We start from the raw sequence: 55,078 nt of genomic DNA on the forward strand, positions 1-55,078 counted from the left end.
GGCTTCGGCCAAGAGCTATTGGTCGGGGGCCGGCCACTATGTCGCCGACATGGTGATGGACGAGTTGCCGGGCCTGATCGGCGACGTCAAGGAAGACGTCGTCGTCGACACCACCATCGACAAATCGCTGGAAAAGAAGGCCGAGCAATCGCTGGTCGACGTGCTCGACAAGGAGGGCGGCAAGCTCGATGCCTCGCAGGCGGCCCTCGTCTCGATCGACGGCACCGGCGCGATCCGGGCGCTGGTCGGCGGCAGGGATTATGCGGCGAGCCAGTTCAACCGCGCCGTCAAGGCCAAACGCCAGCCGGGCTCCTCGTTCAAGCCCTTCGTCTATGCCGCGGCACTCGAAAAGGGGCTGACGCCTTTTTCGGTGTTCAACGACGCGCCGATCCGCATCGGCGACTGGACGCCGGAGAATTACGAGAAGAAATACAATGGCGAGGTGACGCTGGCGACCGCGCTCGCCAAATCGCTGAACACGGTGGCGGCGCAGCTGGTGATGTATGACGGGCCGGACCAGGTGATCAAACTCGCCCATCGGCTCGGCATCGAAAGCGAGCTGCAGCCGAACGCCTCGATCGCGCTCGGCACTTCGGAAGTGTCGCTGATGGAACTCACCGCCTCCTACGCCGCCTTCATGAACGGCGGTTACAAGGCGACGCCGCACGTCATCCGCCGGGTGACGACCGCCGAGGGCAAGGTTCTCTACGAAAACACCTATGACAGCCCGCCGCGCGTGCTCTCCGAGCAGATCGCCGCCCAGATGGACACGATGATGATGGGCGTCATCGAGAACGGCACCGGCAAGAGCGCCAAGATCCCGGGCTGGCAGGCGGCCGGAAAGACCGGCACGACGCAGAATTCGCGCGACGCCCTGTTCGTCGGCTTCACCAGCAATCTCACGACAGGGGTCTGGTTCGGCAATGACGACGGCAAGCCGATGAAGAAGGTGACCGGCGGCGGCTTGCCGGCCAAGGCCTGGAAGGAATTCATGGTTGCCGCCCACAAGGGTCTTTCACCGGCGCCGCTCTTCGGCAACGGCCAGTTGATCGGCGATCCGAACAGCGGCCAGCCAATGGCGCAGGCGGCACCCGACGGCGGGCAACCGGTGACGGCCAAAGCGCCGCCGTCGACGATCGGTGGCATCATTTCCGGCGTCTTCGGCGGCAACGACAATGCCAACCGCTATCCGCAAGCGCCTGTCCGGCAGCCGTCGGCAACCTCCGGCAACGGTCCTGTTCCGCCTGCAGACATTGCCGAAGGCGGCGGTTCGGGCGACGGGAACATGGTTCCGCCGGGCGACATCGGGTCGCCGCAGACGACCTCTTCCGTCCAGCCTCGGCGTACGACGCTGCTCGATCTGATCATGGGCCAGTGAGAGCCTTGCTGCGGGCCTGGTGCAAGCGCGATGCCGCAAAACGGGCCGCCTCTGTTTTGATCGAGCGAGGCCCTTTCGCGCTTGCTTTCGGCGGGTGGCGCTGTCTCGGGACCACCGCACGTTTCGGCGCGGCACGCATTGGAAATCGGCTGCCTTACGCTCATGGGGCGACCTTGTTCCCGACGGTGATGAAAATTGAATGCAACACATTCGTTTTGCTGGATTCCGGGCCATTTCCCGCCTTGCAGTCCCGAAAACCGCTCCTTATATACGCCGCATCACCGCAATCACGATTGCGTAATCGTAAGTAGACCCATCCCGTAAGGGGCTGTCAGGGAAATGCCTTTCTGGGGGTTCCGACAGCTTGCTTCAAGGAGAGAATGACATGGCAAAAGTAATTGGTATCGACCTTGGAACGACGAATTCCTGCGTCGCGGTCATGGACGGCAAGGATGCGAAGGTCATCGAGAATGCGGAAGGTGCCCGCACGACGCCTTCCATGGTGGCATTTTCCGATGATGGCGAACGCCTCGTCGGCCAGCCGGCCAAGCGTCAGGCGGTCACCAACCCGACGAACACGCTCTTTGCGGTCAAGCGCCTGATCGGCCGCCGCTACGAAGACCCGACCGTCGAGAAGGACAAGCACCTCGTTCCCTTCACCATCGTCAAGGGCGACAATGGCGACGCCTGGGTCGAAGCCAATGGCAAGGGCTACTCGCCCGCACAGATTTCCGCGATGATCCTTCAGAAGATGAAGGAAACCGCCGAATCCTATCTCGGCGAAAAGGTCGAGAAGGCCGTCATCACCGTTCCCGCCTACTTCAACGACGCGCAGCGCCAGGCAACCAAGGATGCCGGCCGCATCGCCGGTCTTGAAGTGCTGCGCATCATCAACGAGCCGACCGCTGCCGCACTCGCCTACGGCCTCGACAAAAAAGAAGGCAAGACGATTGCCGTCTACGACCTTGGCGGCGGTACCTTCGATATCTCGATCCTCGAGATCGGCGACGGCGTGTTCGAAGTGAAGTCCACCAACGGCGATACGTTCCTCGGCGGTGAAGACTTCGACATGCGCCTCGTCGAATATCTCGTCGGCGAGTTCAAGCGGGACAACGGCATCGACCTGAAGAACGACAAGCTTGCCCTGCAGCGCCTCAAGGAAGCTGCGGAAAAGGCAAAGATCGAGCTGTCCTCGTCGCAGCAGACCGAAATCAACCTGCCGTTCATCACGGCTGACGCCTCCGGCCCGAAGCATCTGACGCTGAAGCTGACCCGCGCCAAGCTCGAGAGCCTGGTCGACGATCTCGTCCAGCGCACGATCGCACCGTGCAAGGCGGCCCTCAAGGATGCCGGCGTCACTGCGGCCGAAATCGACGAAGTCGTTCTGGTCGGCGGCATGAGCCGCATGCCGAAGGTCCAGGAAGTCGTCAAGCAGCTGTTCGGCAAGGAGCCGCACAAGGGCGTCAACCCGGATGAAGTCGTTGCACTCGGCGCCGCCATCCAGGCCGGCGTTCTGCAGGGCGACGTCAAAGACGTGCTGCTGCTCGACGTCACGCCGCTGTCGCTCGGCATCGAGACGCTCGGTGGCGTCTTCACCCGCCTGATCGAACGCAACACGACGATCCCGACGAAGAAGAGCCAGACCTTCTCGACCGCCGAAGACAACCAGCAGGCCGTCACCATCCGCGTTTCGCAGGGCGAGCGTGAAATGGCTGCCGACAACAAGCTGCTTGGCCAGTTCGACCTCGTCGGCCTGCCGCCGTCGCCGCGCGGCATGCCGCAGATCGAAGTCACCTTCGACATCGACGCCAACGGCATCGTGCAGGTTTCGGCCAAGGACAAGGGCACCGGCAAGGAACAGCAGATCCGCATCCAGGCTTCCGGCGGTCTTTCCGACGCCGACATCGAAAAGATGGTCAAGGATGCCGAAGCCCATGCCACCGAGGACAAGAAGCGCCGCGAAGGCGTGGAGGCCAAGAACCAGGCCGAAAGCCTGATCCACTCCACGGAAAAGTCGCTGAAGGATTACGGCGACAAGGTTTCCGAAGCCGACCGCACCGCGATCTCGGATGCGATCGCCGCGCTGAAGTCCGCGACCGAGGCAACCGAAGCCGACGCCGAAGACATCAAGGCCAAGACCCAGACCCTGATGGAAGTGTCGATGAAGCTCGGCCAGGCGATCTATGAAGCACAGCAGGCCGAAGGCGGCGCTGCCGGCGATGCCTCCGCGGAAGGCGGCGACAATGTCGTCGATGCCGACTACGAGGAAATCAAGGACGACGACCGCAAGAAGTCCGCGTAATCCGCGACGGCGTGGTTATGCTTCAACACCTGATCCGGCTGCTCACCATGGCAGCCGGAAATCCATTTCCGGGGTTTAATCCTTAATGGCAAAAGCGGACTTTTACGAAACTCTGGGTGTAGCCAAGACGGCGGACGAGAAAGAGCTGAAGAGCGCCTTCCGCAAACTGGCGATGAAATACCATCCGGACAAGAACCCGGATGACAAGGACGCCGAACGCAAGTTCAAGGAAATCAACGAAGCCTACGAGATGCTCAAGGACCCGCAGAAGCGGGCGGCCTATGATCGCTACGGCCATGCGGCCTTCGAACATGGCGGCATGGGCGGCGGCGGTGGCGGCGGCTTTGCCGGCGGCGGTTTCTCCGACATCTTCGAGGATATTTTCGGCGAGATGATGGGTGGAGGACGTGCGCGCCAGCGCTCGTCGGGAGGCCGGGAGCGCGGCGCCGATCTTCGCTACAATATGGAAATTACGCTGGAAGAATCCTTTTCCGGCAAGACGGCGCAGATCCGCGTTCCGACGTCGATCACCTGCGACGTCTGTTCGGGTTCGGGCGCCAAGCCCGGCACGCAGCCGAAGAATTGCGGCACCTGCCAGGGAAGTGGGCGCGTGCGTGCAGCGCAGGGCTTCTTCTCGATCGAGCGGACCTGCCCGACCTGCCACGGCCGCGGCCAGATCATTCCCGATCCTTGCCCGAAATGCCATGGCCAGGGCCGGGTGACGGAAGAGCGTTCGCTCTCGGTCAATATTCCCGCCGGCATCGAGGATGGTACGCGCATCCGCCTGCAGGGCGAGGGCGAAGCCGGCACCCGTGGCGGGCCGGCGGGCGATCTCTATATCTTCCTGTCCGTCAAACCGCATGAATTCTATCAGCGCGACGGAGCCGATCTTTATTGCGCCGTTCCGATCTCGATGACGACGGCCGCTCTCGGCGGAACCTTCGACGTGGCGACGCTCGACGGTACCAAGTCGCGCGTCAGCGTGCCCGAGGGCACGCAAGCCGGCAAACAGTTCCGCCTGAAAAACAAGGGCATGCCGGTGCTGCGCTCGGCGCAGACGGGCGACCTCTACATCCAGATCCAGATCGAGACGCCGCAAAAGCTCACCAAGCGCCAGCGCGAGCTGCTGCAGGAATTCGAGCAGCTTTCCTCCAAGGAGAACAATCCCGAATCGACGGGCTTCTTTGCCCGCATGAAGGAATTCTTCGAAGGCTGAACCGCGATCGATAGATCCCTCTCGAAAGCCGGGGACGGAAACGTCTCCGGCTTTTTTGATTCGCCATCTTTGTTTTTACGCATGTCGTTGTCGCAAACCGCTGCACGATTTTGCGCGACCCGCTTCAAGCGCTTTGCAATTGCCCCAATTTGCAACACTCAGTGCTTGCGCTGAGCAATTTGTCCCGGATCGGCACGGCGACGGGGCCGAACATGACTTACGTTAACGCAGCCAGATGATGCCGCTTGCAAGTTTTCCAAATGAATTCAGTCTCTGCCGTCAGTCGGGAACAACAAAAAATCAAGGGTATCTGCCATGGCGTCAGCCTTTTCCTCTCAGTCCGAAGATGTCGACGTTCTCGCCGGCGCCCTCTACACATGGTGCGCCGAGCGCAACATCAAGCTTCGCAGCCAGCAGGGCCTTTCAATCGCCAGTATTGCGATCGACCTCTATCATGCCGGCCACCAGACGCAGGACGATCTGCTGATGGCCTTGCACGAATGTGAGATTCACTAAAGCGCGCGGCGTAAAACCGCGCGCACCGGAGATGCTTCCTGTCTTTGTCTTGATGCCCCACCAAATTGCCGCACACATGCCTGTGTCCGGATATCACCCCGGACCAAGGTCATGTCTTCTGTGAAGCGCGGCGGAATCAGGCGGCGGTTTCTTCGGCCGCTTCGCCAACCATGAGGGTGAGGATGGTCTTGACCGCTTCCTTGCCCGCCGATGAACTCAGTTTGTCGTAGGTCAGAGCAAGCGCATAGGCGTCAGGGCTGAGTTCGACCCGGCTGCCGAATTGCGATACGCCCTCGAAAAGAGCAGAGATCTCGACATCGAGGAAAACCGCGATCTGATGCAGCTTGCTGGCGGAAACGCGGTTCGCGCCTTTTTCGTATTTCTGGATCTGCTGGAAAGTCAGTCCGAGTGCTTCGCCAAGCTCAAGCTGCGAAACACGGCGAAGGGCGCGAAACTGTCTTACGTTGCGACCAACGATAATATCAACCGGATCTGGCACTTCATCACTCTCTAATACTTAATAGTTCGTTTACCATATCGTTTTTACGGGATAACTCAACTCTACAGTTGCAAAATTCAACCGACTTTTTTTGGGCTTTACGTTACGTCAGGAGCCGCGGATGGACGCGGCAAAACCCCGGATATCCAAGGCTTGAGGTGATCGATAACAGCTGTGGGCGGGACTGGTTCGATGAAGCCAGCCTATCCGCGCGGTGGTTGTATTTTTAGAACAATCTGGAAAGCGCCCCTACGCCGTGAGGCCGCCGGACAACAGAATGCGGCCACGGAGGCTACCTCGAAAATCCGTCCGGGGCAGCAAAGCTCAGTGCCTTGCCATCATCGCCGCTTAGGCTTAGCTGTCACGTTTCACGATTCCGGACATTCGATGCCGCACAAGGTTTCTCTTTCCCGTCTGAAGCTGACAGACTTCCGAAATTATGCGTCGGCGGCGCTAACCCTTGACGGCCGGCATGCCGTGCTGACGGGAGACAACGGCGCCGGCAAAACCAATCTCATGGAGGCCGTCTCGCTGCTTTCGCCTGGCCGCGGCCTGCGCCGCGCTGCCTATGGCGACATTACCCGTGTCGGCGCGGCCGGCGGTTTTTCGATCTTCGCGGCGCTCGACGGGATGGAAGGCGACGTCGAGATCGGCACCGGCATCGAAACCGGCGAGGAAAGCACCGCCCGCAGGCTGCGGATCAACGGCACCCCTGCCAAAACAGCAGACGAACTGACCGATCATCTGCGTCTTCTCTGGCTGACGCCGGCGATGGACGGCCTGTTTACCGGCGCCTCCTCCGACCGGCGCCGCTTTCTCGATCGGCTGGTGCTGTCGCTCGATCCCGCCCATGGCCGCCGCGCCAGCGATTTCGAGCGCGCCATGCGCAGCCGCAACAAGTTGCTGGATGAAGGCCGCTTCGATCCCTCCTGGCTTGCCGGCATCGAGGAACAAATGGCAAGCCTCGGCATCGCCATGGCGCTCGCCCGGCAGGAAATGCTCGGCCTGCTGACCCGGCTGATCGAGGAGACCCGCGAGAGTTCACCTTTTCCATCGGCATCGCTGCAGCTTTCGGGTTTCATGGACGGTCAGTTTTCACGGCCCTCGGTCGACCTCGAGGATGATTATGCGGCAATGCTGGCGGAGAGCCGCTACCGCGACGCCGGCGCGGGACGCACGCTCGACGGGCCGCATCGGGCCGATCTCATCGTCCATCACCGCGAAAAGGCGATGGAGGCGGAACGCTGCTCGACCGGCGAGCAGAAGGCGCTGCTCGTCGGTCTGGTGCTTGCGCATGCGCGGCTGGTCGGCAATCTCACCGGCCATGCGCCGATCCTGCTGCTCGACGAGATCGCCGCCCATCTCGACGAGAACAGGCGCGCCGCGCTGTTCGACCTCATCGACGGCCTCGGCGGCCAGGCCTTCATGACCGGAACGGATCGCTCGATGTTTTCGGCGTTGGGCGACAGAGCACAGGTCTTCACAGTGGCCGACGGAAGGGTGTTCGAATGACCGAAGCGGCTTTTCCCAGCCTCGGGCGTCATGATAACATTGGCGCCATGGAACCGCTCAGCCCTGACGAAATCGCGCGCTATCACCGCCACATCCTGCTGCCGGAGATCGGCGGTGCAGGCCAGCAGAGGTTGAAGGCCGCCCGCGTGCTGGTGATCGGCGCCGGCGGCCTCGGCGCACCGATCCTGCAATATCTGGCGGCAGCCGGCGTCGGCACGCTCGGCATCGTCGATGACGACCGGGTATCGCTGTCGAACCTGCAGCGCCAGGTCATCCATGATTCCGGCACGATCGGGGAGTTGAAGACGGAAAGCGCAGCGCTTGCCATCACGAGACTCAATCCGCATGTCCGGCTCATCCGCTTCGAGGAACGGTTTTCCCACGAGACTGCCCGCCGGCAACTCTCCGGCTTCGATCTGCTGATCGACGGCTCCGACAATTTCGACACGCGTTACACCGCCGCCGATGCAGCTGAGGAAACGCGCATCCCGCTTGTCACCGGTGCCGTCGGGCGCTTCGACGGTTCGCTGACGGTACTCAAGCCCTATGAGAGCGGCGAAGACGGGACCCCCAACCCCAGATATCGCGACCTGTTTCCGGAAGCGCCGCCAGCGGGGCTCATTCCCGCCTGCGCCGAGGCCGGCGTCATCGGCGCGCTGACCGGCGTTATCGGCACGATGATGGCGATGGAAGCGATCAAACTCGTCACCGGCACCGGCGAGCCGCTGGTCGGACGGCTGCTGCTCTATGACGCGCTTGCGGCCCGCTTCGACACCGTCCGCTATAAGCGCCGCCGCGCAAGGCAGGCTGGATGATGATCGTCCGTCTCGACCAGGACTTCACACGCTGGGATGAATTGCTGGCGCTTATCCTCGCCGCCTTCGCTTCGATGAACGGCAGGATCGATCCGCCATCCTCTGCGCTCAAGCTGACGACCGAGTCACTGGCTGAAAAGGCCAGAGCCGAGATCGGCCATGCCGCCCTCGACGGTGAAAAGTTGGTCGGCTGCCTTTTCCTGCGGCCGGAGGCCGATTGTCTCTATGTCGGCAAGCTTGCCGTTCTGCCTGAGGCGCAGGGCAAGGGCCTCGGCAAACGGCTGCTGGCAATTGCCGAGGAGACGGCCGCGTCGCTGGGGCTTGCCGCCTTAAGGCTGGAAACACGCATCGAGCTCACCGACAATCACGCCGTCTTTGCCGCCTGGGGATTTTCCAGAACCGCCGAGAAGGCGCATCCGGGCTTTGCCAGGACGACCTTCGTCGAGATGCGCAAGGTCCTTGCATCTCAGACCCGCACCGACTGAATGAAGCCTTCAACGCCCCGGCAGCACCCGGTTCGGCGGTCTGTGGCCGTCGATGAAGGTGCGGATATTGATGATCACCTTGTCGCCCATGTCAATGCGGCCTTCGATCGTCGCCGAACTCATATGCGGCAGCAGCACGACCTTGCCCTCATTGGCGAGCTTGACGAGCTTCGGATTGACGGCGGGTTCGTTTTCGAAGACGTCGAGGCCGGCGCCGGCGATCCGGCCCTCCCTCAGAGACTTGATCAGCGCGGCTTCATCGACCACGTCGCCGCGCGCGGTGTTGACGAGATAGGCCGTCGGCTGCAGCAGCGCCAGACGGCGCGCCGAGATCAGGTGGAAAGTTGCCGGCGTCGACGGGCAATTGACCGAGACGATGTCGACGCGGGCGAGCATCTGGTCGAGGCTTTCCCAATAGGTCGCCTCCAGCTCGTCCTCGACGGCCGGATTGACGCGCTTGCGGTTGTGGTAGTGAATCGACAGGCCGAAAGCCTTGGCGCGGCGGGCGACTGCCGTGCCGATGCGGCCCATGCCGACAATGCCGATGCGCTTGCCGTGAATGCGCCGGCCGAGCATCCAGGTGGGAGACCAGCCGGCCCATTCACCCGGCTTGTCGGTCAGCACGCGGGCGCCCTCGCCGAGCCTTCTCGGAACCGCGAGAATCAGCGCCATCGTCATGTCGGCGGTGTCTTCGGTCAGGACGTTCGGCGTGTTGGTGACGGTGATGCCCTTGCGCGCCGCCGCCTCGACGTCGATGTGGTCCGTGCCGTTGGAGAAGCTCGCAATCAGCTTCATCTGCGGCCCCGCCGCATCGATCAGCGCCGCATCGATGCGATCGGTGACGGTCGGCACCAGCACGTCGGCGGTCCTGACGGCGGCGATCAGCTCGGGAACGGAGCGCGGCGTGTCGTCGATGTTCAGCTCGGCGTCGAAGAGTTCCCGCATGCGGGTTTCGACGGCGTCGGGCAACTTGCGGGTGATGTAGACCTTCGGTTTTTTCTTCGCTGTCATGGCTGACTATGGTGCCTTGTTCAGAGGTCTTTAACCAAGAGGGGTGATAATTTTCCCATCCGGGCATTTTCTACCAGACCCGCACGCGAAGACAAACAAAACTCGTGGTGCAGCCGGGGAATGTCACAACCCGGACCGCGAACAGGCCGGGCCTGCCCGCGAATTCGAGCAAACGGAAACTTCCATGCGCAGCAAATTCCTGAAGTCCTGCCTCGCCCTTGTCATCGCTCTGGCCGCATCCATGGAAACCGTCGAATTTGCCCACGCGCAGGCCGCCAAGGGGCCAAGCGGGCTGCCGTTGCCGCGATTCGTCACGCTGAAATCCAAACGCGTCAACCTGCGCATCGGCCCGGGAACGGATTATGCGGTTTCATGGATGTATCTGAAATCCGGCCTGCCGGTCGAGATCATCCAGGAATACGACAACTGGCGCCGCATCCGCGATGCCGACGGCACCGAAGGCTGGGTCAACCAGTCGCTGCTGTCAGGCCAGCGCGCGGCGATCGCCGCGCCGTGGATGAAGGCCAAGGGCAAGGGCGTCTTTGTCAATCTGCGCCGCGAGGCGCTGCCCTCCGCCTCGATCGTCGCCAAGCTGGAACCCGGCGTGATGGTGACGATCGGTGAGTGTAACGGCGACTGGTGCCGCGCAGAAACCGACGGCGCCTCCGGCTGGGTGGCGCAGTCGGAGATCTGGGGCGCCTATCCCGGCGAAGCCTTCAAATAAGCCCAGCCTGTTTGGCGGCCTCGGAAAGCGAGGTCATCGGGCGCGGACCGATCTGCTGGATGACGATGCCGGCAGCAAGGCAGCCGAGCTTGCCGCAATCCTCCAGAGAGCGTCCCTGCGTGTAGCCATAGAGGAAGCCGGAGGCGAAGAGATCACCGGCACCCGTCGTATCCACAACTTCTCGGATTTTGATCGCATTGACGTAATAACGCTCGCTGCCCTTGAGGATAACGGCGCCGTCCTCGCTCATCGTCACGGCGGCGATCTTGCAATCGGCGGCGATCCTATTCAGCGCCTCTTCGAAATCGTCGGTTTCGTAGAGCGACAGCGCTTCCTGGCGATTGGCGAAGACGATATCGACCTTGCCGGAGCGCATCAGATCGAGGAATTCGCCGCGATAGCGGCCGACGCAGAAACTGTCGGACAGTGTCATCGACATTTCGCGGCCGTTTTCATGGGCGATACGGGCGCAATCGAGGATCGCTTCCTTGGCGCGCGGCGGATCCCAGAGGTAACCTTCGAAATAGGTAACCCTGGCGTCGGCCACGACATCGACCTCGACGTCCTCGGGACCGAGCTCGACGCAGGCGCCGAGATAGGTGTTCATCGAACGCTCTCCATCCTCGGTGACGAAGATCATCGAACGCGCCGTCGGCGGGAATGTGCCCTTGGGCTTCGTCTGGTAGTGAACGCCCTGGGCGCGGATGTCGTGCGTGAAGATGTCGCCGAGCTGATCGGCGGCGACATTGCCGAAATAGGCGGCCTTGCCGCCGAGGTTCGCCACACCCGCGGCCGTATTGCCGGCGCTGCCGCCGGAGGCTTCGAGCGCCGGCCCCATGCGCGAATACAAGAGTTCGGCGCGCTCGGCATCGATGAGGTTCATCGCCGCCTTGGTGATCTGATTGTCAATAAGGAACTGGTCGTCGCAACGGGCAATAATGTCCACGATTGCGTTGCCGACTGTCAGAACGTCGAATCTTGTCATGAAATGGGGAGTCCCGGATTAGTGATAGCCGGGGTTCGGTCTTAGCGAAATTTCCGCGGTTTGGAAGGATAAATGGCGCATCGCCATCTATTTCTTCGCAAAAGTGCCGCTTATTCGTCATGTCCCTGTCATCTTCAAAATCTAGATATACTCGCAGGAAGACCGGCATGAGCAGCTTTCAGTTGCAGCCGGGCGCACGAGGGATGATCCCTTCGATCTTACCGGCGCGATGCTGACCACGGATGAACTGGCAGCTTCGCGATCTTTCCGGCAGCGCCGGAGCGGAAAAGCGGGCCGTGCCCGCTTTTTTTGCGTTGCGGATGCCGCAGCTGCCGGATCGGCGGCGATTGGCTTTTCAATCCAGACGGTTTGCTGCTAGAGGTCAGATACTCCCCCCGCGCAAAGCAGCCTCCCAATGTCAGCCATCATTCTCGACGTCCTTCCCATTTTCATCCTGATCCTCATCGGCTGGGTGATCGTCCGCAGCGGCTTGATGGCGTCGAATGTCGGCGATGCGCTCAGCGAATTCGTCTTCAAGATCGCCGTGCCGCTCCTGCTTTTCCGCACCATCGCCGAGGCGGATTTTCACGGCGCCTCGCCTTTCCGCCTCTGGATCGTCTATTTCTCCGGCGTTGCCATCGCCTGGGCGGCCGGCCATATCGCCGCCACCCGCTTTTTCGGCCGCGACGAGCGGATCGGCGTGCTGGCCGGCGTTTCCTCGGCCTTCGCCAACAATGTTTTCATCGGACTGCCGCTCGTCCAGCGGACCGTCGGCGACGAGGGGCTGGTGGCATTGTCGATCCTGCTCGCCGTGCATCTGCCCGTGATGATGGTCGCCGGCACGGTGCTGATGGAGCATGCCGAGCGCAAGATCGCCGGCAAAAGCGACCGCAGCATGGTGTTCGTCCTTCGCCAGATTGCCATCAATCTCATCCGCAATCCGCTGGTGATCGGGCTTGCAGCCGGCATGGCCGTGCATCTTTCCGGTCTCACCATGCCAACGGCGATGGCATCGGTCGTCGGGCAGATCGCCGGTATTGCCGGTCCGGCGGCGCTGATATCACTCGGGATGGCGCTGGAGAAATACGGCGTCTCCGGCAATCTCGGCATCGCCAGCGTCACCTCGGCCTGCAAGCTGCTGCTGCTGCCGGGCTGCGTCTGGACCGCGAGCCGCCTGCTCGGCCTCAGCCCCGAATGGACGGCAGCGATCGTGCTGACCTCATCTGTACCGACAGGGGTCAACGCCTGGCTGATCGCCAATCGCTTCGGCGTCGGCCACAGCCTCGCCGCCTCGACGATCACCGTGACGACAGCGCTCGGCGCCATCACGGTCTCGCTCTGGGCCTATTTCCTCGGCGCGTGAAATTCCCCGCACAATGAAAAGCCCGGCTTGTGGCCGGGCTCCAGTGTCATCGGAAGATGCTGCAGCGTTTACTGCGTCGCCGTCTTCGGATCCGGCAGCGGTACCGGCGAATCGGCCAGCGTGTGCAGGTAGAGGATGACGTTGGCGCGGTCCTGATCCTTCGGAAGACCGGCAAAGCCCATGGCGGTGCCGGGAACGTCCTTCTTCGGCGCCGTCAGGAATTTGTTGAGGAATTCGAAAGTCCACTTCTCGCTGCTGCCCTTGGAGAAATCCTTCATGGCGGCGGAATAGGCGAAGCCTTCATGCGAGGCGATCGGGCGATCTACGACACCAAAGAGGTTAGGACCGACCTTGTTCGGTCCCCCTTTGGTGCCGTCATGACAGGCCTGACACTTCTTGAAGACCGTTTCACCGGCCTTGGCATCGGCAGAAGCGAGCAATTGCGCGATCGGAACGGCAGCAGCGGCAGGCGCAGCTTCACCGCCAGCGGCGGACGCCTCTTCGGCAACGATCGCAAAACCTTCCTTCTCCGGCGCTTCGGAATGGAAGATCCCCTCGGACGCGATAGAGACCGACATCAGAACGAAAATCGTTCCGAGCAGCGCCCCCACGGCCGTATTGACGTATGAATTCATCTGCAATGCTCCCCTTGCAGCCGGCAGACCATAAACCGGACCATCTTGAAATCGCGCGGAACCTATGTCTTTTGGTTGATCGTTGCAACTGTCTAAATGGTCTTGTGCGTGAGACTTTTTGACACTTTTCAGCCCGGAATAGAAGGCCCGAACAATGAGTGATTCAAATTTAGATAGCGCGCTCGTGTTGATCCCGGCGCGCATGGCCTCCACCCGGCTTCCGGGCAAGCCGCTCGCCGATATTTGCGGACTGCCGATGATCGTCCAGGTGGCGATGCGCGCCAAGGAGGCAGCCATCGGCCGCGTGGTCGTTGCCGTCGACGATCAGCAGGTGTTCGATACCGTTTCTGCCGCCGGCTTTGAAGTCGTGATGACCAGCAGGGATCACCAATCGGGCTCAGACCGCATCTTCGAAGCGCTGACCAAGGTCGATCCGGACGGGAAGGCGAAATTCATCGTCAACGTCCAGGGCGATCTGCCGACGATCGAGCCGGAAACGGTGCGGGCGGCTTTGCGCCCTCTCGAGGACGATGCGGTCGATATCGGCACGCTGACCATCGAAATCGACAATGAGGAGGACAAGACGGCGGCGCACATCGTCAAGGTCATCGGATCGCCGATTTCCGCCACCCGCCTGCGTAGCCTCTACTTCACCCGCGCCACGGCGCCTTACGGCCAAGGGCCGCTCTACCATCATATCGGCCTCTATGCCTATCGGCGCGCCGCACTCGAGCGGTTCGTCTCGCTCGGCCCGTCGACGCTCGAAAGGCGCGAATCGCTGGAGCAGTTGCGGGCACTGGAGGCCGGCATGCGCATCGATGCCGAGATCGTTGACACGGTTCCGCTCGGTGTCGATACTCCAGCCGACCTCGAAAAAGCGCGGCGCATCCTTTCCGCAAAGTCGAACTGACGGAACCATCATGAACATCAAGACCAACAGGATCGCCTTCCAGGGCGAATTCGGCGCCAATTCCGACATGGCCTGCCGCGACATGTTTCCGACCATGGAGCCGCTGCCCTGCCAGACCTTCGAGGATGCGTTCACGGCGGTCGACAACGGCGACGCCGATATCGGGATGATCCCGATCGAGAACACGATCGCCGGGCGCGTCGCCGACATCCATCATTTGCTGCCGGAATCGCGCCTCCACATCATCGGCGAGTATTTCATGCCGATCCGCTTCCAGCTGATGGTGCTGCCCGGTGTCACCAAGGACGAGATCCGCACGGTGCACAGCCATATCCACGCGCTCGGCCAGTGCCGCAAGATCGTGCGCTCTCACGGCTGGAAGCCTGTCATCGCCGGCGATACGGCAGGGGCGGCAAAGCTCGTGAAGGAAACCGGCGACCGGTCGATGGCGGCGCTTGCGCCACGCCTTGCCGCCGATCTCTACGGGCTCGAGATCGTCGCCGAGAATGTCGAGGATACGGAAAACAACGTCACCCGTTTCGTCATCCTGTCGCGTGACGAGGAATGGGCGCAACGCAGTTCGGCGGAGGAAAAGGTCGTCACCACCTTCGTTTTCAACGTCCGCAACATTCCGGCTGCGCTCTACAAGGCGCTCGGCGGGTTTGCCACCAACAACATCAACATGACGAAGCTCGAAAGTTACCAGCTCGGCGGAAAATTCGTGGCGACGCAGTTCTACGCCGATATCGAAGGCCATCCGAACGATCCGAATGTGCGCCGGGCTTTGGAAGAACTGCGGTTCTTCTCCGAGAAAGTCCGCATCCTCGGCGTCTACAAGGGGCATGTGATGCGCGGCCTGCTTTAAGCAGGCCGCTCATTCGGCAGTTATTTGTCCGGCTCACAGACGCGAAGGCGATGACCATCGGGATCGAGCACGACGAAGGTCGGGCCGAAATCGAGTTCGGTCAATTCCTGGGCGATCGGCAGGCCGCGCTGGCGCCAATCCTCATAATGGCTGGCGACTGCATTTTCCCCCGTCACCATGAAGGCCACCTCGCCGCGGTTGCCGATGGCGGAGGGCTGCGGCTCGACCTTGCTGCGCCGCCAGAGGCCGAGTGTGAAGCCGCCATCGAGTGGAAAGGCGACGAAATTCGGCGCTTCCACGGCCGGTTCGCGGTTCAGCAGGTTGCGGTAGAAGCTGGCGCTTTCGCCCGGGTCCTTGACGTAGAGGATAATCAGATTGGGGCTGGTCATTTCGGTTCTCCCTTTGCTGTGAAATGCGGTCGCCGAGCACCATCTGCTGACAATTTCTGGCAGCAGCATACCAAGGGCGTTGCCATCGCAACGCCCCGGTCTCGTCGGGCGGAATGTCGGTGATGAGACGGATTAGAGCATGTCGCGCAAAAGTGTGCAGCGGTTTTGCGAGAACGACATGCGTAAAAACAAAGAGCTAAAGCGCGGAGAGCGAATCTGAAAGATCGCGACGCGCTTTAGAGCGAGAAACGGCCCCCGCGGCGCGGGTCGCGTCCATCGATGAAGCCGAGGTCGCGCTTGCGGGAATCCGGCATCGCCTCAAGGTCGAGGCCGGAGCGGCTTGCGCTCGGAATGCGGAACAGGTCCATCGCCAGGCGCAGCAGGCCGAAGCGGGCCGACTGCCGGACGTCGGTAAAGGTTTCTGCCGAAATGATATCGGCGAAATTATCGGTGGCGAACCGGTCGCCGGCCTGCTGAATGACTGGAGGCGTTACCATGATCAGTACTCCTTCCCCGCGCATCGGCACGATGCGCAAAACCTGGATGCCACAGCGTCCTTGCGTGTCCGAAGACGCGCGGCGCTGTAGCGGATTGGTACTGATAATAACGCCGCCTGCTGACAGTTTATGGCAGCAGCGTTCAGCTCTCCATCGGCACGTCCTGCGTTTCGCGCCATTCCTTGAGGAGCACCGTGCGGCGGCGTGGATACCGCGTCTCGTGGACCGCCATATCGATGATGCGGTCGGTGCGGAAATGGCGGAAATCCTGGCGCAATTCGCACCAGGCCATGATGATGCGCACATGCTCGAAATAGCCGAGCGCGAAAGGCCAGACGCGGCGGCGCGAGATCCGGCCCTGCTCGTCGCCGTAGTGCAGTTCGAGCACACGCTCCAGACGGATCGCCTTGCGGATGGCCGAAACATCAGCCTTGTCCTCGTCCTGGCGCTTGCGGCCAACGAAGAGTGTCGCCGAATCGATCGTCTCACGCATATCGGCCGGCAGCACGGCGGCGATCTTGGCGAGCGCATCGGCGCCGGCACCGGCAAGGCGCGGTTCGGCGGCGCGGGCCACCCAGCGCGAGCCAAGCACCAGCGCCTCCAGTTCCTCTTCGGAAAACATCATCGGCGGCAGCATGAAGCCCGGCTTCAGCACGTAGCCGATACCGGCTTCGCCTTCGATCATCGCACCCTGGGCCTGCAGGCTGGCAATATCGCGATAGAGCGTGCGCAGGCTGACGCCGGTCTCCTCTGCGAGAACCGTGCCGGTCACCGGCCTGCGATAACGCCGAAGCGTCTGGAGCAGCGTCAGCAGCCGTTCCGAGCGGGCGACCGGCATGGCGCTAGCGCTTCCACTCCACCCAGTCGCGCATCAGGCGGTGGGCGATCGCCCCTTTCGGCGGAGTGGCCTTGCCCGTCGCGCTCGGGCGTTCCAGCATCTCGATGGTTTCCTCGCGGGTGAACCAGCGGCAATCCTCGAGTTCCGTCTCGTCGCGCGTGATTTCGGTGGATTTGGCCTCGGCGTAACAGCCGATCATCAGCGAATGCGGCATCGGCCAGGGCTGCGAGGCGTGATAGCGGATGCGGCCAGTGCGGATGCCGGATTCCTCCAGCGTTTCCCGGCGCACGGCATTCTCGATGGTCTCGCCGGGTTCGAGGAAGCCGGCAAGGCAGGAATACATGCCGGGGGCGAAATGCGGGCTGCGGCCGAGCAGGCAGAGGTCGCGGCTCTCATCGATCGTCAGCATGATGACGACGGGGTCGGTGCGCGGGAAGATCATGTGCTCGCAGGCGGCGCAGACACGTTTGTAGCCGCCGATATGGATCTCCATCGCCGCACCGCAGCGGCCGCAGAAGCGGTTGTCGCCATTCCAGCGGATGAGGCTCGCGGCCTGGGCGAATTCGCCTAGCAGCACCTCGTCGATCAGCATTTCGCGAAACAGCGAGCGGCCGTCGGCGGGTTTATATTGACTGGCGAGATCATCGACATTGACGCCGACAGGAACGGCCAGACGCGGCTCGCCCGATTTGCGGTAGCCGAGAAGCACCGTCTCGTCCCAATCCGGCTGCAATTCCTGGAGTTCGTAGCGGGCGAAAAGCGGGTCGAGCACCTGGCCGTCATGCTTCAGCACCAGCTTATCCCCGGCGAAGGCGAAGATATGGGTGCCTTCCCTCGCCAGCGCCTTTTCGACGGAGCGTTCGTCGCGATGCTCGGAATCACGATTGAGGTCGTTGGCGGCAAAGGCTGTGAGATTGCTGGGTTCGGGATGCGGCACATCCGAATCGAAAAGCGAATGACTCATGATGAAAGGGCTTCCCGCAGCTTTTCTATGAATTCGTCTCTCTTTCCGTCCTCGTAAGGCTCCGCGCGCCCGAAGCCCCAGACGGGACCCGGCCAGTTGGCATCGCCTTCGAAGCGGGCAATGACATGAACATGAAGCTGGCGGACGATATTGCCAAGAGCCCCGATATTGATTTTTGTCGCGTCAGTGATCTTCTTCAGTGCATTGGCGACCAGTTCCGTCTCGAAGGCAAGCAGCACCTGGTCGAGCGGCGTTAGCTCGAAGATTTCGGTAATATCAGCCCGGCGTGGCACGAGAATGAGCCAGGGCCAGCGGGCATCCTTCGACAATCTGAGATCACAGAGACCGGTGATCATGACGCTGACGCTGTCGTTTTCCAGCCGGGGGTCTAGTTCGAACGCGTTCAAGGGGCATTCCTCCTGTCTTTTCCAACGACTAGCAGTTTTTTTGCATGTTGGCTTGCTTTTGATGACGATATTGCCGATATGTGCATTCGGGAGGTTGGTGGTGGACGAGCCACTCGCCAACCGGGTCAGGTCCGGAAGGAAGCAGCCCTAACGAGCCCGGCACGGGTCATCGTGCCAGCCTCCCACCTTCTCTCCACGAAATGCCCGACGATCCCGGGCGACAAGCAGGGCGATGAGCGACACCGAGCGACAGTCAAAAGATGCCGCCTCGACGGGCACCGGATACCGGGTGCTGGCTCGCAAATACCGCCCCAAGGATTTCACGGACCTGATGGTCGGCCAGGAGCCGATGGTCCGCACCCTGACCAACGCCTTCGAGACCGGCCGCATCGCCCAGGCCTATATGCTGACCGGCGTACGCGGCGTCGGCAAGACGACGACGGCGCGCATTCTGGCGCGGGCGCTGAACTACAAGACATCGGATATCGACAAGCCGACGATCGATCTGCGCGTGCCCGGCGAACACTGCCAGGCGATCATGGAAGGCCGGCATGTCGACGTGATCGAGATGGATGCCGCCTCCCACACCGGCATCGACGATATAAGAGAGATCATCGAGCAGGTGCGCTACCGGCCGGTTTCGGCGCGCTACAAGGTCTATATCATCGACGAAGTGCACATGCTCTCGACGCAGGCCTTCAACGGCCTGTTGAAGACGCTGGAAGAGCCGCCGGAACATGTGAAGTTCATCTTCGCCACCACCGAAATCCGCAAGGTGCCGATCACCGTGCTGTCGCGCTGCCAGCGCTTCGACCTGCGCCGCATCAGCGCCTCCGATCTCGTCGGATTGTTCACGACGATCGCGGCCAAGGAAGGCATCGAGGCGGAAGGCGACGCGCTGGCGATGATCGCGCGCGCCGCCGAAGGCTCGGCACGCGACGGCCTGTCGCTGCTCGATCAGGCGATCGCCCATGGCGCCGGTGCCGTGCAGGCGGAAGCCGTGCGCGGCATGCTCGGCCTTGCCGACCGCGCCCGGATCGTCGATCTCTTCCAGCATGTCGTCAAGGGCGATGTCGCCGCTGCCCTCGGCGAATTCCAGAACCAGTACGAGGCCGGCGCCAATCCGGTGGTGGTACTGACCGATCTTGCCGATTTCACCCATCTGGTGACCCGGCTGAAATACGTGCCGGATGCGGCAAACGATCCCTCGCTCAGCGAGGTCGAGCGCACCAAGGCGGCGGAATTCGCCAAGGGCGTCGCGGTAACGACGCTGTCGCGCATCTGGCAGATGCTGCTGAAAGGCATTCCCGAAACGGAAGGCTCGTCGCGGACGGCGGGTGCGGCCGAAATGGTGCTGATCCGGCTTGCGCATGCGGCGCATCTGCCGGCGCCCGAGGATGCGGCACGGCGGCTTGCCGATTTTTCCGGCGACAATGGCGGCGCGCGGCCCTCCTCCCCGCCTTCCGGCGGTGGCGGCGGCACACGGGTTCCCTATCAAAGCAGTGTCGCGGCACGTGCGACGGAGCCAACACCACGGCCGCAGCCCTCCGGGCCGACAGCCATGTTGCGCGCCGTGCCCAATCCGGAGCCACAGAATATCGGCCGCACCGAGGCCAGGCCCGCAGAGGCGCCGAAGCCGCTTGTGCGCATCAATTCCATCGCCGATATCGTCGATCTCGCGGGCGAAAAGCGGGACGTCAAATTGAAGGCCCTGGTGCGCAACTTCGTGCGGCCGGTCCGTCTTGAGCCCGGCCGGCTGGATGTGAACCTCACCGAAGGCGCTCCGACGACGCTGCTCAACGAACTCGCCGTCAAGCTCAAGGAATGGACCGGAATCCACTGGATCGTCAGCACCAGCCGCGAAGAAGGCGGGCCGACGATGGTGGAAGCGGAGGCAAGGACCCGGGAACAGCATGTCATCGATGCCCGTCAGGACCCCGACGTGGCGGCGATCCTGGCGCATTTCCCGGGCGCAAAAATCATCGACGTGCGCGTGCGGGCGCCGGAACCGGAAGAGGAAGGCGAGGCCAAAGCGCCGGCCGCCGCCGAATCCGAAGAAGGCGACATCCTGCCCGGCGACGACATAGAATTCTGAAGTTTCAACAAGGAGCGAGACGATGCGCGACATCATGGGCATGATGGGCAAAGTCAAGGAAATGCAGGCCAAGATGGAGCAGATGCAGGCGGAGATCGCCGAGCTCACGGCCGAAGGCAAGGCGGGCGGCGGCCTTGTCACCGTCGTCATCTCGGGCAAGGGCGAGCTGAAGAGCCTGAAGATCGACCCGTCGCTGTTCAAGGAAGACGATGTCGAGATCCTCGAGGACCTGATCGTCGCCGCCCACAAGGACGCCAAGGACAAGGCCGAGGCGCTCGCCGCCGAAAAGACCAAGGCGCTGACCGCCGGCCTGCCGATCCCGCCCGGCTTCAAACTGCCGTTCTGATAGCAGGCAATCCATCTTCTCTTGACCGCGGCTCCGATAGCCGATGCTATCGAGTTCGCGATACATCCAGAACGCCGCTCTAACGCTGCGCTTCCAGCAACGCCCGCAGCTTGTAGTGAATAGGAGCGGCGAGATATCGCGCCCGGTCTGCCTCCGAAAGACGGCGACCAAATGTTTCCATCAGCTCCGGCATCGTTACCTTTTCGCCCGAAAAGGGCCGATGCTCCACCGCCGTTCCGGCCTCGGTCACGCCGCCTATGACAACGCGGCAGTAGATGCCCGGACGGGCGGCCACGGTGTAGCGTTTGACGAATTTCGGGTCGTTCATCCTGGCGGCAAAGGTGGCGCAGGGGATGCGGCAGGCGGTGACTTCGAGGATGAGATCGCCTGATATGAACCGGTCGCCGACGGCGACGTCGCGGTTGTCGAGATCCGAGATTACGATGTTTTCGCCGAAGGTGCCGGGTTCATAAGGCCGGCCGAGCTCCCTGCTCCACCAGTCGAGCGTCAGAGATCCCTCGATATAAACCGCCTGATCGACGCCGCCGTGATGTTTGCGGTTGCAGATGGCATCGCCGACCAGACCCTCGGCATCGATCATCACCGCGCCGTTGACGGCATGTTTGAAGATGCCGGTCTTGTAGCTCTTGCCGGCCAGCCGTTCCGGATTGCCGGTGCAGAGAGCCAGGATTTTCATGGGATGGCCGATCCTTCCGTGATTCCGTTTTCGTTGCATATCAGCTAAGAACGGCGCATGGCAAAACGAGTCACCGGCCCCGAAATCGAAAAACTCATCCAGCTTCTGGCGAAGGTGCCGGGCCTCGGGCCGCGCTCGGCGCGCCGGGCGGCATTGCATCTGATCAAGAAGAAGGACCAGTTGCTGGGACCCCTGTCGAATGCGATGGGCGAGGCCTATGACAAGGTGAAGATCTGCTCGCGCTGCGGCAATGTCGATACAACAGACCCTTGCACCGTCTGCACCGACACGCAGCGCGATCAATCCGTCATCATCGTCGTCGAGGACGTTTCGGATCTCTGGGCGCTGGAGCGGGCGGGCGCGATGAACGCCGCCTATCACGTGCTCGGCGGCACGCTGTCGCCGCTCGACGGGATCGGGCCCGATGACCTCAACATTCGCGGGCTGATCGACCGGATCGGCGAAGGCGGCATCCGCGAACTGATCATCGCGGTCAATGCCACCGTCGAGGGACAGACGACGGCGCATTATATCACCGACCAGCTGCAGGGACTTGAGGTGAAGATCACCCGCCTGGCGCATGGCGTGCCGGTTGGCGGCGAGCTCGACTATCTCGACGAGGGTACACTTGCCGCGGCGTTGCGAGCGCGGACGGTGATATGAGGGGGTTATCGATGCCGCACCATGGTGTTCCACGACGGCTGCGAATATTCGCATTCGCGGCAACTGCCCTCCTCCCTCTCCCCTCGTACGCAGCCCCATCAAAAGCCGATGTCGAGACGCAGTTCGAAAGCTGGGTGCAGAAGGACCTCTGGCCCGAAGCAAAGGCAGGCGGTATCTCCGAAAAGACCTTCCAGGCCGCCTTCTCCGGCGTTACGCTCAACTGGAACCTGCCCGATCTCGCGCCGCCCGGCTTCCCGCCGCCGAAGGAGCAGAAGCAGACGCAGGCCGAATTTTCCTCGCCCGGTCCCTATTTCAACGAGGATAGACTGCAGAGGCTTGCCGTAACGGGGCGCGGTTTTGCCGCGCAATATGGCTCGACGCTGAAGCGGATCGAGAAGACCTACGGCGTGCCGGGCTCGATCGTGCTTGCCATCTGGGGCCGGGAGACAGGCTTCGGGGCGGCGAAGATCCCGAATTCGGCGGTCGAGGTGCTGGCGACCAAGGCCTTCATGTCGACCCGCAAGGAGATGTTCCGCACCGAACTGGTGGCGGCGCTGCATATTCTCGACGGCGGCGATGTCACGCCTGCCGATTTCAAGGGGTCGTCGGCGGGCGCGCTCGGGCAGCCGCAATTCATGCCGACCAGCTATCTGAAATATGCCGTCGATTTCGACGGCGACGGCCATCGCAACATCTGGACCTCGGTACCGGACACGCTTGCCTCGATCGCCAATTTCCTGGTCAAGAAGGGCTGGCAGCGCGATCGCCACTGGGGCTTCGAGGTGTCGATCCCGGAAGCGGTTTCCTGCGCGCAGGAAGGACCCGATCTGGCAAAACCGCTTTCGCATTGGGCCTCGCTCGGCATCGACCGCATCTCCGGCAAGGGTTTTCCGTCGGCGGAGATGAAGGCTCAAGGGATGATGCTGGTTCCGGCCGGCCGCGACGGGCCTGAGTTCATCGTCACGCCGAATTTCTACGTCATCAAGGAGTACAATAACTCCGACCTCTATGCGCTCTATATCGGCAATCTCGCCGACCGGATCGCCTCGAACGGCGGCGCCTTCGAAGGCCGATGGGGCGATGTCGGCAAGATGCTGCGCTCGGATGTCGCCGCCATGCAGAAGGCGCTGGAACGGCAGGGCTATGACGTCGGCGGCTCCGACGGATTGCCGGGCTATAAGACGCGGCGTTCGATCGGCCAGTGGCAGGCGAAGAACGGCATGAAGCCGACCTGCTTTCCCGAAGCCACGATGAAGGGCAAGCTGAAGTAGGTGGCTTCAGAGTGCGCGCTTCATCCCCTCGTGGCTCGCGACGAAACCGAGCTTCTCATAGAAGCGGATCGAGTCCTTCCGCGTCTTGTCCGTTGTCAGCTGCACGAGACCGCAGCCGCGCGCGGCGCATTGGGCAACCGCCCATTCGATGAAATCGGAGCCGAGGCCCGAGCCGCGAAGATGACCGGCGACACGCACGCTTTCGATCTGGCCACGCCACATGCCCGTTCTGGAAAGACCCGGAACGAAGCTCAGCTGCAGGCAGCCGACGACCCGATCGGAAGCGTCGCTGGCGACGGCCAGCAGTTGATTGGCGTCCGCGTCGATCGCGGCAAAGGCCGAGAGATAACGTGCGTCGACGGGATCCGAAACGATCTCCCTGGTACCGCCGAGATCGTCGTCGGCGAGCAGCCGGACGATGGCGGCGAGATCGGATCGGCGGGCGAGCCTGAAGCTATATATGGCTGATCTCTGCATATCCGGTCTCAATGATGCAGATCGATCGGCGCCTTGTGGAAGACGTCGTCGCCGGGCGGAATGGCCTGGCGTTCGATCATGCGGTGGACATGCAGCGGCCCCTCACCGCGGTGAAGCGCACGAAGCCTGTCGGTATTTTCGGCATCGGCCTGCGTTCGCCGCTGGTTGTGCCTGATATATTCGACCCAGGTCGGCGTATGGTAGGTTTCCGTCCACAGGCCGGGATTTTCCAGATCGCGCATCAGCGCCCAGTTGCGGGCGCCGTCGCGGATGCGGATACGCCGGCGTTCACCCATCAGCACCATGAACTCGGCAAGATCGTCATCTCCAATTTCGTAATCGACCTGGATGACGATCGGGCCGCTGCGCGGCGTGATGTCGAGGCTCAGGGCCGGCTCGGTGAAGCGGTTCAGCGGATCGAGGTTGAGCGAGGCGAAGGCCGGCATGGAAAAACGCAGGCCGATTGCGATGCCGAGCAACATGACGACGGACGACATCAGCAGCGCATCGGCGACACCATAACGGTCGGCGGCAACACCCCACAACCAGCTGCCGCCGGCGATGCCGCCGAAGGTGACGGTCTGGTAGAGCGACAGGGCACGGCCGACCACCCAGCGCGGCGTCGACAGCTGAACGATGGTGTTGAAGAGCGACAGTGCGGAGACCCAGCAGGCGCCGGAGGCGAGCAGCCCGGCAGAGGTGAGGACGGCGCTCGGGCTGAAGGCGGCGATGACGGCGCTCAGAGCAAAGCCGGCAAAGGAGAGGCGAATGATCGTCTCGCTGGAAAACGCCTGGCGAATTCTGGCACTCAGCACCGCACCGCCGATCGCGCCGATGCCGAAGGCGCCGAGCATGAAGCCGTAGGTCAGCGGGCCACCGGCAACCAGGTTGAGGGCGACGACCGGCAGCAGTGCCAGGATCGAGCTGGCGCCGATGCCGAAGAGCAATCCCCTGACGAGAACTTTCTCGAGATTGGGCGACATCGAGACATAACGAAGGCCGGCGAAGATGGCGCTGCCGAGCGCCTCGCGCGGCAAAGTGGAGACCGGCGTGCTCGGGCGCCAGCGTATGAGAGCATAGATCAATGCGAGGTAACTTGCAGTGTTCACCGCGAAGGCCGCGGCAGCACCCGCTGCTGCGACGATGACGCCGCCGATCGCCGGGCCGACGCTGCGGGTAATATTGAAACCCATGCTGTTCAGGGTGACGGCGCCCGGCAGATCGGCGCGTGGCACCATGTCGCCGACCGAAGCCTGCCAGGAAGGATTGTTGAGCGCGGTGCCGCAGCCGATCAGGAAGGTGAAGAAGAGCAGCAGCCAGGGGGTGATCCAGCCGAGAAGGGCTGTCGCCGTCAGCAGGGCTGAGACCGTCAGCATCATGCACTGCGCCGTCAACATCACCCGGCGGCGGTCGTAATTATCGGCCAAGGCGCCCGATATCAGCGAAAACAGCATGATCGGCAGCGCGGTCGAAGTCTGCACCAGCGCCACCATATCCTCCGAGGCGGTGATCGTCGTCATCATCCAGGCTGCACCGACGGCCTGGATCAGGCCGCCGAAATTGGAGGACAGGCTGGCGAACCAGATGGTGCGGTAGGTATCGTGCCGCAAAGGCGCCAATGTCGAGGAAGTATAGGCCACGATTTCTCCCGCTTTTGTTATTGCGCCGCATCGGCAATATATGCGCAAGACCGGCGCTGGCCATAGGCCTGTTCGCCGCGCCGGGTGCGAATTGGCGGAATCGGTCGCAGACCTTGCAATTTCGGAAAAACCCGACTATATGGCTCTCAAATTCTTGATCGCTTGATGAAGAGTGGGCCGCAAGGACCCGCTCTTTTTTATTAGCGCGATCCCTAAAAAGCATGAAATTGCGAGGAGCGCACCGCTTGTCGGACATGACAAACGCAGGCAACGAAGTCGAGCCGCGGCTGATTACCGAAACCGGGCTCGACCAGCGTCTTGCCGATATCATCGAACCCGTGCTCGTCGGACTGGGCTTCCGGCTTATCCGCGTCCGGATGCTGAACCAGAACGGCGCGACGATGCAGGTCATGGCCGAACGCAACGACGGCACGATGACGGTTCAGGACTGCGAAGAAGTCTCGATGGCGATTTCTCCGGTCCTCGATGTGGAAGATCCGATCGATAAAGAGTATCATCTCGAAGTGTCTTCGCCCGGCATCGACCGTCCGATGGTGCGGAAATCCGATTTCGTCCGCTGGCAGGGCCACCTTGTGAAATGCGAAACGTCGATCCTGATCGACAATCGCAAGCGCTTCCGCGGCAAGATCGTCGAAGCAGGCGTAGATGGTTTCACGCTCGAGCGTGACCAGGTCGCTTACGGGGAAGAGCAGAAGGTCACCATTCCCTTCACGGCGCTTAGCGATGCGAAGCTCATTCTGACCGACGACCTGATCCGCGACGCGTTGCGCGCCGACAAGCTGGCGAAAGCCCAGGCCGCCAACCAGAACGACGCGGACGACCAGGAATAACCGATCAACAGACCGCTGCAGGGACGGGAACCCTGGAGTAAAGACGGAGAAACAAGACAATGGCAGTCAGTGCGAACCGGCTCGAACTTCTGCAGATCGCAGATGCAGTGGCGCGCGAAAAGGTCATCGACCGCGAGATCGTGCTGGCCGCAATGGCCGACGCTATCCAGAAGGCGGCACGCTCCCGTTACGGCACCGAGTCCAACATCCGGGCCGACATCAATCCGAAGACCGGCGAAATCCGTCTGCAGCGCCTGCTCGAAGTCGTCGACAAGGCCGAGGATTATTCGACGCAGATCCCGCTGGAACTCGCCCGCGACCGCAACCCGGACGCCGCACTCGGCGATTTCATCGCCGATCCGCTGCCGCCGATGGATTTCGGCCGCATCGCCGCACAGTCCGCCAAGCAGGTGATCGTGCAGAAGGTGCGTGAAGCCGAGCGCGACCGCCAGTTCGACGAATTCAAGGATCGCACCGGCGAAATCGTCAACGGCACCGTCAAGCGCGTCGAATACGGCAATGTCATCGTCGATCTCGGCCGTGGCGAAGGCATCATCCGCCGCGACGAAATGATCCCGCGCGAAAACGTCCGCTACGGCGATCGCGTCCGTGCCTATGTCTACGACGTCCGTCGCGAGCAGCGCGGCCCGCAGATCTTCCTGTCGCGCACGCATCCGCAGTTCATGGTGAAGCTGTTCACCATGGAAGTGCCTGAGATTTACGACGGCATCATCCAGGTAAAGTCGGTCGCCCGCGATCCCGGTTCGCGCGCCAAGATCGCCGTGATCTCGAACGACAGCTCGATCGATCCGGTCGGCGCCTGCGTCGGTATGCGCGGTTCGCGCGTCCAGGCCGTCGTCGGCGAGCTCCAGGGCGAGAAGATCGACATCATTCCGTGGTCTCAGGATCCGGCGACCTTCGTCGTCAACGCCCTGCAGCCGGCCGAAGTCGCCAAGGTCGTTCTCGACGAGGATGCCGAGCGCATCGAAGTGGTCGTTCCCGACGAGCAGCTGTCGCTTGCGATCGGTCGCCGCGGCCAGAACGTCCGCCTCGCCTCGCAGCTGACCGGCTGGGACATCGACATCATGACGGAAGCCGAAGAATCGGAACGCCGTCAGAAGGAATTCAACGAGCGCACCAACCTGTTCATGGACTCGCTCGACGTCGACGAAATGGTCGGCCAGGTTCTGGCTTCAGAAGGCTTTGCCGCGGTTGAAGAACTGGCTTACGTCGATCTCGATGAAATCTCCTCGATCGACGGTTTCGACGAAGAGACGGCGCAGGAAATCCAGCAGCGCGCCCGCGAATTCCTCGAGCGTCTCGAAGCCGAGATGGACGAGAAGCGCAAGGCGCTCGGCGTTCAGGACGAACTGCGCGAAATCGACGGCATCACCGCCCAGATGATGGTGGCGCTCGGCGAAGACGGCATCAAGACGATCGAAGACTTTGCCGGTTGCGCCGCCGACGATCTCGTCGGCTGGACGGAACGCAAGAACGGCGAAACGAAGAAGTTCGAAGGCCTGTTCTCGAAGTTCGACGTCTCGCGCGTCGAGGCCGAGCAGATGATCGTCCAGGCCCGCCTTTCGGCCGGCTGGATCACGCAAGAGGATCTGGCGAAGGAGGCCGAAGAAGAGGTCACCGACGCTGAAGCCGAACAAGAAGCATGATGACCGCGCATGAGCCGGACGCTCTCCCTGATGAGGACGACGATCTTGCAGGTTATGACGTGAACGGACGCATGTGCATCGTGACGCGCGAAAGCGGATCGCCGGAAGAGCTGATCCGCTTCGTTGCCGCTCCCGATGGAACGGTTGTCGCCGACCTGAAGCGTGAGCTTCCGGGACGCGGATGCTGGGTGAAGATCGACCGGTCGCTGGTCGACAGGGCGGTGGCGAAGAAACTCTTCGCCCGCGCGCTGAAAATGGATGTGAAGGCGGCGGACGATCTCGGCGCTGGCGTCGACCGGCTGCTCGCAGCGCAGTTGATGCAGATGATGAACATGGCGCGCAAAGCCGGCCAGTTCGTCAGCGGGTCCTCGAAAGTGGATGCCGCTGTCAGAAGCGGAGCAGCCCTTGCGGTGTTCCATGCAACCGATGCCGCCGACGACGGCGTGCGGAAAATCGACCAGGCCCGCAAGGCCTGGCACCTCGGAATGGAGACCGAGGAGGAGATACCTTCCTTCCGTCTCTTCTCGGAGAGCGAAATGGAAGGCCTGATGGGCCAGAATGCTTTTATCCATGCCGCAGTGCTTGCGGGGCAGGCGGGTGAAGGTGTAGTGAAGCGCGCAAAGATGCTCGAACAGTACCGTATTGGCGGTCAGTCCCGGGCAGCGGGCGGCGCTGGCCGGCAAAAACAATGAGGCGGTCACCGGCATCGGCCGGTCCAATTCTCATTGATCGACAGTATTTGAACGACAGGGTCTGATCTAGTCATCGCTCCCTGTCCGAAGGAACGGGAACGAATGACCGATAGCAACGACGACAAGACAATCAGCGTGACGGGCAAAAAGACGCTTACCCTGAAACCATCGGGGATGAGTCAGGGCACCGTTCGCCAGGATATGGGTCGAGGTCGCACCAAGGCGGTCGTCGTCGAGACCCGCAAGCGGCGCCCGATGCGTCCGGAAGACGAAAAGCCGATTACACCAGCCGCTCCGGTGGTCCCTGTCCGTGCAGCCGAACCGGCGCCCGCACCCGTGCAGGCCCGCCCGCAGCAGCCGACACCGGCACCGCGGGTTCAGCCGAGCAACAACCAGACGAACCAGCGTCCGCAGCAGTCCCACCAGGCGCCGCGGCAGAACGATCGTCCGCGCCCGGTGGTGCTGAACCATCTGTCGCCGGAAGAGATGGACGCCCGCCGCCGTGCGCTTGCCGACGCCCAGGCGCGTGACGCCCAGGATGCGATCCGCCGCGCCGAGGAAGAAAAGCGCCGGGCCGCCGAAGAGATTGTCCGCAAGGCAGCCGAAGCCGAAGAAGCTGCCCGCCGGGCCGCCGAAGAGGCTATCCGGCAGGCCGAGGCACCGGCCGCCGTTGCCGAACCGGCAGCCGCAGCACCTGCTCCGGCCGAAGCACGCGCCGACGCGCAGCGTCCGCAGCAGCCTGCTTCGTCGGCACCTGCCGCCCGCCGGCCCGATGCGGCTGGAGCACCTTCTGCTGCCCGTCCGGCAGCGGGCGCTGCTGCCCCCGGCGCCGCTCGCGGCCGCCGCGACGAAAAGGAAGACGACGATCGTGGCGGTGCCGCACGCGGCGGTCCGGTGCGTGGCCGCGTCGTTCGCCCGGAACCGGCAAAGCCGGTCACGACCCGTCCGAAGACCGATGACGAACGCCGTCGCGGCAAGCTGACGATCTCCACTGCCAACGTCGACGGCGAGGACAATGCCCGCGGTCGTTCGCTCTCGGCGATGCGCCGCCGGCAGGAGAAGTTCCGCCGCGGCCAGATGCAGGAAACCCGCGAGAAGATCTCGCGCGAAGTGATTCTGCCCGAGACCATCACCATTCAGGAACTGTCGCAGCGCATGTCCGAACGCGCCGTCGACGTCATCAAGTACCTGATGAAGGAAGGCCAGATGATGAAGCCGGGCGACGTCATCGACGCCGACCTTGCCGAACTCATCGCCGGCGAATTCGGCCATACGGTCAGGCGCGTGTCGGAATCCGACGTCGAACTCGGCATCTTCAACGTGTCCGACGAGGATGTCGAACTGGTTTCGCGCCCGCCCGTCGTCACCATCATGGGCCATGTCGACCACGGCAAGACCTCGCTGCTCGACGCCATCCGCCATGCCAACGTGGTCTCCGGCGAAGCCGGCGGCATCACCCAGCATATCGGCGCCTATCAGGTGGAGCAGAACGGTCAGAAGATCACCTTCATCGACACGCCCGGCCACGCCGCCTTCACGGCGATGCGTGCCCGCGGTGCGCAGGCGACCGACATCGCGATCCTGGTGGTTGCAGCCGACGACAGCGTGATGCCGCAGACGATCGAATCGATCAACCACGCCAAGGCGGCCGGTGTTCCGATCATCGTTGCGATCAACAAGGTCGACAAGCACGAGGCCGATCCGCAGAAGGTCCGCAACCAGCTGCTGCAGCACGAAGTCTTCGTGGAATCCATGGGCGGTGAAGTGCTCGACGTCGAAGTTTCGGCCAAGACGGGCAAAAACCTCGACAAGCTGCTCGAGGCGATCCTGCTGCAGGCGGAAATACTCGATCTCAAGGCCAATCCGAACCGCACGGCGGAAGGCACCGTCATCGAAGCCCAGCTCGACCGCGGCCGTGGTTCTGTCGCGACCGTGCTCGTCCAGAAGGGTACGCTGCGTCCGGGCCAGATCATCGTCGCCGGCGACGTCTGGGGCCGCGTGCGTGCGCTGGTCACCGACAAGGGCGACCATGTGAAGGAAGCGGGCCCGGCAACCCCGGTCGAGGTTCTCGGTCTCTCCGGCACGCCGCAGGCGGGCGACAAGTTCGCCGTCGTCGAAAGCGAAAGCCGCGCCCGCGAAATCTCGGAATATCGTCAGCGTCTTGCCCGCGACAAGGCGGCTGCCCGCCAGTCGGGACAGCGCGGCTCGCTGGAACAGATGATGATGCAGCGCCAGAGCGCCGGCATCAAGGAGTTCCCGCTCGTCATCAAGGGTGACGTGCAGGGCTCGATCGAAGCAATTGCCGGCGCACTGGAAAAGCTCGGCACCGACGAAGTCCGCGCCCGCATCGTCCATTCGGGCGCCGGCGGCATCACCGAGTCGGATATCTCGCTCGCCGAAGCTTCGAACGCCGCCATTATCGGCTTCAACGTTCGTGCAAATACCCAGGCACGCCAGTTCGCCGAGCGCGAAGGCATCGAAATCCGCTACTACAACATCATCTACGACCTGGTGGATGACGTGAAGGCAGCGATGTCGGGCCTGCTATCTCCGGAACGGCGCGAAACCTTCATCGGCAATGCCGAAATCCTCGAGGTGTTCAACATCACCAAGGTCGGCAAGGTCGCAGGCTGCCGTGTCGTCGAAGGCAAGGTCGAACGCGGTGCGGGCGTGCGCCTCATCCGCAACGATGTCGTCGTTCACGAAGGCAAGCTCAAGACCCTCAAGCGCTTCAAGGACGAAGTGTCCGAAGTGCCGATGGGCCAGGAATGCGGCATGGCCTTCGAAAACTACGAGGATATGCGCGCCGGCGACGTCATCGAGTGCTTCCGCGTCGAGCATATCACGCGCACGCTCTAAACCGCTGCGCACGCTATCAGCTTTCCGAAAGCCATTCGCCAGCCGGCGGATGGCTTTCGGGCATCAGCCGCCTTGACCTTTTCGGCCAAAAGAGTCATGGACGCTCTCCTTTGACGGGTTCGATTCCCAGCCGCATCGGCAAATAGAGATAACAATGACCAGAGCAACTTCTTCCGCGCCTTCGCAGCGCATGCTGCGCGTTGGCGAACAGGTTCGCGCCGCAATCACCCAGGTGCTGCAGCGGGGCGAAGTGCGTGACGACGTCATCGAAGCGACCGTGATCTCGATCTCGGAAGTGCGCATGTCGCCCGACCTCAAGATCGCCACGGCTTACGTGACGCCGCTCGGCGTTTCCGACCACAGCATCGTCATCGAGGCCTTGAACCGTCATGCGAAATTTATCCGCGGCCGGCTCGGGCAGCAGCTTCGGCAGATGAAATACATGCCGGAGGTGCGCTTCCGCGACGATACCAGCTTCGACAACTACAAGAAGATCGATGAGCTGCTGCGCTCGCCCGAGGTGCGCCGCGACCTCGACGGCGATAATGACGAACAATAAACAGAAGAGACTGATGTCCAAACCACGCAAACCCAAGGGCCGGCCGATTTCCGGCTGGCTGATCCTCGACAAGCCGGTGGATTTCGGCTCGACGGAAGCCGTTTCCAAGATCAAGTGGCTCTACAAGGCGCAGAAGGCCGGTCATGCCGGCACGCTCGATCCGCTCGCCTCCGGCATGCTGCCGATTGCGCTCGGCGATGCGACGAAGACCGTTCCCTATGTGATGGACGGCCGCAAGGTCTATGAATTCACGGTCAGCTGGGGCGAGGAACGCGCCACCGACGATCTCGAGGGCGAAGTGACCGAAAGCTCGGACAAGCGCCCCAGCGAACAGCAGATCCGCGATATCCTGCCTGGATATATCGGCACCATCAGCCAGGTGCCGCCGCAGTTTTCAGCCATCAAGATATCGGGTGAACGCGCCTATGATCTGGCGCGCGAAGGCGAAGTCGTCGAAATCCCCTCGCGTGAGGTCGATATCTTCCGGCTGACATTGCTGGCCTGCCCGGATGCCAATACCGCGCATTTCGAAGTGGAATGCGGCAAGGGCACCTATGTCAGAGCGCTCGCCCGCGATTTCGGCCGGGAGCTCGGCTGCTACGGCCATGTGTCCGGGCTGCGGCGCACCTTCGTCGCGCCCTTCGCGGAAGAGGCCATGGTGCCGCTCGCCAATCTCGTGGCGCTGGAGGCGATCGAAGATATGGACGAGCGGCTGGCAGCCCTCGACGCACTGCTGATCGACACCTGCGAGGCGCTCTCGGCCCTGCCCCACCTCGTCATCAACGACGACCAGGCGCACCGGCTGAAGATGGGTAACCCGATCCTGGTGCGCGGCCGCGATGCGCCGGTTGCCGAAAGCGAAGCCTATGCGACGGCCCGCGGCAGGCTGATTGCGATCGGCGAGATCGGCCAGGGCGAGTTCCGCCCCAAGCGCGTTTTCGGCTGAAGTATTTGTTCGTGTCGGCGATTGTCAGCCGGCAGTGATGCGATATCTTCCTTTCGGGCGATACCGCCCGAGGGGCGATTACCGCCCGAGGGGCGATTGCCGCCCGAGGGGGCCATAACGGCCGAGGGGAAGAATATGCGCGTAACCGCTGTCGCAACACTGACGCTCTTTTCACTGTTCGTGACCGTTGCCGGCGCTCAATCCGCCGAGCGCTGGGCCGAGCTTCCGGCCTTTCCTTCGATGCCGGCGGCCAAGACAAGCGGCATGGCCGATGTGAACGACATCAAGATGTATTACGCCGAATATGGCGAAGGCGAGCCGATCCTCTTCATTCACGGCGGACTAGGAAATGCCGAGGTCTGGGGCCACCAGGTCGCCGATTTCGCCAGGGATCACCTGGTCATCGTTGCCGACAGCCGCGGCCATGGACGGTCGACGCGCAGCCAGCAGCCCTTCGGCTACGACCTGATGACATCGGATTATGTCGCCCTTCTCGACTATCTGAAGATCGACAAGGTGACGCTCGTGGGATGGTCGGACGGCGGTATCATCGGCATCGACATGGCGATGAAACATCCGGAAAAATTGACCCGCGTCATTGCCCAGGCGGCCAATGTCACGACCGACGGCGTCAAGCCCGACGTCATGGACAACGCGACCTTCAACAACTACATCAACGTCGCCGGCGAACAGTACCGCAAGCTTTCGCCGACGCCGAACGAATACGACGCCTTCGTCAAGCAGATCTCTCAGATGTGGGCGACCCAGCCGGCCTGGACGGCCGCCGATCTTGCCAAGATCTCGGTGCCGGTCACGCTTGCCATCGGCGATCACGATGAAGCCGTCAAGCTCGACCATACGGAAATGATGGCAAAGCAGATTCCGGGCGCCAAACTCGTCATCCTGAAAGATGTGAGCCATTTCGCCATGCTGCAGGATCCTTCAGCCTATGACGGGATGATCCGAGGCGCCATGGCGGGCCGTTGAAGCTGCCGGGGACGACCCCTCTTTCCATCGATCCATATTTGGTTTATAGGCAGCGCCAGCATCGGGTACGCCCGTTTGCATTCACGGCCAAAGCTGGACGGCATCCCGGCTTTTGGCGACTTTTATCTCCTCTCTTAGAAAGGATCACCCGATGTCGATTACTGCTGAGCGCAAGGCTGCGCTGATCAAGGAATACGCAACCGCCGAAGGCGACACTGGTTCTCCTGAGGTTCAGGTCGCGATCCTGACCGAACGCATCAACAACCTGACCGAACACTTCAAGGACCACAAGAAGGATAACCATTCCCGCCGTGGCCTGCTGACGATGGTTTCGAGCCGCCGCTCGCTTCTTGATTATCTCAAGAAGAAGGATGAAGGCCGTTATTCCAAGCTGATCTCCAGCCTGGGTATCCGCCGCTAAGATTGTCCGGCGGGCGCTTTCCGAGCGCCCGCCGGATCTTGTTTCGGGACACGGTTCCCGATGAAATGTTCCAGCCGCGCCCTATTTTCCAAGCGGTGGAAAGATCGGCAGACCCGGATGGGCCGGTTCTGCCAAACCAACCGTTGACCTGTCATGGGGCAGGATTGCCGGATGCTTTCGGCCAAGGCTTGTCAGAGCTTTGGCCCAGTTTCCCGGGAACTGGGTTCCCTGGGGAAGCTGAGATAAAAGCCTCTCGTTGTCTTGCCCGTGATACGTCACATTGCTTGCGGTCGACTGTGCGCTGCGCCCTGATATCGGCGATGGCGCGTGCTCCCGCACTGAAGGACAAGTCATGTTTGATACACACACAGTCGAAATCGAGTGGGCCGGCCGCCCGCTGAAGCTCGAAACCGGCAAGATCGCCCGCCAGGCCGACGGCGCCGTTCTCGCCACCTACGGCGAAACCGTCGTTCTCGCCACCGTCGTTTCGGCCAAGGCGCCGAAGCCCGGCCAGGACTTCTTCCCGCTCACCGTCAACTACCAGGAAAAGACCTATGCGGCCGGCAAGATCCCCGGCGGCTATTTCAAGCGTGAAGGCCGTCCGAGCGAGAACGAGACCCTCGTTTCCCGCCTGATCGACCGCCCGATCCGCCCGCTCTTCCCGGAAGGCTACAAGAACGACACGCAGGTCGTCGTCACCGTCATCCAGCACGACCTTGAAAACAACCCGGACATCCTGTCGATGGTTGCCACCTCGGCAGCGCTGACGCTCTCCGGCGTTCCCTTCATGGGCCCGGTCGGCGGTGCCCGCGTCGGCTACATCAACGGCGAATACGTTCTCAACCCGCATCTCGACGAGATGGACGAATCGAGCCTCGACCTCGTCGTCGCCGGCACCTACGACGCCGTGCTGATGGTTGAATCCGAAGCCAAGGAACTCAACGAAGAAGTCATGCTCGGCGCCGTCATGTTCGGCCACAAGGGCTTCCAACCGGTTCTCGACGCGATCATCAAGCTCGCCGAAGTTGCCGCCAAGGAGCCGCGCGACTTCCAGCCGGAAGACTACTCCGCTCTCGAAACCGAGATGCTCGGCCTTGCCGAAGGTGAACTTCGCCAGGCCTACAAGATCACCCAGAAGGCCGACCGCTACGCCGCCGTCGACGCCGTCAAGGCCAAGGTGAAGGCACACTTCCTGCCCGAGGAAGGCGAAGCCAAGTACACGGCCGAGGAAGTCGGCGCGATCTTCAAGCATCTGCAGGCGAAAATCGTCCGCTGGAACATTCTCGACACCAAGAGCCGCATCGATGGCCGCGACCTCGAAACCGTTCGTCCGATCGTTTCGGAAGTCGGCCTCCTGCCGCGCACCCATGGTTCGGCGCTGTTCACCCGCGGTGAAACGCAGGCGATCGTGGTTGCCACGCTCGGCACCGGCGAAGACGAGCAGTATGTCGACAGCCTGACGGGCATGTACAAGGAGCGCTTCCTGCTCCATTACAACTTCCCTCCCTACTCGGTTGGCGAGACCGGCCGCATGGGCTCCCCGGGCCGTCGCGAAATCGGCCACGGCAAGCTCGCATGGCGGGCAATCCGTCCGATGCTGCCGACGCCTGAGCAGTTCCCCTATACGCTGCGCGTCGTCTCCGAAATCACCGAGTCGAACGGCTCGTCCTCGATGGCGACCGTCTGCGGTACCTCGCTTGCACTGATGGATGCCGGCGTTCCGCTGGCAAAGCCGGTTGCCGGTATCGCCATGGGCCTGATCCTGGAAGGCGATCGTTTCGCCGTCCTCTCCGACATCCTCGGTGACGAAGACCACCTCGGCGACATGGACTTCAAGGTTGCAGGCACTGCCGACGGCATCACCTCGCTGCAGATGGACATCAAGATCGCCGGCATCACCGAAGAGATCATGAAGGTCGCTCTCGGCCAGGCCCAGGGCGGCCGCGCCCACATTCTCGGCGAAATGGCCAAGGCCATCACCGAAAGCCGCGGCCAGCTCGGCGAATTCGCTCCGCGCATCGAAGTCATGAACATCCCGGTCGACAAGATCCGCGAAGTCATCGGCTCCGGCGGCAAGGTCATCCGCGAAATCGTCGAAAAGACCGGCGCGAAGATCAACATCGAAGACGACGGCACCGTCAAGATCGCCTCCTCTTCCGGCAAGGAAATCGAAGCGGCCCGCAAGTGGATCCACTCGATCGTCGCCGAGCCTGAAATCGGCCAGATCTACGAAGGCACGGTTGTCAAGACCGCCGACTTCGGCGCCTTCGTCAACTTCTTCGGCGCCCGCGACGGCCTCGTCCACATCTCGCAGCTTGCTTCCGAGCGTGTTGCCAAGACCCAGGACGTCGTCAAGGAAGGCGACAAGGTCTGGGTCAAGCTGCTCGGCTTCGACGAACGCGGCAAGGTTCGCCTGTCGATGAAGGTCGTCGACCAGGCCACCGGCCAGGAAATCCCGAACGAGAAGAAGAAGGAAGAAGCGGCCGAATAAGCCGCGTCTTTCAGATTTCATTCCGGGCGCGGGAATCTTCCGCGCCCTTTTTGTATCCTGGTTTTGCGCATGTCGTGGCCGCAAAACCGCTCGCACATTTTGCGCGACATGCTTTAACGAGACGAGACCCATGAGCCGTGAGACGCTGAAGACCCTGTTCCATCCCTTTGCCAGCGGCACAGTCCAGGCGCCCGGCGAAAGCGAGCGCGTGCTCTTCCTCGGCGCCGAGGCAGGCTTTGCGCTGCCTGACGGTTTTGCCGCCTCGCTCAGCGCCGTCCAGGGCTTCCGGCCGCTCTATCGGCAGCTGCTGGCGCAGCGGATTGAAGCAAAGCCCGAGATCGACGGCGAGGGCTATGATGCCGCCCTGGTGCTCTGCACCAAGCACAAGGGCGAGAACGAGGCCAATCTCGCCGCGGCCATCGCCCGCACTCAAGTCGGCGGCCTGATCGTCGTTGCCGGCGCCAAGGAAGACGGCATCCAGCCGCTGCGCAAGCGTCTCGAAGGGTTCGGTCTCGCGATCGACCACATGCCGAAATATCACGGTGTCGCCTTCTGGTTCGGCCGCCCTGCCGAGACACAAGAGATCATTTCCAAACTGGCAAAGGCGCCGGTGCGCGTCGACGGCCGTTTCAATGCCACCGCCGGCATGTTCTCGCATGATCGGATCGATGCCGGATCGGAACTGCTCGCCTCGCGGCTGCCCCAGGATTTTACCGGCGACGTTGCGGATTTCGGCGCCGGATGGGGTTACCTCTCCGTCGAGCTGGCGCAGAGATCGCGCGGATTGACCCGTCTCGACCTCTACGAGGCCGACCACGCGGCACTGGAGGCCGCCAGGGACAATCTGGCGGAGAACTGCCCGAACGCGCCTGCGCGCTTCTTCTGGCACGATCTGGCAGGCGAGCCGGTCAAGGACAAATACGATCTCGTCATCATGAACCCGCCGTTCCATGAAGGGCACGCCGCCGAGCCGGCGCTCGGCCAGACGCTGATCAAGACCGCCGCATCCGCTCTTCGCGGCGGCGGCCGACTGATGCTGGTCGCCAATCGCGGCCTGCCTTACGAGCCGGTCCTGGCGGCGAATTTCCGGGAAAGCGGCGAAACCTGCCGCAACGCCCGCTTCAAGGTGCTGTGGGCGAAGAAATAAGCTTTACGCGGCTTCGATTTCCTTGCGGGCAGCACTCGCAAGGAAAGCCGAACGGGTCAGGCCGCGCTCTTTGGCGGCCCTGTCGATCGCATCCAACATGCCTTTGTCGAAAGTGACATTGGCTCGAACGGTGCGTGTCGTATCCTCGATGAAGGGAATACGCGTCAGAAAGGCACCGCCGGCCAGTTGCTCGCGGATATCCTGCCGTGAACTGATCTCATCATATGAGGAAGGCGTCGGCAGAGTTTCATCTTCCGCCCAGAGGCGCAACGCTTCGATGGCGTTCGCCGTCAGGTCTTCTTCCTCATCGGCAGCCGAGAATACCGCCGGTAGATCCGGAAAGCTGATGCCGAAAGCGCTGTCCATGTCCTTGTGCACGAGGGCGATGAAATATTTCATGGTTTGTCACTCACATTCCATCCGGCTTGTTTTGCGATCGCAAGGGCGGTGCCGATCGGCAGATCTTTCTTCGGATGCGGAACAATGATGCTCTGACCGCCCCGCCGAAGCTTGTGGTGCGATCCCTTGATCGAAACCACTTCGAAGCCTTCTCGCTTCAGCCTGGCGATAATCTTCTGACTGTTTCGCTCCACTGACCGCCTCAAATTCTTTTTTGGTATAATTCATCCCGACAAAAACAACAAGGCCGTGCGCACTATTGTGCGCACGGCCCAGATTCAGCAGTATGACAGCCTTTACTCCACGTCCGCCCCGCGCAACGTTTCCAGGATCGGCATGGAAGTGACGTTGAAACCCGCGTCGACGAAGTGGATTTCGCCGGTGACGCCGGCCGAAAGGTCGGAGAGCAGGTAGAGCGCCGAATTGCCGACCTGATCGATGGTGACGGTCTTGCGCAGCGGCGCATTGCGCTGGTTCCAGGAGAGGATGGCACGGGCATCGGAAATGCCGGCGCCGGCGAGCGTGCGGATCGGGCCGGCCGAGATGGCGTTGACGCGGATGCCGCGCGGACCGTAATCGGCGGCGAGATAACGCACCGAAGCCTCGAGCGCTGCCTTGGCGACACCCATGACGTTGTAATTCGGGATGACGCGCGTCGAACCATTATAGGTCAGCGTCAGCATCGCACCGCCGTCTTCCATCAACGGAGCGCAGCGCTTGGCGATCTCGGTGAAGGAGAAACAGGAAATGACCATGGTGCGGCTGAAATTTTCCCGCGTGGTATCGGCGTAGAGACCCTTCAGCTCGTTCTTGTCGGAGAAACCGATGGCATGAACGATGAAATCGAGCTTGCCCCAGCGCTGCTCGATCGCATCGACCAAGGCATCGACCGAGGCGACGTCTTCGACATCGCAGGGCTGCACGAAATCCGAGCCGACTTCGGCAGCCAGCGGCTTGACGCGCTTGCCGAGCGCATCGCCCTGATAGGTGAAGGCGAGTTCCGCACCCTGTGCGGCGAGAGCTTTTGAAATCCCCCAGGCGATCGAGTGGTTGTTGGCGACGCCCATGATGAGGCCGCGCTTACCCTGCATGATTCCCGTCATTTTGTTATCCGTTATAACGCTGGAAGACCAGCGTGGCGTTGGTGCCGCCGAAGCCGAAGGAGTTGGAGAGGGCGATATCGATCTTCGCATCGTCGATACGCTTGCGCACGATCGGCACGCCTTCGAATTCGGGATCGAGCTCGGAAATATGAGCGCTTTCGCCGATAAAGCCTTGCTGCATCATCAGCAGCGAATAGATCGATTCCTGCACGCCGGCGGCACCGAGCGAGTGACCGGTCAGCGACTTGGTCGACTGGATATGCGGGATCTTGGAGCCGAATACCTCGCGGATGGCGCCGATTTCCTTGCTGTCGCCGACCGGCGTCGAGGTGCCGTGGGTGTTGATATAGTCGACATCGCCTTTGACCGTGGAGAGCGCCTGGCGCATGCAGCGAATGGCGCCTTCGCCCGAGGGGGCGACCATGTCGTAACCATCCGAGGTTGCGCCGTAGCCGACGATCTCGGCGTAGATCTTGGCGCCGCGGGCCTTGGCGTGCTCCAGCTCCTCGAGCACCAGCACGCCGGCGCCGCCGGCGATGACGAAACCGTCGCGGTTGGCGTCATAGGCGCGCGAGGCGGTATCGGGCGTGTCGTTGTACTTGGAGGACATGGCGCCCATGGCGTCGAAGAGGTTGGACATCGTCCAGTCGAGATCCTCGTGGCCGCCGGCAAACATCACGTCCTGCTTGCCCCACTGGATCATCTCGGCAGCGTTGCCGATGCAATGCGCCGACGTCGAGCAGGCCGACGAGATCGAATAGTTGACGCCGTGGATCTTGAACCAGGTGGCGAGTGTGGCCGATGCGGTCGAAGACATCGCCTTCGGCACGGCGAAGGGGCCGATGCGCTTCGGGCTGTTGTTCTTCATGGTGATCTCGGCCGCCTCGATCAGAGTGCGGGTCGACGGACCGCCGGAGCCCATGATGATGCCGGCGCGCTCGTTCTGCGCGTAGTCCTTCTCTTCCAGGCCGGAATCGGCAAGCGCCTGCTTCATGGCCACATGGTTCCAGGCGCCGCCCTGCGACAGGAAGCGCATGGCGCGGCGATCGACCAGTTCGGCCAGCTCCGCCGCGCCGAGCTTGGGGCTGCCCCAGACCTGGCACTTGAAGCCGTGCTCGGCGAAATCGCTGGAGAAGGAAATACCCGACTTTGCCTGGCGCAAGGACTCGGTGACTTCGGCGGCGTCGCTTCCGATCGAGGACACGACACCCAGACCCGTGACAACTACCCGTCTCATCTGATCAAACCTTTTTTGTTTCGTGAACCGCTTGAAATGCGGTTTCAGGCCGTCTTGTCTTTCGAGAGACCGACGCGAAGGTCGGCCGCCTGATAGATGGTCTCGCCGTCCGCCTTCAGCCAGCCGTCGGCGGTGCCGAGGACCAGACGGCCGCGCATGACGCGCTTGAAGTCGATGCCATATTCGATCAGCTTCGTATGCGGCTTGACCATGCCCTTGAATTTCACTTCGCCGGTTGAAAGCGCCATGCCGCGGCCTTCCTCGCCGAGCCAGCCGAGGAAGAAGCCGGTCAGCTGCCACATGCCGTCAAGGCCGAGGCAGCCCGGCATGATCGGATTGCCTTCGAAATGGCAAGGGAAATACCAGTCGTCGGGACGTACGTCGTATTCGGCCCGGAGGTAGCCCTTGTCGAAGGCGCCGCCGGTTTCGGAAATATCGGTGATACGGTGAACCATCAGCATGGGCGGCAGGGGAAGCTGCGCATTGCCGGGGCCGAACAGCTCGCCATGTGCGCAGGCAATGAGTTCGTCGTACGAGAAGCTGGACTGTCTGGTCGTCATAAACTTTCTTTTTCCCCCCGCGTGAAGCCGATGGATGTCAACATTTAGTCCAAGTTCCTCAGAAAATGAAGCACGAGCAAGGCGGCTCCTTCATCGTCCCGGACCAGGCTTACGCCATTATTTGGTGGTCGAATACAGGAAGGCCAGGGCCGCGACCAGACCTATTTACGCCAAAAGCCCGTTTTTGCCGCGTTTATCAGGCTCTTGTCCCCATTGAACTATTGAAAGGCTCCGATGCAAAAGTTATACCGCTTGAAGAAACATGATTGCTTTATGCAGGAATAACCGGAGTTGGTCTTGATGACGGGTGCACTCCCGATCGCAATAGAGGTAAGGCTGCGCGGCGCGGGCCTGCGTCCCACCCGCCAGCGCGTTGCGCTCGGCGACCTCCTGTTTGCCAAGGGGGACCGGCATTTGACCGTCGAGGAACTGCACGAAGAGGCGGTTGCCGCCGGCGTGCCGGTTTCGCTGGCAACCGTCTACAACACGCTGCACCAGTTCACCGAAGCCGGCCTCATCCGCGTTCTCGCCGTCGAGAGCGCCAGGACCTATTTCGACACCAATGTTTCCGATCATCACCATTTCTTCGTCGAAGGTCAGAACGAGGTGCTCGACATTCCCGTCAGCAACCTGACGATCGGCAATCTGCCGGAGCCGCCTGAAGGCATGGAGATCGCCCATGTCGACGTGGTGATCCGCCTGCGGGCAAAGCAGGGCTGACGCCCTCGAGCGCCTTCACATGACATCGTCGGGGTGGCGACCGGGCTTGTGTCTGTAAGTCGGGAAGGTCCAACCGAACCATAGGGCTCCGCCGCGCACCGCAAAGGCTGCGGCGACGCCACAGGCAGACGCCAGATAGAGCTGCATTCCGAGCGCATTGGCGAGCGTGAACACACCGGCGCCGATGAGGGCCGCGGTCACATAGATTTCCGGCCGCAAGAGCACCGAAGGCTCGTTTGCCATCAGATCGCGCAGAATGCCGCCGAAGGTCGCCGTCAGCGTGCCGGTGACGATCGCGATCGTCGGCGAACCGGTGGCGGCGAGGCCCTTGGCGGCGCCGAGCACGCAATAGGCGGCAAGACCGATCGCATCCAGCCAGATCAGCAGGCGATAGCGCGATTCCAGCAGGTGGGCGGTGAAGAAAACGATGACACCCACGATGCAGCAGACGAGGATATAGGCGGGGTTCAGCACCCAGAAGACCGGCACGCGGCCGAGCACGATATCGCGCACTGTGCCGCCGCCCGTTCCCGTCACCATGGCGAAAAACAGAAAACCGATCAGATCCAGCTGCTTGCGCGAGGCGGCAAGCGCGCCTGTGGCGGCAAACAGCGCAATGCCGGCATAATCGAGATAGACGAGCAAAGACATGCGAGCCCCGGAACCGCGGAATGTTTCACCAAAAACCACGGCGGCAAGGGCGGCGCAAGGCGGTGCGGCCATAAAGCCGATGTCTTTATTCGATGCATGTCGTCACCCCAAACCGCTGCGCACTTCCGGGGACATGCATCAGGCTGCAGAGCCTTTGTCCAAAAGAGGAAAGCCGTGAAAACGCTGGTGCTCGCCGTTCTGAACCTTCTCCTGCTGGTGATCATGCCGGCTGTGGCCTTCGGCCAGCAATCGCTGATCTCCGATCCCGAGATCTACGAGAAGAAACATTTCCAGGAGCAGTGCAAGACGGCCGAATTCGCCGATGGCTTCGTCACCCGCCAGGACATCAACAATGACGGCCTGATCGATGCGGTGGTCAACGAGGGCCAACTGACCTGCGACGGGCAGAAGGGGCCGCAATGCAATGACGACGGCTGCACCTATAATTTCTACCTGCAGGTCGCCGAAGGCGGTTATTTCATGATCGCGACAGCGCAGATCTATGGCTACGACTTCGTCCAGCGCTTCGGCAACATGGTGCTGGCGATGAAGATGCATCCGCGCTTCTGCGACCGCACCGAAGGCGATCCCTGCATCGTCACGGCCCGTGTGCGCGGCACGAAATTCGTCACCATCTCGAAGAAATAGCTCAGCGCGGATAGAGCTCCGACGTCCGGCCGGCGAGATAATAACCGACCAGGCCATACCATTCGCGGATGGCGGTCGCCATGTTCTGCGCATTGAGGTTCGGCTGGGTGAAATCCAACCCCGGCCTCACCGCACCGTCGGTGCGATAATCGGTCGGCCAGGGCACGGTATCGATGCCGAGCTTGCGGAAAATGCCGACGGAGCGCGGCATATGGAAGCCCGAGGTGATCAGCAGGCAATGGGACAACCCCTGGCTTGCCAGGAATTCCTTGGTATTGACCGCATTTTCGAAGGTGGTGCGCGATTGTGTCTCCTCGATCAGGCGATCCTTGCCGACACCGAAGAGCGGGAAGAAGCGCTCGGATGCCGCCGCATCGCCCTCGTAAACGCCCGAGAGGGAGCCGTCACCACCCGACACAAGAATGCGTGACTGCGGAAATTTCTGCGCGAGCCGCAGGGCTTCGACGAAGCGGTCGGCGGCGGCGTTGAATTCGATGCCATGGCGCGCGGTGTTCACCTCGTTTTCGAAGGCGCCGCCGAGCACGATCATGCATTGCAGGTTTTCCGGATCGGCGGCGGGTTTTGCGAAGCGCTGCTCGAGACCCTGCATCAGCAGATTGCCGGCCGTGGTGTAGAGCGTGATGAAGAGGATGAGGGCCGAACCGGCCGCGCCGAGAATGCTCAAGGTCCGCCTGCGCAGAAGGCCGGCAATGAGCGCAAGGAAGACGAGGAAGAATGCCAGCGACAGCGGCTGAGCGAAAATCCAGACAAGCTTCGAAATGACGAACAAGACCTGCTCCTTGGGGATTGGCGGCGGTCCTTCCTATCCGATTCGACGATGACAGGAACGCGACGGTCTCATCTGGTGCGCGCGACGGCGTGCCGGTTCGGTGCGATCTTCTGGTTGAAGCGCCGCTGCAGCGGCCGGGGGATGAACATCGCGGCAAGCGCCAGCACCATCGCAAAAAGGGAGACCAGCCACAGCGCATAGGCGCCCGTCAGTCGCGTCAGCACGGCGCCGACGACGGCGCCGAGCACCATGCCGCCCCAGGGCACGATCTGGATCGTCCATTCGACACGGCGGTCGCCGATGATCCAGCGGCCGATGCCGCGGCCGAAGCGCGACAGGGCGCCGGTGACATAAGTCAGCCCGATCGGCAGGCCCTCGATATGCTCGACGGCGGCGTTCACCATGCCCATGGAAAAAACGATCAGATAAAACCGCGCGAATAGCATCTCCTGCGCCGTCATCACCGAGGCGAGCGCCAGGACGAGGCCGACGCAGCCGAGCACGACGAAAATGCGCCGTTGCGACACATGGGCGACGACGATACCGGCCGCATTGCCGAGCACGAAAACGATGATGGCCGAGATCAGCACCGCCGCATGATGAAGATTGCCCTCGCTCAGGGCGAGGGCAGCCCGCGTCGTATTCCCCGTCATGAAGGAAACGAAATCGCCCGTCAGCAGCAACCCGGTCGCATCGGTCATGCCGGCCAGAAACGCGATCGCGCCGACGAGGACGACCCCTGTCAGGGTTCGTCGGGTCCGAATGAGGCGGCGGCGTCTTGCTCTGGTCATGGGCGAGGTCCTGGAGGCGAATCGCTGAGATTACGGCAACGAGGATACATCCGCTTCATTGAGGAATTGGCAAAGGCGATTGGAAAGGATGGGGTGGAGCCTATGCTTCGGAAGAGATGTGAAGAGAACGAGGCGCGTCGGCGGGTTGTTGGGGGCAAGCCTGCCGGAGTTGACTGCACGACTTAACTGAGTGGCTTTCGGCACCGCAGCAGCCGGCACTTAATCGGAATCGGTCATTCCACCCGCCGGGCGACCGGTATCCGGGTTCGGCTGGACCAGCCTCTTGCCGGCGAAAGCTCTGCCTGAATGCGATTTCAGGTATTTTTCGAATTCAAGGGCTTTGTGCTTGTCGGGGAAGGCGCAATACCAGAGCAAATTCCATGGTGCGAATTTGGCGGTGTGGTTGGATTTGCGTGTATTGTGAGCAGTAAGCCGCTGTTTCAGATCGGCGGTAGAGCCGGTGTATTCCTGATCGGGAAAATCGACGCTGCGGAGAATATAGACGTACCACATCAGCGTTTCAGCCCGTCGTCGCCCTTCGGGCTATGCCGGGCACTGCTTCGGCCTAACGGTTTCTCGCGGCTGCGCCACGCGAAGCCCGTAAGGGCGAAGCGTGGTGGAGCTAAGCGGGATCGAACCGCTGACCTCTTGCATGCCATGCAAGCGCTCTCCCAGCTGAGCTATAGCCCCATCAAGGTGGTCCGGTCTGGCCGGCCCTGGGATACTCCAGAGGGCGTTTCCTCTGGGGTGGCGGCTTCTTACTTGCGGTTTTCGCAGATGGCAAGCCTAAAAAATCCGACCCGGAAATTTTTTGTCATCCGGGCCGGCATTTGTCTGAATCAGACTTCGTCTTCGTCGCCGGTCACGCCGATGATGTCGCTCATGTCGTCGTCGTCATCGTCTTCGTCGGGTGTGAGGAAGGTGTCGTCATCGTCGTCGCCTTCGATTTCGACATCGTCATCGCCCATATCGGGGATGTCGTCGCCGGAGGCGCCGTCATCGGCATCCTCGAGCGAAACCAGCTCGACTTCGGTGTTTTCGGTATCGACTTCCGCAACCTCGTCTTCTTCGGCAACGTCGGCGATCGCCGAGGTTTCCTCGAAGAAGGACAGGGGGTAGGACTTGCCGGTATAAGGAGAGACGATCGGATCCCGGTTCAGATCATAAAACTTCTTGCCGGTTTCCGGATCGGTACGCTTGGTTCCAAGTTCCGCTTTCGCCACTATAAGCCTCGTGAGAATGGCCGAATCCGAGATTCGGCAAATGCCGTTCAAGCCGGCGTTCCATCGGAATTTATAAGCCGGTCCCCTTAATCGCTGTGGCTTCCCATGTCAAAGCCAAACTTTATGATCGGAGCGCCGGGTTTTTCCGGCGCCGGCGGATGACCGGCCGGCGCCGATATGGTAACGAGCCGCAACGGTCGCGCATGCGGGTGGAAATTGTCGCCGCAAAGGCCGGCATTGCGAAGGAAATGCTTCGCCTTTACAAGGGATTACGCCACGCACGGCTCCGCGCCGGGGCCTGGCTCCGCCCGTAAGCCCTGACGCAGGATGGATCACATGACACTGAAGACTTTCACCATCGCCATCGATGGCCCGGCGGCGGCCGGCAAGGGCACGCTTTCGCGCCTTATCGCCGAGCGGTACGGCTTCCACCATCTCGACACGGGGCTCACCTACCGCGCCACGGCCAAGGCTCTGCTCGACGCCGGCCTGCCGCTTGATGACGAGGCGGTGGCCGAAAAGATCGCGCGGGAGGTTGAACTCGCCGGGCTCAATCGCGATATACTTTCGCAACATGAGATCGGCGAAGCCGCCTCGAAGATTGCCGTCATGCCGGCGGTGCGCAGGGCGCTGGTCGAGGCGCAGCGGCGATTTGCCGGCAAGGCGCCGGGAACGGTGCTCGACGGGCGCGATATCGGCACGGTCGTCTGCCCGGATGCGCCGGTCAAACTCTATGTGACGGCCTCGGCGGAGGTGCGCGCCAGACGCCGTTACGACGAGATCCTCGGCAAGGGGGCGACAGCGGATTTCGAGGCGATTTTCGAAGACGTCAAGCGGCGCGACGAACGCGATATGGGACGGGCCGACAGCCCTTTGAAACCAGCGGATGATGCGCACTTGCTTGATACGTCGGAAATGAGTATAGAAGCCGCGTTTCAAGCCGCGCAATCGATCATCGATGCGGTCTTGAACCGAAATGCCTAAATTCAAGCGTTTTTGCATGCTTCGAGCATGGATCGCTTTTTTAATACAGCAAGCCTGAAATTCCGTCCAAGCGCCGGATTGCCTTCGTGAAAGAGGGCGGACTGGGTTCAGGCCCGTTCAACGCAAACCAACCGGCGCATACGTGTCTGCTTCCCTACCAGGACACGCAGGAGATTTTATGTCAGTAGCTACTCCCTCCCGCGAGGATTTCGCGGCTCTTCTCGAAGAGTCCTTTGCCAAGAACGACCTGGCCGAAGGCTATGTCACCAAGGGCATCGTCACGGGCATCGAGAAGGACGTCGCCGTTGTCGACGTCGGCCTCAAGGTTGAAGGCCGCATCGCCCTCAAGGAATTCGGCGCACGCGCCAAGGACGGTTCGCTGAAGGTCGGCGACGAAGTCGAAGTCTATGTCGAGCGCATCGAAAACGCGCTTGGCGAAGCCGTTCTGTCGCGCGAAAAGGCTCGCCGCGAAGAAAGCTGGATCAAGCTCGAAGCCAAGTTCGAAGCCGGCGAGCGCGTCGAAGGCGTGATCTTCAACCAGGTCAAGGGCGGCTTCACGGTCGACCTCGACGGTGCGATCGCCTTCCTGCCGCGTTCGCAGGTCGACATCCGCCCGATCCGCGACGTCACGCCGCTGATGCACAACCCGCAGCCCTTCGAAATCCTCAAGATGGACAAGCGCCGCGGCAACATCGTGGTGTCGCGCCGTACGGTTCTGGAAGAATCCCGTGCCGAGCAGCGTTCTGAAATCGTTCAGAACCTCGAAGAAGGCCAGGTTGTCGACGGCGTCGTCAAGAACATCACCGATTACGGTGCGTTCGTCGACCTCGGCGGCATCGACGGCCTGCTGCACGTCACCGACATGGCATGGCGCCGTGTGAACCATCCGTCGGAAATCCTGAACATCGGCCAGCAGGTCAAGGTTCAGATCATCCGCATCAACCAGGAAACCCACCGTATCTCGCTCGGCATGAAGCAGCTCGAGAGCGATCCTTGGGATGGCATCCAGGCCAAGTATCCGGAAGGCAAGAAGATCTCCGGTACCGTCACGAACATTACCGACTACGGTGCGTTCGTCGAACTGGAGCCGGGCATCGAAGGCCTGATCCACATCTCGGAAATGTCCTGGACCAAGAAGAACGTTCACCCCGGCAAGATCCTGTCCACGAGCCAGGAAGTCGAAGTCGTCGTTCTCGAAGTCGATCCGTCCAAGCGCCGTATTTCGCTCGGCCTCAAGCAGACGCTGGAAAACCCGTGGGCAGCATTCGCCCGCAGCCATCCGGCCGGCACTGAAGTCGAAGGCGAAGTCAAGAACAAGACCGAATTCGGTCTGTTCATCGGCCTCGATGGCGATGTCGACGGCATGGTTCACCTCTCCGACCTCGACTGGAACCGTCCGGGCGAACAGGTCATCGAGGAGTTCAACAAGGGTGACGTCGTCAAGGCCGTCGTTCTCGACGTCGATGTCGAGAAGGAACGCATCTCGCTCGGCATCAAGCAGCTCGGCAAGGATGCGGTCGGCGATGCTGCCGCTTCCGGCGACCTGCGCAAGAATGCAGTCGTTTCCTGCGAAGTCATCGCGGTCAACGACGGCGGTGTCGAAGTGAAGCTCGTCAACCACGAAGACATCACTTCCTTCATCCGTCGCGCCGACCTCGCCCGCGACCGCGACGAGCAGCGCCCCGAGCGTTTCTCGGTCGGCCAGGTGTTCGACGCCCGCGTCACCAACTTCTCCAAGAAGGACCGCAAGATCATGCTGTCCATCAAGGCTCTGGAGATTGCGGAAGAGAAGGAAGCCGTTGCTCAGTTCGGTTCGTCCGACTCGGGTGCTTCGCTCGGCGACATCCTGGGCGCAGCCCTGAAGAACCGCGGCGGCGAATAAGCCTCGCATCCGCTTCTGAATTGAAAAACCCGCCGGAGCGATCCGGCGGGTTTTTCATTTTCATGCGGTGAAAAGTTTTAAGGCCTACCTCGACTATTCCCAGCCGACCATCCGCTGATAGAGCGCATAGACAGGATCGGCGGGCGCGCCCGGCTGATGCGGCGTCGGCTCGGTATCGATCATTCTCGGCGCCCTGCGTTCGGGCGCCGCATTGGCTGATTCGGCATTCGAGTCGGCATCCTCGCCACCGGACTGAGCCTGCTGCTCATCCTGCTGCTGATCCTCCTGCTGCTGATCCTGGGGGGCACCGCCATGATGATGCTGGTGGCTCGTTTCGCCTGCCGTCTCGTTCGGCGGCGTATCCTTGGCGAACTGATAAGGCAGCTGACTATAGGCAAAGCCGTCCGGCATCCGAGCTGCGAGCGGGATATAGACAGGCTCGGCCGTCTCAGGGATCGGCATCATTGGCGGCTGCGCCGAGATGTCCTTCGGTTGCCGGGCAGCCGGAGCCGCGATCTCTGTATCCATCTGCGACGGGTGGGGAGCGGCCGACTGGCGAGCATCCGTCACTGCCAATTCCGCCGGCTGCCGGGTCAAGGTCTCGGCCGCGTCGCTGATGACGGCTTCATCGAGGATCGTATCGATCTCCACCGCCGCTTCGACGGAACCATCCTCCAGCAGGGTTTCGACGTCCTGCTCGCGGATGATGGTGGCGATCATCTCGGAGGCCTCTTCGGTCATCGAGGCGACAATGCCCGTCCAGTTCCTCGGAATGACGGGATCGGCCCTTTCCGACGTCGCGTGCGGCTGGGTGGCAGGCGGCTCCGCCGTCTGCACCAGATCGTCGGCTGCGGCTGTCTCCGCCGGCAGGGATTGGCTGGCCTCGATCTCCTGCGGCGCGGATCTCTCGGAGACGACCTCCCTTGCCGTTGCCGAAGCGGACTGAGCCCGCTTTTCAAGCTGCGGCGCTTCCGGATCGGCGGCTTCCGCTGCTTCGGCGATGACCGCTTCCTCGGCGGTCGCAAACACGTCAACCTCGACCGGCGCATCGGCGGGCAGGGGTGGCTTTTCTGCCGATTGGCGGATAGTGGCAGGCAGGCTGCCCTCATGCAGCTCTATCTCGGGGCGGGCCTCGGTGCGCATCGGCGAAGCGTCGTTCTGGCCATAGGAACGCACGACGGCGCGGGCGGCGAGATCGCGATCCTTGTAGCGGACGATTTCCAGATAGGCGACGACACGCGCCGCTTGCGGGCCTGCCGGGTTTTTCAGAGCTTCGGCGATCATCCGCAGCGGCAGGCTATGGCCTTCTCCGGTGAGCTGGCGCTCGATCTCGTCGATCCTGGCGGCCGGCAGCCCCCGGATGGCGTCGGCGAGCCGGGAGGCGAAAGCAAGATTGGTCTCGTCCTCGCCGCGATCCAGCGAGATCGACCGGCCTGCCGCTTCGATGACGTCGAAAAGGGCCTCGACCATGCGCTCGCGCGCCGCAAGGAGCAGGATATTCAGCTTGCCGGCAATGGCGGAATTCAGGTCGGCAGCTTCGACTGGGATAACGGGCGCGGGAGCAATGACGGAACGGTCGATGCTGCCGGCGACGATCGCCGCAGTCTGGCCTTGAGACGAAAAGCTCGCATTGGACGCTGCACGAACGGGAGTCAACATGGCATGCTCCTTTCGTAAAGTGACGATGAAAGCAGGCTCTATAAAAGGACCGCGCTCATCCGGCCCCCTTGCATCCAGCAGATCCTCCCGCCCGCATGACGCAATTCCAGCGTCATCGAATGCATAAATATTAAGAGGAATTTTAGGAAAGAGGCGTTAACGAATCGCTAACGGCCGCGAACGGGCCTGTCCACGGTCCCGGATTTCCTGCATGTCGCAGGCGATTTGATCAGCTGTGAGCGAAGATATCGGCCTCTTCCCAGCCGAGCAGGTCGAGCTTGGCGCGGGTTGGCAGGAATGCGAAGCAGGCTGTCGCATGGTCGAACCGGCCATCGCGGATCAGCCGTGCCGTCAGCTTGTCGCGAAGCGCGTGCAGATACAGCACATCGGAGGCGGCATATTCGAGCTGGGCCGGAGACAGCGGCTCGGCCGCCCAGTCGGAGGATTGCTGCGTCTTGGAGATGTCGACGTCGAGCATCTCCTTAAGATTGTCCTTGAGACCGTGGCGATCCGTATAGGTCCGGCAAAGGCGCGAAGCGATCTTGGTGCAGAAGACCGGGGTCGTGGTGACGCCGAAAGTATGGAAGAGCACGGCAATATCGAAGCGGCCGTAATGAAAGATCTTCTGGTGGGTCGGATCTTCGAGCAGGGCAACGAGATTGGCGGCCTCTTTCTGGCCGGCGGCGATGCGAATGACGTCGGCGGTGCCGTCACCCGGTGAAAGCTGGACGACGCAGAGACGATCCCGGCGCGGCACCAGGCCGAGGGTTTCGGTGTCGATGGCAATCGCGCCGGTATAGCGGGCGGCATCGGCCGCGGAAATATCGCCTTCGTGATAACGTATGGTGGCGGCCATCGGACTGTCTTTCGTTCGGATACTCTCCACTGGCGCTATAGCGCAAAGGCGCAAAATGCGAAACCGCTTCCTGCTGCTAGAGCGCCGTGCGTCCTCTCGGACGTACAACGGACGCTCTACCTCTTTCAATCTCCGCATCGTGCTCTCCGAAAATCGATTCCGATTTTCGGGCCGATGCGAGCCGTCAGAATGTCGGCGGCGTATTGACCCATAAAAGCACGGTTTCGCCATCGTGGCGATTGCGCCAGGAATGGTAGCGGCGGCTCTCGAAATAGAGTGAATCACCCGGGCCGAGATCGAAGAACTGATCGCTGTCGAGCACCAGTTCCAGCCGGCCGGAAAGAACATGCATGAATTCCTCGCCATCGTGGCGATAGGCGCCCTCGCTGGCAGCACCCGGCGCCAGCACGAAACGATGGCAATCCATCATCCTGCGGCCTTCGGCGAGAAGCTGCACCGCAACGCCGGGCGTCGTTTCCGGCCAGCTGCGCCACTCCCCGGCGCGCACCAGCGCCGGCACCTCATCGCTTTCCTCACCGGAGAGGCGGGAGACGGTGGTGCCGTAATATTCGGCAAGATCGTGCAGCGTCTTGAAGCTGACGCCCTGTGAGGTGCGCTCCAGCGTCGAGAGCGTCGAAGCGGTGATGCCGATATCGCCGGCCACCTGATCCAGCGTCTTGCCGCTCGCATGGCGCAGGCTGCGCAGCTTGCGGCCGAGGCCGGTGCCCTGGCCTGCCTCGGCGCCATCGGCCGATGGCTCCTCGCCTTCCAGCGCTTCGCGGATGGCTGCGGGATTGAGACCACGCTCGACCCGATACCAGGAGATGCGTTTCAGCCGCGCCACATCATCGGCGCTGTATTGCCGATGACCGGTTTGCGAACGGCCGGGAACGAGCAGACCCTGGCTTTCCCAGAGCCGCAGCGTCGAGGCCGAAACGCCGGCCAGCCGTGCGGCTTCCGCCACCTTGTAGCGTACCGGCCCGTTCTCGTTCATCTGAAAATATCCCCGATTCCAACGCCCGCGAGCATTCATCAAAACCCGTGATGTTTGAAGCAAAAAATCCCGCTTGTTTTCTTGCAGGAAAAATGTAGGAGTTTTGTAAATGCCTTGCAGAATTTATGCAAGATAATTCTCAAGCCCGTCAACGCAGGAGCGGATCGATGACCACGACAAATCTTACCGACCGGAAGAACGCCGCGATTTCCCGCGGTGTCGGAATGACGACCCAGATTTATGCCGATCGCGCAGAGAATGCCGAGATCTGGGACAAGGAGGGCCGCCGCTATATCGACTTCGCCGCCGGCATCGCCGTTCTCAACACCGGCCACCGCCATCCCCGGGTGATCGCGGCTGTCAAGGAGCAGCTCGATCATTTCACCCATACCTGCCATCAGGTGGTGCCCTATGAAAACTACGTCAGCCTTGCCGAACGGCTGAACGCACTGCTGCCCGGTGATTTCGCGAAGAAGACGATCTTCGTCACGACGGGGGCCGAAGCAGTCGAAAATGCCGTGAAAATCGCGCGGGCCGCGACCGGCCGCTCGGCCGTCATCGCCTTCGGCGGCGGCTTCCATGGCCGTACCTTCATGGGCATGGCGCTGACCGGCAAGGTCGTGCCCTACAAGGTCGGCTTCGGCGCGATGCCGGGCGATGTCTTCCATGTTCCCTTCCCGGTCGAACTGCACGGCGTCACCGCCGATCAGTCGCTTGCAGCGCTGAAGAAGCTCTTCGCCGCCGATGTCGATCCGCAGCGCGTCGCAGCCATCATCCTCGAGCCGGTGCAGGGCGAAGGCGGCTTTTACGCCGCGCCGGCCGCCTTCATGAAGGCGCTGCGTGAACTCTGCGACCAGCACGGCATCCTGTTGATCGCCGACGAGGTGCAGACCGGTTTTGCCCGCACCGGCAAAATGTTCGCGATGGATCATCACGAGGTGGCGGCGGATCTCACGACGATGGCGAAAAGCCTTGCCGGCGGTTTCCCGCTCGCCGCCGTCACCGGCCGCGCCGACATCATGGACGCGCCGGGACCGGGCGGCCTCGGCGGAACCTATGGTGGCAATCCGCTCGGGATCGCCGCCGCCCATGCCGTCCTCGACGTCATCAAGGACGAGGATCTCTGCAACCGCGCCAATCAGCTCGGCGGGCGGTTGAAGCAGCGGCTGGAATCGTTGCGCGAGGCGGTGCCGGAGATCGTCGATATCCGCGGCCCGGGCTTCATGAACGCCGTCGAATTCAACGACCGGAAGACGGGATTGCCGAGCGCCGACTTCGCCAACCGGGTGCGGCTGATCGCGCTCGACAAGGGCCTGATCCTGCTCACCTGCGGCGTGCACGGCAACGTCATCCGCTTCCTCGCACCGATCACCATTCAGGACGAGGTGCTCGGCGAGGCGCTCGACATTCTCGAGGCCTCGATGCTGGAGGCAAGCGCGGGCAAGTGACCGCATCGAAACCGCATCCACGGCTGCCGGCACCGGCAGCCGCATTCCCAATGAGGATATGACATGGCTTTCACCACAGCACTGACGAAACACGTGCCCTTCTCTTCTCCCTTGCTGCGCGACGCCGGCTACATCAACGGCGCCTGGACCTCAGGCAATGCCGCCGGGACTTTCGACGTGCTCAACCCGGCAACGGGAGAACTGCTCGCCTCGCTGCCCGACATGGGCGCTGCCGAGACGCGGAGCGCGATCGATGCGGCCCATGCCGCCCAGCCGGCCTGGGCTGCCCGCCCGGCCAAGGAGCGCAGCGTCATCCTGCGCAAATGGTTCGACCTGATGGTCGCCAATGCCGACGAACTCGCGGCGATCCTGACGGCCGAAATGGGCAAGCCGTTCGCAGAAGCGCGCGGCGAAATCCTTTATGCCGCAGCCTATATCGAATGGTATGCGGAAGAGGCCAAGCGCATTTACGGCGAGACGATCCCCGCACCTTCCAACGATAAACGCATGATCGTCATCAAGCAGCCGGTCGGCGTCGTCGGCACGATCACGCCGTGGAATTTCCCGGCGGCAATGATTGCCCGCAAGATAGCCCCGGCGCTTGCCGTCGGCTGTACCGTCGTGTCGAAGCCCGCCGAACAGACGCCGCTGACGGCGATCGCCCTTGCCGTGCTCGCCGAACAGGCCGGCATTCCCGCAGGCGTCTTCAACATCATCGTCGGCATCGACGGCCCGGCGATCGGCCGCGAGCTTTGCGGCAATGAAAAGGTGCGAAAGATCAGCTTCACCGGCTCGACCGAAGTCGGCCGCATCCTGATGCGGCAATGCGCCGACCAGATCAAGAAGGTCAGCCTGGAACTCGGCGGCAACGCGCCGTTCATTGTCTTCGACGATGCCGATCTCGACGCCGCCGTCGAGGGTGCGATCGCCTCCAAATACCGCAATGCCGGCCAGACCTGCGTTTGCGCCAACCGCCTCTACATCCAGTCGAGCGTCTATGACGCCTTCGCGGC

The 55,078-nt window shown here is 62.1% G+C and carries 56 protein-coding genes, 1 tRNA gene and 1 other RNA gene (2 of these 58 cut by a window edge); 32 read left to right on the forward strand and 26 right to left on the reverse strand.

Annotation, left to right across the window (positions count from 1 at the left end; genetic code table 11):
* The 4 genes from GGD57_RS09370 to GGD57_RS09385 all read left to right on the forward strand — a co-directional run.
* On the forward strand, positions 1 to 1,378 hold the 3' portion of the coding sequence (locus GGD57_RS09370) for a transglycosylase domain-containing protein (RefSeq protein WP_184469013.1). It extends 956 nt beyond the left edge of the window; the window shows 1,378 of its 2,334 coding nt (coding positions 957-2,334); the start codon falls outside the window, past its left edge; its stop codon occupies positions 1,376 to 1,378.
* A 385-nt stretch (positions 1,379 to 1,763) separates the two neighbouring features.
* A complete protein-coding gene (gene dnaK / locus GGD57_RS09375) occupies positions 1,764 to 3,680 on the forward strand; it encodes a molecular chaperone DnaK (RefSeq protein ID WP_126910124.1) in 1,917 nt (638 codons plus the stop codon).
* Positions 3,681 to 3,765: 85 nt separating this feature from the next.
* Positions 3,766 to 4,896, forward strand: a complete 1,131-nt coding sequence (dnaJ, locus tag GGD57_RS09380) for a molecular chaperone DnaJ (protein ID WP_085735555.1) — start codon at positions 3,766 to 3,768, stop codon at positions 4,894 to 4,896.
* Positions 4,897 to 5,211: 315 nt separating this feature from the next.
* Positions 5,212 to 5,412, forward strand: a complete 201-nt coding sequence (locus GGD57_RS09385; protein ID WP_010068933.1) for a hypothetical protein — start codon at positions 5,212 to 5,214, stop codon at positions 5,410 to 5,412.
* Positions 5,413 to 5,548: 136 nt separating this feature from the next.
* On the opposite strand, the gene GGD57_RS09390 is transcribed toward GGD57_RS09385, so the two are convergent.
* Positions 5,549 to 5,911: a helix-turn-helix domain-containing protein gene (locus tag GGD57_RS09390; RefSeq protein WP_184469015.1), complete on the reverse strand. Its 363-nt coding sequence runs from the start codon at positions 5,909 to 5,911 to the stop codon at positions 5,549 to 5,551.
* 387 nt (positions 5,912 to 6,298) lie between these two features.
* Between GGD57_RS09390 and recF the strand changes: the two genes are divergently transcribed.
* The 3 genes from recF to GGD57_RS09405 are packed head-to-tail and all read left to right on the forward strand — an operon-like array spanning position 6,299 to position 8,723.
* On the forward strand, positions 6,299 to 7,423 hold the full coding sequence (gene recF / locus GGD57_RS09395) for a DNA replication/repair protein RecF (protein ID WP_184469018.1): 1,125 nt from the start codon (positions 6,299 to 6,301) through the stop codon (positions 7,421 to 7,423).
* On the forward strand, positions 7,420 to 8,238 hold the full coding sequence (locus GGD57_RS09400) for a molybdopterin-synthase adenylyltransferase MoeB (RefSeq protein ID WP_184469020.1): 819 nt from the start codon (positions 7,420 to 7,422) through the stop codon (positions 8,236 to 8,238). The genes recF and GGD57_RS09400 overlap by 4 nt, the downstream gene beginning before the upstream one ends.
* A complete protein-coding gene (locus GGD57_RS09405) occupies positions 8,235 to 8,723 on the forward strand; it encodes a GNAT family N-acetyltransferase (RefSeq protein ID WP_184469022.1) in 489 nt (162 codons plus the stop codon). Before GGD57_RS09400 ends, GGD57_RS09405 begins: the two co-directional genes overlap by 4 nt.
* Positions 8,724 to 8,732: 9 nt before the next feature.
* Here the strand turns inward: GGD57_RS09405 and GGD57_RS09410 are convergent, their stop codons facing one another.
* Positions 8,733 to 9,734 carry a 2-hydroxyacid dehydrogenase gene (locus GGD57_RS09410; RefSeq protein WP_097612357.1) on the reverse strand — a complete coding sequence of 334 codons (1,002 nt, stop codon included), beginning with the start codon at positions 9,732 to 9,734 and terminating at the stop codon, positions 8,733 to 8,735.
* 184 nt (positions 9,735 to 9,918) lie between these two features.
* On the opposite strand from GGD57_RS09410, the gene GGD57_RS09415 reads away from it, so the two are divergent.
* The gene (locus GGD57_RS09415; protein WP_184469025.1) at positions 9,919 to 10,458 is read left to right on the forward strand and encodes an SH3 domain-containing protein; all 540 of its coding nucleotides are present in this window, start codon (positions 9,919 to 9,921) and stop codon (positions 10,456 to 10,458) included.
* Here the strand turns inward: GGD57_RS09415 and GGD57_RS09420 are convergent.
* Positions 10,451 to 11,443, reverse strand: coding sequence for an adenosine kinase (locus GGD57_RS09420; RefSeq protein WP_184469027.1), 993 nt, complete (start codon positions 11,441 to 11,443; stop codon positions 10,451 to 10,453). The two genes, GGD57_RS09415 and GGD57_RS09420, sit on opposite strands and share 8 nt — an antisense overlap.
* Before the next feature lie 415 nt (positions 11,444 to 11,858).
* Between GGD57_RS09420 and GGD57_RS09425 the strand changes: the two genes are divergently transcribed.
* On the forward strand, positions 11,859 to 12,806 hold the full coding sequence (locus GGD57_RS09425; RefSeq protein ID WP_184469029.1) for an AEC family transporter: 948 nt from the start codon (positions 11,859 to 11,861) through the stop codon (positions 12,804 to 12,806).
* A gap of 68 nt (positions 12,807 to 12,874) precedes the next feature.
* Here GGD57_RS09425 and GGD57_RS09430 read toward each other — a convergent pair whose 3' ends face one another.
* Positions 12,875 to 13,441 (reverse strand): c-type cytochrome, encoded by a 567-nt coding sequence (locus tag GGD57_RS09430; RefSeq protein WP_184469031.1) that lies wholly within the window; start codon positions 13,439 to 13,441, stop codon positions 12,875 to 12,877.
* Between the two features lie 154 nt (positions 13,442 to 13,595).
* Between GGD57_RS09430 and GGD57_RS09435 the strand changes: the two genes are divergently transcribed.
* Both GGD57_RS09435 and GGD57_RS09440 read left to right on the forward strand, forming a co-directional pair.
* A complete protein-coding gene (locus GGD57_RS09435; protein WP_184469033.1) occupies positions 13,596 to 14,351 on the forward strand; it encodes a 3-deoxy-manno-octulosonate cytidylyltransferase in 756 nt (251 codons plus the stop codon).
* A 10-nt stretch (positions 14,352 to 14,361) separates the two neighbouring features.
* Complete coding sequence (locus GGD57_RS09440) at positions 14,362 to 15,216, forward strand: prephenate dehydratase (protein ID WP_184469035.1); 855 nt, start codon at positions 14,362 to 14,364, stop codon at positions 15,214 to 15,216.
* A 20-nt stretch (positions 15,217 to 15,236) separates the two neighbouring features.
* Here GGD57_RS09440 and GGD57_RS09445 read toward each other — a convergent pair whose 3' ends face one another.
* From GGD57_RS09445 to GGD57_RS09465, 5 genes are all read right to left on the reverse strand, one after another.
* Entirely contained in the window at positions 15,237 to 15,605 is a 369-nt protein-coding gene (locus tag GGD57_RS09445; protein ID WP_184469037.1) for a VOC family protein, read from the reverse strand.
* 236 nt (positions 15,606 to 15,841) lie between these two features.
* Positions 15,842 to 16,102: a hypothetical protein gene (locus GGD57_RS09450; RefSeq protein WP_184469039.1), complete on the reverse strand. Its 261-nt coding sequence runs from the start codon at positions 16,100 to 16,102 to the stop codon at positions 15,842 to 15,844.
* Between the two features lie 142 nt (positions 16,103 to 16,244).
* Positions 16,245 to 16,940 carry a helix-turn-helix transcriptional regulator gene (locus GGD57_RS09455; RefSeq protein WP_184469041.1) on the reverse strand — a complete coding sequence of 232 codons (696 nt, stop codon included), beginning with the start codon at positions 16,938 to 16,940 and terminating at the stop codon, positions 16,245 to 16,247.
* A 4-nt stretch (positions 16,941 to 16,944) separates the two neighbouring features.
* On the reverse strand, positions 16,945 to 17,904 hold the full coding sequence (gene nudC / locus GGD57_RS09460; RefSeq protein WP_184469043.1) for an NAD(+) diphosphatase: 960 nt from the start codon (positions 17,902 to 17,904) through the stop codon (positions 16,945 to 16,947).
* The gene (locus GGD57_RS09465; protein ID WP_184469045.1) at positions 17,901 to 18,311 is read right to left on the reverse strand and encodes an HIT domain-containing protein; all 411 of its coding nucleotides are present in this window, start codon (positions 18,309 to 18,311) and stop codon (positions 17,901 to 17,903) included. The genes nudC and GGD57_RS09465 overlap by 4 nt, the downstream gene beginning before the upstream one ends.
* An 89-nt stretch (positions 18,312 to 18,400) precedes the next feature.
* On the opposite strand from GGD57_RS09465, the gene ffs reads away from it, so the two are divergent.
* From ffs to GGD57_RS09480, 3 genes are all read left to right on the forward strand, one after another.
* An RNA gene (gene ffs, locus GGD57_RS09470) (signal recognition particle sRNA small type) lies at positions 18,401 to 18,497 on the forward strand.
* A gap of 46 nt (positions 18,498 to 18,543) precedes the next feature.
* On the forward strand, positions 18,544 to 20,406 hold the full coding sequence (locus GGD57_RS09475) for a DNA polymerase III subunit gamma/tau (protein WP_184469047.1): 1,863 nt from the start codon (positions 18,544 to 18,546) through the stop codon (positions 20,404 to 20,406).
* 22 nt (positions 20,407 to 20,428) lie between these two features.
* The gene (locus tag GGD57_RS09480; RefSeq protein WP_004676719.1) at positions 20,429 to 20,752 is read left to right on the forward strand and encodes a YbaB/EbfC family nucleoid-associated protein; all 324 of its coding nucleotides are present in this window, start codon (positions 20,429 to 20,431) and stop codon (positions 20,750 to 20,752) included.
* A 79-nt stretch (positions 20,753 to 20,831) separates the two neighbouring features.
* Here GGD57_RS09480 and GGD57_RS09485 read toward each other — a convergent pair whose 3' ends face one another.
* Positions 20,832 to 21,449 (reverse strand): MOSC domain-containing protein, encoded by a 618-nt coding sequence (locus GGD57_RS09485; protein ID WP_184469048.1) that lies wholly within the window; start codon positions 21,447 to 21,449, stop codon positions 20,832 to 20,834.
* A gap of 57 nt (positions 21,450 to 21,506) precedes the next feature.
* Between GGD57_RS09485 and recR the strand changes: the two genes are divergently transcribed.
* Both recR and GGD57_RS09495 read left to right on the forward strand, forming a co-directional pair.
* Positions 21,507 to 22,112: a recombination mediator RecR gene (gene recR / locus GGD57_RS09490; RefSeq protein WP_184469050.1), complete on the forward strand. Its 606-nt coding sequence runs from the start codon at positions 21,507 to 21,509 to the stop codon at positions 22,110 to 22,112.
* Entirely contained in the window at positions 22,109 to 23,383 is a 1,275-nt protein-coding gene (locus GGD57_RS09495) for a lytic murein transglycosylase (RefSeq protein ID WP_432443336.1), read from the forward strand. Before recR ends, GGD57_RS09495 begins: the two co-directional genes overlap by 4 nt.
* A gap of 6 nt (positions 23,384 to 23,389) precedes the next feature.
* Here the strand turns inward: GGD57_RS09495 and GGD57_RS09500 are convergent, their stop codons facing one another.
* Together GGD57_RS09500 and GGD57_RS09505 are read right to left on the reverse strand one after the other, a co-directional pair.
* Positions 23,390 to 23,845, reverse strand: a complete 456-nt coding sequence (locus GGD57_RS09500; RefSeq protein WP_184469169.1) for a GNAT family N-acetyltransferase — start codon at positions 23,843 to 23,845, stop codon at positions 23,390 to 23,392.
* Positions 23,846 to 23,868: 23 nt separating this feature from the next.
* Positions 23,869 to 25,548, reverse strand: a complete 1,680-nt coding sequence (locus GGD57_RS09505) for an MFS transporter (protein ID WP_184469055.1) — start codon at positions 25,546 to 25,548, stop codon at positions 23,869 to 23,871.
* Positions 25,549 to 25,745: 197 nt separating this feature from the next.
* On the opposite strand from GGD57_RS09505, the gene rimP reads away from it, so the two are divergent.
* The 10 genes from rimP to GGD57_RS09555 all read left to right on the forward strand — a co-directional run bounded on the left by rimP (position 25,746) and on the right by GGD57_RS09555 (position 38,120).
* Complete coding sequence (gene rimP, locus GGD57_RS09510; RefSeq protein WP_184469056.1) at positions 25,746 to 26,351, forward strand: ribosome maturation factor RimP; 606 nt, start codon at positions 25,746 to 25,748, stop codon at positions 26,349 to 26,351.
* A 59-nt stretch (positions 26,352 to 26,410) separates the two neighbouring features.
* Positions 26,411 to 28,018 carry a transcription termination factor NusA gene (gene nusA, locus GGD57_RS09515; protein WP_184469059.1) on the forward strand — a complete coding sequence of 536 codons (1,608 nt, stop codon included), beginning with the start codon at positions 26,411 to 26,413 and terminating at the stop codon, positions 28,016 to 28,018.
* Positions 28,015 to 28,710 carry an RNA-binding protein gene (locus tag GGD57_RS09520; RefSeq protein WP_179867163.1) on the forward strand — a complete coding sequence of 232 codons (696 nt, stop codon included), beginning with the start codon at positions 28,015 to 28,017 and terminating at the stop codon, positions 28,708 to 28,710. The genes nusA and GGD57_RS09520 overlap by 4 nt, the downstream gene beginning before the upstream one ends.
* A 102-nt stretch (positions 28,711 to 28,812) precedes the next feature.
* On the forward strand, positions 28,813 to 31,569 hold the full coding sequence (gene infB / locus GGD57_RS09525; protein WP_184469061.1) for a translation initiation factor IF-2: 2,757 nt from the start codon (positions 28,813 to 28,815) through the stop codon (positions 31,567 to 31,569).
* 154 nt (positions 31,570 to 31,723) lie between these two features.
* Positions 31,724 to 32,128, forward strand: coding sequence for a 30S ribosome-binding factor RbfA (rbfA, locus tag GGD57_RS09530; protein ID WP_184469063.1), 405 nt, complete (start codon positions 31,724 to 31,726; stop codon positions 32,126 to 32,128).
* A gap of 13 nt (positions 32,129 to 32,141) precedes the next feature.
* Positions 32,142 to 33,074 carry a tRNA pseudouridine(55) synthase TruB gene (gene truB, locus GGD57_RS09535; protein ID WP_085738805.1) on the forward strand — a complete coding sequence of 311 codons (933 nt, stop codon included), beginning with the start codon at positions 32,142 to 32,144 and terminating at the stop codon, positions 33,072 to 33,074.
* A gap of 135 nt (positions 33,075 to 33,209) precedes the next feature.
* Entirely contained in the window at positions 33,210 to 34,061 is an 852-nt protein-coding gene (locus GGD57_RS09540; RefSeq protein WP_184469065.1) for an alpha/beta fold hydrolase, read from the forward strand.
* A gap of 151 nt (positions 34,062 to 34,212) precedes the next feature.
* Positions 34,213 to 34,482 carry a 30S ribosomal protein S15 gene (rpsO, locus tag GGD57_RS09545; RefSeq protein ID WP_029531690.1) on the forward strand — a complete coding sequence of 90 codons (270 nt, stop codon included), beginning with the start codon at positions 34,213 to 34,215 and terminating at the stop codon, positions 34,480 to 34,482.
* Between the two features lie 352 nt (positions 34,483 to 34,834).
* Positions 34,835 to 36,973: a polyribonucleotide nucleotidyltransferase gene (pnp, locus tag GGD57_RS09550; RefSeq protein WP_085735522.1), complete on the forward strand. Its 2,139-nt coding sequence runs from the start codon at positions 34,835 to 34,837 to the stop codon at positions 36,971 to 36,973.
* 130 nt (positions 36,974 to 37,103) lie between these two features.
* Positions 37,104 to 38,120, forward strand: coding sequence for a class I SAM-dependent methyltransferase (locus tag GGD57_RS09555; protein WP_184469067.1), 1,017 nt, complete (start codon positions 37,104 to 37,106; stop codon positions 38,118 to 38,120).
* 3 nt (positions 38,121 to 38,123) lie between these two features.
* Here the strand turns inward: GGD57_RS09555 and GGD57_RS09560 are convergent, their stop codons facing one another.
* The 5 genes from GGD57_RS09560 to fabA all read right to left on the reverse strand — a co-directional run bounded on the left by GGD57_RS09560 (position 38,124) and on the right by fabA (position 41,419).
* On the reverse strand, positions 38,124 to 38,519 hold the full coding sequence (locus GGD57_RS09560; RefSeq protein WP_184469069.1) for a type II toxin-antitoxin system HicB family antitoxin: 396 nt from the start codon (positions 38,517 to 38,519) through the stop codon (positions 38,124 to 38,126).
* A complete protein-coding gene (locus tag GGD57_RS09565) occupies positions 38,516 to 38,713 on the reverse strand; it encodes a type II toxin-antitoxin system HicA family toxin (protein ID WP_184469071.1) in 198 nt (65 codons plus the stop codon). The genes GGD57_RS09560 and GGD57_RS09565 overlap by 4 nt, the downstream gene beginning before the upstream one ends.
* Before the next feature lie 102 nt (positions 38,714 to 38,815).
* Entirely contained in the window at positions 38,816 to 39,622 is an 807-nt protein-coding gene (fabI, locus tag GGD57_RS09570; protein ID WP_184469073.1) for an enoyl-ACP reductase FabI, read from the reverse strand.
* Positions 39,623 to 39,626: 4 nt separating this feature from the next.
* Entirely contained in the window at positions 39,627 to 40,859 is a 1,233-nt protein-coding gene (fabB, locus tag GGD57_RS09575; RefSeq protein WP_184469075.1) for a beta-ketoacyl-ACP synthase I, read from the reverse strand.
* Positions 40,860 to 40,903: 44 nt separating this feature from the next.
* Positions 40,904 to 41,419 (reverse strand): 3-hydroxyacyl-[acyl-carrier-protein] dehydratase FabA, encoded by a 516-nt coding sequence (fabA, locus tag GGD57_RS09580; RefSeq protein ID WP_085735514.1) that lies wholly within the window; start codon positions 41,417 to 41,419, stop codon positions 40,904 to 40,906.
* 300 nt (positions 41,420 to 41,719) lie between these two features.
* Between fabA and irrA the strand changes: the two genes are divergently transcribed.
* On the forward strand, positions 41,720 to 42,139 hold the full coding sequence (irrA, locus tag GGD57_RS09585; protein ID WP_085738804.1) for an iron response transcriptional regulator IrrA: 420 nt from the start codon (positions 41,720 to 41,722) through the stop codon (positions 42,137 to 42,139).
* A gap of 15 nt (positions 42,140 to 42,154) precedes the next feature.
* Here the strand turns inward: irrA and GGD57_RS09590 are convergent, their stop codons facing one another.
* Positions 42,155 to 42,790, reverse strand: coding sequence for a trimeric intracellular cation channel family protein (locus tag GGD57_RS09590; RefSeq protein ID WP_010068690.1), 636 nt, complete (start codon positions 42,788 to 42,790; stop codon positions 42,155 to 42,157).
* 174 nt (positions 42,791 to 42,964) lie between these two features.
* Between GGD57_RS09590 and GGD57_RS09595 the strand changes: the two genes are divergently transcribed.
* Positions 42,965 to 43,438 carry a hypothetical protein gene (locus GGD57_RS09595; RefSeq protein ID WP_184469077.1) on the forward strand — a complete coding sequence of 158 codons (474 nt, stop codon included), beginning with the start codon at positions 42,965 to 42,967 and terminating at the stop codon, positions 43,436 to 43,438.
* A gap of 1 nt (position 43,439) precedes the next feature.
* On the opposite strand, the gene GGD57_RS09600 is transcribed toward GGD57_RS09595, so the two are convergent.
* From GGD57_RS09600 to GGD57_RS09620, 5 genes are all read right to left on the reverse strand, one after another.
* The gene (locus GGD57_RS09600) at positions 43,440 to 44,228 is read right to left on the reverse strand and encodes a YdcF family protein (RefSeq protein WP_184469079.1); all 789 of its coding nucleotides are present in this window, start codon (positions 44,226 to 44,228) and stop codon (positions 43,440 to 43,442) included.
* 68 nt (positions 44,229 to 44,296) lie between these two features.
* Positions 44,297 to 45,019, reverse strand: a complete 723-nt coding sequence (locus tag GGD57_RS09605; protein ID WP_184469081.1) for a YoaK family protein — start codon at positions 45,017 to 45,019, stop codon at positions 44,297 to 44,299.
* Positions 45,020 to 45,238: 219 nt separating this feature from the next.
* Positions 45,239 to 45,532, reverse strand: a complete 294-nt coding sequence (locus tag GGD57_RS09610; protein WP_184469083.1) for a GIY-YIG nuclease family protein — start codon at positions 45,530 to 45,532, stop codon at positions 45,239 to 45,241.
* 101 nt (positions 45,533 to 45,633) lie between these two features.
* Positions 45,634 to 45,709 (reverse strand) — tRNA-Ala (locus GGD57_RS09615).
* Positions 45,710 to 45,858: 149 nt separating this feature from the next.
* Positions 45,859 to 46,242: a TIGR02300 family protein gene (locus GGD57_RS09620; RefSeq protein WP_011423496.1), complete on the reverse strand. Its 384-nt coding sequence runs from the start codon at positions 46,240 to 46,242 to the stop codon at positions 45,859 to 45,861.
* Positions 46,243 to 46,578: 336 nt separating this feature from the next.
* Between GGD57_RS09620 and cmk the strand changes: the two genes are divergently transcribed.
* Complete coding sequence (gene cmk / locus GGD57_RS09625; protein WP_184469085.1) at positions 46,579 to 47,226, forward strand: (d)CMP kinase; 648 nt, start codon at positions 46,579 to 46,581, stop codon at positions 47,224 to 47,226.
* Between the two features lie 178 nt (positions 47,227 to 47,404).
* Entirely contained in the window at positions 47,405 to 49,108 is a 1,704-nt protein-coding gene (gene rpsA, locus GGD57_RS09630) for a 30S ribosomal protein S1 (protein WP_064681614.1), read from the forward strand.
* 93 nt (positions 49,109 to 49,201) lie between these two features.
* Here the strand turns inward: rpsA and GGD57_RS09635 are convergent, their stop codons facing one another.
* The 3 genes from GGD57_RS09635 to GGD57_RS09645 all read right to left on the reverse strand — a co-directional run bounded on the left by GGD57_RS09635 (position 49,202) and on the right by GGD57_RS09645 (position 52,617).
* Positions 49,202 to 50,767, reverse strand: coding sequence for a hypothetical protein (locus tag GGD57_RS09635; RefSeq protein WP_184469087.1), 1,566 nt, complete (start codon positions 50,765 to 50,767; stop codon positions 49,202 to 49,204).
* Positions 50,768 to 50,996: 229 nt separating this feature from the next.
* Positions 50,997 to 51,623 carry a ribonuclease D gene (locus tag GGD57_RS09640; RefSeq protein WP_184469089.1) on the reverse strand — a complete coding sequence of 209 codons (627 nt, stop codon included), beginning with the start codon at positions 51,621 to 51,623 and terminating at the stop codon, positions 50,997 to 50,999.
* 184 nt (positions 51,624 to 51,807) lie between these two features.
* Positions 51,808 to 52,617 carry a MerR family transcriptional regulator gene (locus GGD57_RS09645; protein ID WP_184469092.1) on the reverse strand — a complete coding sequence of 270 codons (810 nt, stop codon included), beginning with the start codon at positions 52,615 to 52,617 and terminating at the stop codon, positions 51,808 to 51,810.
* Positions 52,618 to 52,784: 167 nt separating this feature from the next.
* On the opposite strand from GGD57_RS09645, the gene GGD57_RS09650 reads away from it, so the two are divergent.
* Both GGD57_RS09650 and GGD57_RS09655 read left to right on the forward strand, forming a co-directional pair.
* Positions 52,785 to 54,065 (forward strand): 4-aminobutyrate--2-oxoglutarate transaminase, encoded by a 1,281-nt coding sequence (locus tag GGD57_RS09650; protein ID WP_184469094.1) that lies wholly within the window; start codon positions 52,785 to 52,787, stop codon positions 54,063 to 54,065.
* Positions 54,066 to 54,128: 63 nt separating this feature from the next.
* Positions 54,129 to 55,078, forward strand: the 5' portion of a protein-coding gene (locus tag GGD57_RS09655) for an NAD-dependent succinate-semialdehyde dehydrogenase (RefSeq protein WP_184469096.1). The gene runs 532 nt beyond the window's last position; the window shows 950 of its 1,482 coding nt (coding positions 1-950); it begins with the start codon at positions 54,129 to 54,131; the stop codon falls past the right edge of the window.

The organism is Rhizobium esperanzae (assembly GCF_014197615.1).
Classification (GTDB): Bacteria; Pseudomonadota; Alphaproteobacteria; order Rhizobiales; family Rhizobiaceae; genus Rhizobium; species Rhizobium esperanzae_A.

Excerpts from the sequence above, each read along its gene's own strand:
- dnaK (WP_126910124.1), top strand. The coding sequence starts at position 1,764 with ATGGCAAAAGTAATTGGTATCGACCTTGGAACGACGAATTCCTGCGTC.
- dnaJ (WP_085735555.1), top strand. The coding sequence starts at position 3,766 with ATGGCAAAAGCGGACTTTTACGAAACTCTGGGTGTAGCCAAGACGGCG.
- GGD57_RS09385 (WP_010068933.1), top strand. The coding sequence starts at position 5,212 with ATGGCGTCAGCCTTTTCCTCTCAGTCCGAAGATGTCGACGTTCTCGCC.
- recF (WP_184469018.1), top strand. The coding sequence starts at position 6,299 with ATGCCGCACAAGGTTTCTCTTTCCCGTCTGAAGCTGACAGACTTCCGA.
- GGD57_RS09400 (WP_184469020.1), top strand. The coding sequence starts at position 7,420 with ATGACCGAAGCGGCTTTTCCCAGCCTCGGGCGTCATGATAACATTGGC.
- GGD57_RS09405 (WP_184469022.1), top strand. The coding sequence starts at position 8,235 with ATGATGATCGTCCGTCTCGACCAGGACTTCACACGCTGGGATGAATTG.
- GGD57_RS09410 (WP_097612357.1), bottom strand. The coding sequence starts at position 9,734 with ATGACAGCGAAGAAAAAACCGAAGGTCTACATCACCCGCAAGTTGCCC.
- GGD57_RS09415 (WP_184469025.1), top strand. The coding sequence starts at position 9,919 with ATGCGCAGCAAATTCCTGAAGTCCTGCCTCGCCCTTGTCATCGCTCTG.
- GGD57_RS09420 (WP_184469027.1), bottom strand. The coding sequence starts at position 11,443 with ATGACAAGATTCGACGTTCTGACAGTCGGCAACGCAATCGTGGACATT.
- GGD57_RS09425 (WP_184469029.1), top strand. The coding sequence starts at position 11,859 with ATGTCAGCCATCATTCTCGACGTCCTTCCCATTTTCATCCTGATCCTC.
- GGD57_RS09430 (WP_184469031.1), bottom strand. The coding sequence starts at position 13,441 with ATGAATTCATACGTCAATACGGCCGTGGGGGCGCTGCTCGGAACGATT.
- GGD57_RS09435 (WP_184469033.1), top strand. The coding sequence starts at position 13,596 with ATGAGTGATTCAAATTTAGATAGCGCGCTCGTGTTGATCCCGGCGCGC.
- GGD57_RS09440 (WP_184469035.1), top strand. The coding sequence starts at position 14,362 with ATGAACATCAAGACCAACAGGATCGCCTTCCAGGGCGAATTCGGCGCC.
- GGD57_RS09445 (WP_184469037.1), bottom strand. The coding sequence starts at position 15,605 with ATGACCAGCCCCAATCTGATTATCCTCTACGTCAAGGACCCGGGCGAA.
- GGD57_RS09450 (WP_184469039.1), bottom strand. The coding sequence starts at position 16,102 with ATGGTAACGCCTCCAGTCATTCAGCAGGCCGGCGACCGGTTCGCCACC.
- GGD57_RS09455 (WP_184469041.1), bottom strand. The coding sequence starts at position 16,940 with ATGCCGGTCGCCCGCTCGGAACGGCTGCTGACGCTGCTCCAGACGCTT.
- nudC (WP_184469043.1), bottom strand. The coding sequence starts at position 17,904 with ATGAGTCATTCGCTTTTCGATTCGGATGTGCCGCATCCCGAACCCAGC.
- GGD57_RS09475 (WP_184469047.1), top strand. The coding sequence starts at position 18,544 with ATGAGCGACACCGAGCGACAGTCAAAAGATGCCGCCTCGACGGGCACC.
- GGD57_RS09480 (WP_004676719.1), top strand. The coding sequence starts at position 20,429 with ATGCGCGACATCATGGGCATGATGGGCAAAGTCAAGGAAATGCAGGCC.
- GGD57_RS09485 (WP_184469048.1), bottom strand. The coding sequence starts at position 21,449 with ATGAAAATCCTGGCTCTCTGCACCGGCAATCCGGAACGGCTGGCCGGC.
- recR (WP_184469050.1), top strand. The coding sequence starts at position 21,507 with ATGGCAAAACGAGTCACCGGCCCCGAAATCGAAAAACTCATCCAGCTT.
- GGD57_RS09495 (WP_432443336.1), top strand. The coding sequence starts at position 22,109 with ATGAGGGGGTTATCGATGCCGCACCATGGTGTTCCACGACGGCTGCGA.
- nusA (WP_184469059.1), top strand. The coding sequence starts at position 26,411 with ATGGCAGTCAGTGCGAACCGGCTCGAACTTCTGCAGATCGCAGATGCA.
- GGD57_RS09520 (WP_179867163.1), top strand. The coding sequence starts at position 28,015 with ATGATGACCGCGCATGAGCCGGACGCTCTCCCTGATGAGGACGACGAT.
- infB (WP_184469061.1), top strand. The coding sequence starts at position 28,813 with ATGACCGATAGCAACGACGACAAGACAATCAGCGTGACGGGCAAAAAG.
- rbfA (WP_184469063.1), top strand. The coding sequence starts at position 31,724 with ATGACCAGAGCAACTTCTTCCGCGCCTTCGCAGCGCATGCTGCGCGTT.
- truB (WP_085738805.1), top strand. The coding sequence starts at position 32,142 with ATGTCCAAACCACGCAAACCCAAGGGCCGGCCGATTTCCGGCTGGCTG.
- GGD57_RS09540 (WP_184469065.1), top strand. The coding sequence starts at position 33,210 with ATGCGCGTAACCGCTGTCGCAACACTGACGCTCTTTTCACTGTTCGTG.
- rpsO (WP_029531690.1), top strand. The coding sequence starts at position 34,213 with ATGTCGATTACTGCTGAGCGCAAGGCTGCGCTGATCAAGGAATACGCA.
- pnp (WP_085735522.1), top strand. The coding sequence starts at position 34,835 with ATGTTTGATACACACACAGTCGAAATCGAGTGGGCCGGCCGCCCGCTG.
- GGD57_RS09555 (WP_184469067.1), top strand. The coding sequence starts at position 37,104 with ATGAGCCGTGAGACGCTGAAGACCCTGTTCCATCCCTTTGCCAGCGGC.
- GGD57_RS09560 (WP_184469069.1), bottom strand. The coding sequence starts at position 38,519 with ATGAAATATTTCATCGCCCTCGTGCACAAGGACATGGACAGCGCTTTC.
- fabI (WP_184469073.1), bottom strand. The coding sequence starts at position 39,622 with ATGACGGGAATCATGCAGGGTAAGCGCGGCCTCATCATGGGCGTCGCC.
- fabB (WP_184469075.1), bottom strand. The coding sequence starts at position 40,859 with ATGAGACGGGTAGTTGTCACGGGTCTGGGTGTCGTGTCCTCGATCGGA.
- fabA (WP_085735514.1), bottom strand. The coding sequence starts at position 41,419 with ATGACGACCAGACAGTCCAGCTTCTCGTACGACGAACTCATTGCCTGC.
- irrA (WP_085738804.1), top strand. The coding sequence starts at position 41,720 with ATGACGGGTGCACTCCCGATCGCAATAGAGGTAAGGCTGCGCGGCGCG.
- GGD57_RS09590 (WP_010068690.1), bottom strand. The coding sequence starts at position 42,790 with ATGTCTTTGCTCGTCTATCTCGATTATGCCGGCATTGCGCTGTTTGCC.
- GGD57_RS09605 (WP_184469081.1), bottom strand. The coding sequence starts at position 45,019 with ATGACCAGAGCAAGACGCCGCCGCCTCATTCGGACCCGACGAACCCTG.
- GGD57_RS09610 (WP_184469083.1), bottom strand. The coding sequence starts at position 45,532 with ATGTGGTACGTCTATATTCTCCGCAGCGTCGATTTTCCCGATCAGGAA.
- cmk (WP_184469085.1), top strand. The coding sequence starts at position 46,579 with ATGACACTGAAGACTTTCACCATCGCCATCGATGGCCCGGCGGCGGCC.
- rpsA (WP_064681614.1), top strand. The coding sequence starts at position 47,405 with ATGTCAGTAGCTACTCCCTCCCGCGAGGATTTCGCGGCTCTTCTCGAA.
- GGD57_RS09635 (WP_184469087.1), bottom strand. The coding sequence starts at position 50,767 with ATGTTGACTCCCGTTCGTGCAGCGTCCAATGCGAGCTTTTCGTCTCAA.
- GGD57_RS09640 (WP_184469089.1), bottom strand. The coding sequence starts at position 51,623 with ATGGCCGCCACCATACGTTATCACGAAGGCGATATTTCCGCGGCCGAT.
- GGD57_RS09645 (WP_184469092.1), bottom strand. The coding sequence starts at position 52,617 with ATGAACGAGAACGGGCCGGTACGCTACAAGGTGGCGGAAGCCGCACGG.
- GGD57_RS09650 (WP_184469094.1), top strand. The coding sequence starts at position 52,785 with ATGACCACGACAAATCTTACCGACCGGAAGAACGCCGCGATTTCCCGC.